Raw genomic sequence first — 47,800 nt, forward strand, 5'->3', positions numbered from 1 at the left:
GCCACTTTCAAAACGTTTCAGTTTGGTCAAGCTCAAGGCGGGCGAAAATTTCAACCACAGGAATACATTGAGTATTTCGAGGATTGAAATTTGAGCCCAACGCAGAGATCGGCCAAAATGGGGCGTTTTGAAACTGGCTCTGAAATTTATATAGATAATTATTGTATGTCAATATTCAAGTATGCGATGTTCTGTAATGAAATTACAAAATAATTAAAGTGACAGAAACTTTTTTTTATATTAAGAATGAAAAATTATATTTAATTTAAAATTAAGGAGCAAAAAAATGTCTCATGATCATAGCCATAATCACGATAATCACCACCATCATAGCCATGATTCATCTTCGGAATTATCTTTTGATGAAAAAATGGTAAAATTATTGGAACACTGGATTAAACATAACACCGATCACAGTGAAACATACAAGGATTGGGCTAAAAAAGTAAAAGAAAATGATATGGATAAAGTTGACCTGTTACTTAATGAAGCAGCAGATATGACTTTGAAATTAAATGTTATATTTGAAGAAGCATTAAAGGTGATAAAAGATAGTCAATAAGAGATAATCTTCTATTTCATTTTAACGACAAAGGTTATAAAATCTTATCGGCTCTTTCAAAACACCTCCACTCCAACTTGATCTATAGCTCCGCTTTGATCTACAACCAGCAGCTGGTATTGGCCGGCATGCTGGGGAGCGAACTTAAATGCTTTTCCCTCTTTTTTCATGATTGAATTTTCGAACCAGTACCAAGGCCCATTGCCTCCTTGTACCTTTAAATCAAACACAGGGTAATTACTGCTTTTATCTTTTTTAATGATCATATCTTTATCGGTTATACCCTCGATTGCAATGGGTTCCTCAATAATAACATCAGATATTTGCGGGCAGCCGGGGGATATGGGGGGAATCAATTTATGTCGGCGTGAGGATGTCGGCAACCAGCTCTCCAAAGCCTTTGGCCACAGCTCTACTCTTGTCCGAATCATAGGTTCAGCCACGTTGCATCCACCTGGAATGCGATATCGTCTGTCTTTGGTTAATTGCAGATTCAGTTCTATAACCGCCGGGCCTATGGTCTGCCTTGTTGATGTTAAAGTTTTAGGGGCTGTCCGGTCCAGCATCCAGGCGTTTCTTGGCTCTTTACAGTTATATTTCTTAGTATCTTGATTATATTTTGCGAGTTGACCGCCCGGCCAGCATATTTTACATCCGGTAACTGAATCCGGTCTTTTAATCCGATTTTGATGCCGGGGAAGAAGTTGAAACGCCATTTTTAATAACGGCGTTGCGGTTTGTGCTCCGTAATGCCCCGGTACCGGCGTGCCGTCGGGGCGGCCAACCCAGACGCCAACGGTATACCCCTTATCCACTCCCAAAGCCCATGCATCGCGAAACCCATAGCTAGTGCCGGTCTTAACTGCAAAGAGTTTATCCCTGTCACGAATCTCTCTGCCCCTCTCAGGCACAAGTGTTTCATGAATGATCCAGGCAGCTCCCTTGGAGAGTAATCTTGTTTGAATGATTTTTGAATCCCTGGTAAATCTCGGTTTTATGGTTTCTCCGCCACGCCCCAGACAGGAGTAAACCATTAGAAGATCTTCCAGGCTTGCTGCAAAACCTCCCAGGGCCATGGAGAGGTTGGGACTTGCCCCTTGGGGAAGTTTTATTTTAAAGCCGCTGTTGATCATCCTGGCGTAAAAGAAACGGGGCCCAAGGTGATCGAACAGCTGGACTGCAGGCAGGTTAAGTGATTGCGACAGGGCTTTTGCAACGCTAACAGGACCGCTGAAACTACGATTAAAATTTACAGGCTGATAATCTCCAAACAGAATCGGTATATCCATTAACATGCTCTGGGAGTGAATCAATCCCTGGTCCAAAGCCATACCATAGATAAAAGGTTTAATTGTTGAACCTGGTGATCGTATTGCTTTAACCATATCAACATGGCCAAAGCGGGATTCATTCAAGAAATCCGCTGAACCAACGTATGCCTCAACTCCACCGGTTTGGTTATTCATTGCCAGAATTGATACGGACAGATGTGGGGGGAGATTCGCAGCATAATCCATAGCCAGTTGTTCAAAGGCAATTTGCAGATGATAGTCTATAAGGGTACTGATCCGAATCTTTTCCGCCAGGGTTTGACTATGCAAACGCCTTGCAAGCAACGGCGCATTCATTTTGGTTTCAATGGGCCATCCGGTCACCTGCTCCTCTTTTGCCTCTTCTATCATATCTTTGGGCCAGATATCAAAGTATCCCAATCTCTCCAGCAGCTTATCCCTTGCCTGCCGGGCTTTCGTGGGATAGCGATCCGGGCGGTAACGGCTAGGGGCCTGGGGCATAACCGCCAATAACGCTGCCTGTGCATGGGTAAGATCTTTTGCTCCGTGATCGAAATAAGCGTAGCTTGCCGCCTGAACACCTTCGAATGTACCACCAAAAGGGGCGTGATTTAAGTAGTAATTCAGTATCTCGTCTTTTTTGAAATGCCATTCAAGCTGAAAGGCGGTAAAAATCTGCCTGAGTTTTCCTGAAATACTCTTCGGCACAGGCCGCTTTAATCGCGCCACCTGCATGGTCAGTGTTGAACCTCCCGAAATCACCTTGCCGCTTGTCAGCAACTGAAAGGATGCCCGCAACAGAGAAAATGGATTGATGCCTGGGTGATAGTAAAACCATCGATCTTCATATCCAAGCAGTGCTTCGATATAATATGGGGAAACCTCATCCACAGTTACGGGATAACGCCAGACTCCATTTGCATCGGCAAAAGAGCGCAGGGGAGTGCCATCTTTGGCGAGGATAACACAGGTTTGTGTTTTTGGGTTTAAATTAACAGGATAAAGCTTATCTATGATAATAAACGCGGTAAAGAAAAGTACGGAAATAAGAAGAAATAAGAAGAGAACCCCGGGGCGTTTAAACTCCGGGGCTCTAAAAAAATATCGTCTCATGATGCTTTATTCAAATATCTCTATCTGCCCCTGGGTGGCGCCAATGGCAAACCGATAAGGCCTGTACATATCTTCAACATAACTGCATGGCATTTTATAAACACCCGGAGTCACCGCCCTTATCAAATAAAAGAGCGTTATACTTCTATAGGTATCGATGTTTATGGCAGCCACATAACGATCATCCCGAAACTCTTCATGTATTACATATTCCGTTTTTTTAATCTCGCCAATGGTTTTGCCGTCTATCTTGATCTCATCCAGTTTGATGGAGGCAACACCCAGATTTTGATTTTCTATTTCCACTCCGGCAGGCAGCAGATCAACTACCAATCCGTCGGGAGTACGTTTTTTTGAGGATATGTCAAGCTGTACTACCGCCAGTTCACCGGATTTCATCTGATCAAGTATCAGCGAATTTCCATTAGTGTCATAAAACTTTCGCGTGATAGTTATTTCATTAAATTGAGGTTCAGGAGCTTTTTCAGACTCACCCACCAGCGTCATATTCGCGTAGAGAGTATTGCTGCCGGCTTCAATTTTTTGCAGACTTTGATAGGTTTTAAGGTCAAAGAGGGTGTTAAAAGCTCTGTTTCGCTCAAGTTTTTGCTCCAACTGATCGGTAACAAGGGTTGCCCCCCAGGTATCACCACCTGATTTTTCCATTAACAAAGCGGTTCTAAATAGTGAGATTCGCTCCTGGGTGCTCAACCATTGTCTCTCTTTCACAGCATTGGTCAAATCCAAAAGCAGGTTTCCGCTGCCTTCAAAACCGTGGGCCAGCACAAGCTCGGTGATTCGGGCCAGGTCACGCACATTGGAACCATATTCACCATAGTAACTGTATTTGGGACGTTCGCGCTCTTTCATTGCCAGATTAAAACATGTATCGGCATTTTTAGCGTCACCGGCCAATTTAAAAGATGCGGCCATATATTGCCAGCTTAATCCATCATCATTGGTTTTGCCTTCATACTGTTCAGCTAAACGCCTCAAATCGCTTAACCCTACCAGACCGGCTTTTGCCAGCACGTATCCTGCATAGCTCCTGAAGGCAAATTCATAGTGATCGATATTTTCGCTCCAGCGATTGTGATTTTTCGGAAAATCGCCGTGCAGATATTTTCTTAATCTTACATTTGTATTTTGCAATGAATCCGCACTTACGGAAGCACCCGCCCTTTTGGCGTCGTTTAAAAATTCTGCGGCATAAACAGTAAGCCACTTTTCCTCAGGACTATCAGATGACCACAGACCAAAACCGCCATTGCTTTTTTGACGATCCAGAACAAGGCGAACGGCAGCTTCAATCTGTATCGCGCGGAATTGTTCATCATAGTCACGATTAAACTGATTTTTTACCTGTTTGCTCAAACCCATCTCACTGATTGCTTCAGGTGTAGCCAACACCCACGGATAACCGGAGCTTGTGGATTGTTCGAGGCATCCATAGGGATAGTGAAGAAGATATGTGAAATGGCTGGCTAAGTCTATGGGTGGTTTGTTTGATAAGGTCATTTGAAAACCAACTGTTTCAGGCACCAGGTCATCGGTCGGTAATTCCGGTTTCCAGTTTGAATTTGGTGCAATCACAGCAAAGGATGTGCGGGTAATCGAAGGATAGGGTGAACGCACACCCAAACGCCAGGTGCGGTTAATCTCTATCTCTTTATCCTCATTATAGAGGTGAAGTTTCATCTCACCCTGGCCGGAATTTGCGATTGCTTCTATGGGGAAACGCAGTGTGATTTTTTCATTATCATTTAACGAGATGGACTTTTTCTCCGAGAGCTGCCTCAGGGAACCATCAATATCCATCTCCAAGGATAACTGCTGGAGTGTACCGCTCATATTGCGCAAATCCAAGGCAATTATGGATTTATCGCCTAATGCCAAAAATCTCGGCATTGACAGCTGGGTGACGATCTTGTCTGCTACCTTTGTATCCGCGTCCGTCTTGCCAAACTGCTCATCCGCAAAGGCCATAACCATCCAGCGAAGTTTCCCGTTGAAATTGGGGACGTCAAAACCCGCCTCAACTTCTCCATTTTCATCTACTGGCAGCGGTTCGGAGAAAAACGAAACCATAAGTACTTCGGATTTTGGTTTGTCGCCTCCTCTGGCAATGTCAGCATCAGACTCTGCAAAACCCCCTCCAAAACGCTGAAGTACGGTTTTAGGTCCAAGATTATCGATCACCTGCCCATAGTTGTCGTAGAGGTCTATGTTATAACGGCGGGAGCCGAAAAAATATGAGCCTGCATCAGGGGTTTTAAAACGGGTAATATTGAGGATACCCACGTCTACCAATGAAACAACTACTCTTGTGTTGGCAGGCAGGGGATAATCGGAAGTAACCTTTATTTTTGCGTTGACTCTTTTGCTTGGTTCCACCTGCTCGGGAGCGGTTATTTCAACATTCAATAATGCGTTATCACGTTTTAAAGGTAAATGTACCATGCCAAAAGACCGGGTGGGTACGGGAGTTTTATCCATATCACCCGGACGAATCACCATAACCGATGCATAAAGATCATGCCGGTCCCAGGATTTATCTGTCCGGATATCAACATCAGTCCCTTCGGATTTCACAGGCATGTATTTTGTGAGCAAAACCCCTTCAGAGCTTTCAACTGTAATCAAAGCCAAACCATCCTGTGGCGGATTGATACGAAGTTTGGCAAGATCACCCGGCTTGTAACCGGCATTCTCGAATCCCAAACTAATCTGGTCCGGTTTCTGTGCATTGCTATTGCCGGAATTATTCCACCAGGACCAGGCGGTTTGAAAATGGTAACTGGTCAGAGAATCACCATCGCTAACTTCAATTCTATAACTACCCCAGCTTATGGGCAAACTAACTATGGCGGTTTCGGTTTTGTTTATATTCACAGTTTTTGAAAATACTACAACCGGGGTTTCATCCCAGGCCCAGTGCCAACCCCGACCGCTGTTCTGGCGCCAATACCAGTTACGATCCTGGCGAATCAGGGATACCTGCAAAGATTTATTTTTTATCCATTTCCCATCTCTGTTAACACATCCCACTTTGATTTCAACTGTGCTGTTGGCATCAGGTTTTTCTTTAAACTGGGGCTCTATCCCGATAAAGTGATCGCCGCTTAACATGGTCAATGAGCTGTGCCTTGTAACAGGGCGCCCTCCGGTTTCGTAAACACTGGCATTAATATTTAAGCTCACAGGAGATTTCATTGCCGACCATTTGTTTTCCATGGTAAGCAAACCGGTTCCGTCATCTGCCAGGTTTATCTCAGTAAATTTTTGGCGTTCATATCCAATCTTTTCACTGGTATCACCAAAAGAAAATGTTTTCAGATCTTCAAAGGGATGTATGTCAATCCCAGCAACCACAAAACCGTCGGCCTTGTTACCGGATGCGGGAGCACCATAAAGATAACGTGAACTGATCGGCACTTCAACCAGTTCCTTTTTTGCTATGATTCGCTTTTTATTCACATCTCCGTCAAACAGCTCAAGATCGAGACGTTCCGGCAAAAATTCCTCAACCTTGAAGTAGTAACTTACCGTGTTTGTGGCCCCAAAGGAGAGTTTCAGATGATAGGTTCCTGTCTGGCTGGTGTCATCTGTTTGATACTCAAAGGTGTAAAAACCCTGTTTGGTTGGTTGGATTTGATCCGATGAGACTTTGTCGCCGTTTGGTTTATACAGGGTGTAAGCAAGGGGCATTGATGGCGGGAGTTTGCCATCGTAGTTGCGAACCAGCATTTTTACCTCAATTTTTTCCGAAGGCCTGTAAAGGTTTCGCGGCCCCCATGGGTAGATCTGGTATTCGCTATGTGTGGTAACAACGTTTTTCAGGCCAGAAAGATCAAGAGCGTCGCGTTTTAACGGCAATACGGAAATTTGATCTTCTTTAGCGGCAATAATATAATGCTGATCAGATGTTATATGAAAACTGGCCCTGCCGTTTTCATCGGTATTTCCAGTTTCGATAACCGTACCGTCTAAATTGGTGACTTCGATTTTAACGTTTGCAATGGGTTTACCGCTTGTAATATCCTGGGCGTAAACATCAAAGCTTTTATCATAGAGACGAAGATGCAAACCAATATTGGTCTGCATAAAATACGAGTATTCAAAGTTGCCGTCATAGATTCCTGGTTTGTTCATTACAGCAACATAAAGACCGGGCGCTTTTAAGCTGTCGATACCCTCTAAATCAATATTGTATTCCGTTCGCTGATTTTTTCTCGGTTTTAATTCAAAACGGCCGGAATGGATCAGCTTCCCGTACTGGTTGACGCGGTTAACCGTGTGGTACCAGTTGCTTCCGTTTCGGCCCATATTATGGATTAACCCAGGGATTTTGGAATTGTCCACAGCAAAAAAATCGATATTTACCTCGTCAATGTTTAAAGTGGTGACAGGTAATCTTTTGGGGCTTGAACTGCTTAAAATATGACCGCCTGATGTAAAGTTGACCGAGGGAGTCAGGCTAAGGGTTTTGAGATTTTTACTTTCGGAATGATTTAGTTTTTGACCGTTCAAGTCCCGGATCTCACTGGAAACATGAACGCTATAGTCTGTTTGAGGTGCAACAAAAGGAAATATCAGTTTGGTGCGATCCTCACTGATTATCCAATGATCGGATTCACCACCTTCAAGTGTCACATATTGGTCTTTCAGGCGATCCTTTGACAAAGGGGCAGTAAAACTTATGGTAATTGCGGGAGCGTTTTCATACACACTCTCTTTAATGGAAGCAACTCCAAAATTAGCACCTTTGTAATCAGCCTTTGCTTTTTGTTCATCAAAAGCAAAGGCCGAATTAAAGATAAACAGCAAACTGATGATCAAGCCTATTGTCTTCCGAATCATTTTAGAATCATCTCCTTTATTTTGGTGAAATCATCTATCTTTCGCTATCCAGGAAAAAGGACCTTTTCTATATTTTATAAAGAACGGTTAATGTGCTGACTTACAGTAAAAATCTATACTTTAAAAAGCCTCCAGAAGTGAATAAAATAATCTAAGCCCGACCAAACAGTCATAACAAGCGCTCCCCAAAGAAAGACCATTCCGATTGCGTGAAGATTTATCCCAAGAAACGGGTAGTGCATTAAAAGAGGAATAATTGCTGCAATCTGAAAGCCGGTTTTATATTTTCCCAGGTTTGAGGCAGCTACATCCTGACCGTTTTCGGCAATAATACTTCTTAGTCCTGTAACCGCAAGTTCGCGCCCGATGATAATACAAACAACCCAGGCAGGTATCCAGCCTAAAGAAGTCATCATAATACAGGAGCATGAGACTAGCAGCTTATCTGCAAGGGGGTCCATGAATTTACCTATATTTGAAACAAGTCCCCAACGTCTTGCCAGATAGCCGTCTAAATAGTCGGTAATAGCTGCGGCACTGAATATCAATGCCGCAGTTAAAGTACAATATTTGTTTGGAAAAAACAAAAATATGACAATAGCAGGAATTGCAGCCATTCTATATATTGTCAAGCTGTTTGGATGCTTCAATATATATAAAAGTCTGCTGTTCGTCATGCTATTATCCTAAAGTATTATTTTTTTGTTTTTTTCGATTTCTTCCAGTCGTCCAGAAAAGCCTTTATACCCTTATCTGTAAGGGGATGGGAAGCAAGCTTTGCCAGAACGTTAAAAGGAATAGTAGCAATGTCAGCCCCAAGCAAAGCGGATTCAAGAACATGAAGCGGATCACGAACACTTGCCACAATAATTTCCGTTTCATAGGCATAGTTATCGTATATATCTACAATCTGTTCTACCAAAAGAAGACCGTCATGTGAAATATCATCAAGGCGGCCTACAAAAGGACTCACATAAGTCGCACCGGCTTTTGCAGCCATTAGAGCCTGGAGAGGTGAAAATATCAAAGTAACGTTTGTTTTTATCCCTTTGTCCGTAAGCGTCCTTGTAGCCTTAAGGCCGTCAACCGTCATCGGAATCTTTACAACCACATTGGTATGAATTAAAGATAGCTCTTTAGCTTCTTTTACCATTCCTTTTGCATCAAGGCTTATAACCTCAGCACTTATCGGCCCGTCAATGATCTTGCAGATATCTTTTATAACATCTTCTAAAACACGTCCCTCTTTGGCAATGAGAGACGGATTGGTTGTAACTCCATCAACCATACCCATACTGTTTGCTTCTTTTATTTCATTAATATTAGCCGTATCAATGAAAAATTTCATAATAAACCCTCCTTATGCAACGCTTTTTTTATAATACCAAAGAAACCGTGTTTACTCTATCAGCTTTTATTTGAATTTTGCTTAATAAATTTATCTCTGCACTCAGTACTGCAAAAGTACATTTCCTGGCCACCATAATTTAAAAATATACCTTCTTTTTTAGGAAAATATACTTCACATACCGGGTCTTTTATCATTAAGTTATCTGATAGCTTATCAGCTGCATCAGATTTACTGTCAGTTTTACTGTCTGAAGATGCAGAAGGAGTCATCAAATACTTCAACATCTTATAGCCGCAAAAAAACAGTAAAATATATATTATTAATTTACTCATATATTTAACCAGTCAGATAAACAAATTACAATTTAATAATCTTCTGCTCACTATCATCAAGATTGTCGAGCAGATGTTTAATATCTTTTTTAAAAACAGGATGAATAATGGATGAATCTATATCGCAAAGAGGTTTTAAAACAAACAGCCTGTTATGCATCCTGGGATGCGGTATTGTAATGTCCGGCAAATTAAAAACCAAATCATCATACAATATAATATCAAGATCAAGAATACGCGGACCAAAGCGCACTTTGTCTTTTCCACGCCCTGCTTTTTGCTGAACAGAAAGCATCTTTTTTAAAAGGTCAGAAGGCTTAAGATCAGTTTCAATTTTTACTACTGCATTTATAAACCAGTCCTGATCCTTATAATCAACAGGAGAAGTTTTATAAAAATGTGACCATGCGGAAATAGTGACATATCCCGAATCAGCCAGCGCTTCTACACCTTGTTTACAATTTAAAAGCTTGTCTCCGATGTTGGACCCTACAGAAATATACGCAGTATGTTTTTTCACATTAATAATACCGGCTAACCTGCGAATTAAAACTCAAGAGATCGTATTCTTTCAACTACTTCTTTCATTCTCTCTTGTCCAACTGTAAGAGCCATGCGGATATAACCTTCTCCGGCAGATCCGAACCCATTGCCCGGAGTTACTACTATACCTGTTTTTGATAAAAGAAGGCTTGTAAATTGTGCTGAAGTATAACCTTTCGGAACATCAACCCACACATAAAAGGTAGCTTGCGGCTTTTTAACCGAAAGCCCGAGGCCAGTCAGGCCATCAACTAAAATATCACGGCGTTTTGTATATTCAATATTCATTTCTTCGACACAGGCCTGATCCCCGTCAAGAGCGGCAATACCTGCAAGCTGGACGGCCTGAAATGCACCCGAATCAATATTGCTTTTTATCTGCCCCAGCCCGTCTATTACTTCCGCTCTACCCACAGCACAACCCAAACGCCATCCTGTCATATTATAAGTTTTGGAAAGCGAATGAAATTCAATACCAACTTCTTTAGCACCATCTGTTTCAAGGAAACTGGGTGGTTTATAACCATCAAACGCCATTTCGGTATAAGCCGCATCATGGCATACTATTATATTGTTTTTCTCAGCATATAGCACAACTTGTTTGAAAAATTCATCAGTTGCAACTGCTGAAGTCGGATTATTAGGGTAATTTATAAACATGAGCTTTGCTTTTTTTGCTATATCCTCAGGAATGGCATCAAGATCGGGAAGAAAATCGTTTTCTTTCTTTAAATCCATAAGATAAGGATGACCTCCTGCGAATTGCACAGCTATATTGGGCACAGGATAACCCGGACTAGCTACAAGCGCTACATCTCCCTGATTAATAAAGGCCAAAGGAATATGCGCGATACCTTCTTTAGATCCAATGAGAGTCACTACTTCTTTGGCAGGATCAAGAGAAACATTAAATCTTTTCTTATACCATCTGGAAACGGCATTATTAAATTCGTACATTCCGGTATATGAAGGATACTGATGATTTTTAGGATCCAAAGCAGCTTTGTGTAAAGCTTCAATTATATGAGGAGGTGTGGGCATGTCAGGATCTCCGACGCCAAGGCTTATTATATCCACACCACGTTTTTTGACTTCATCTTTTTGTCTGTCAATTTCCTTAAACAAATAAGGAGGAAGGCTTTTTAATCTTTCAGATTTTTCGATTGTAATCATTATATTTTAATTCATCCCTTAAATAAAAAAGTTAGTATTGCCAGGCATCTTTCCCCAACTCCCCTTTGTATATGACCCTGGCATCACCTTCAAGATAAATATCATAAAATCTTCCATTATCCTGTTTGTAATGAATAGCAAGAACTCCTTTACTTCTTGTTATTACATTTACCGGAGATTCAATCTTGTTTTTATACGCTACAACAAGTGCTGATGCAATTGAACCTGTGCCGCAGGCAAGAGTTTCATCTTCAACGCCTCTTTCATACGTTCTTATATATATTGTCTTGTCTTTTATCCCGGATATAAAATTCACATTTGTTCCGGCAGGAGCATAGTTTTCATGAAACCTTATCTCCCTGCCGATATTGACAACATCAATATTTTCCAGATCATCTGCTATTATAACTACATGAGGAACACCTGTATTTAAGCTTGAAACCGTAATCGGGCCGTCTTTAAGCTGAATCTGATAATCATATTTACAAACGGAAGGCTCCATCATGTTTACTTTTACCCTGCCGTCAAGTACCCTGGCATGAACAATACCGGCATCGGTTACAAAAGACATATCAGGGCCTGCAATCTTATTCATGTAAGCAAACCGTGCCGCACATCTTGCACCGTTTCCGCACATCTCCGCTCTGCTGCCATCCGAATTAAAAAATTGCCATTTAAAATCAGCCGAATCATCATTTTCAATCAGTATAAAACCATCGGCACCCACAGACATTCTTCGCGCACAAACCTTTGTTATAAATGACTTCAGATCTTTTACCTCAACCACATTGTTTCTGTTGTCAATTATAATAAAATCGTTGCCGCTTCCGCTCATCTTAAAGAAAGTAATATTTTCCATATCTTGCTCAAATAGTATTTCAGCTATTAAGACTTTCAGATAATGTTTTTGGCAAGGCCAGAAGGAGCCTCCCTGAGTAAAACGTACAGTTGGTACGTTGTCGAAGGGAGGCGACTGATAACGCAGTCCAAAAATTTTATCTGGAAGTCTTTATAAAAAAGAGGGGATGACTTCGCCCCTAGTAAGATCTTCGTATTTCTGCCGTTTTCTTGTAACCTGGAATTGATCGCCATTTACCATGACTTCCGGAATCTTAAGCCTTGAACAATAATTTGATGACATAACATATCCATATGCCCCTGAACTCATAACAGCCAGCAAATCTCCCTGCTCAACTTTTTGTATGCTGCGGTCAAGAGCCAGAAAATCACCGCTTTCACAAATAGGCCCTACAACATCAGCTTTAATCTCTTCCTTATCTGATTTTTCCACAGGCTTGATAGCATGGTAAGCTTCATATAAAGATGGCCTGACCAGATCATTCATTCCTGCATCAACAATGACAAATTCCTTAACACCCGTTGATTTTCTGTAAAGTACTTTTGTTACAAGTACTCCGGCATTTCCTACAATTACTCTTCCGGGCTCAAAAATCAGCTTGATTTTGGTATCACCAATAACTTCCTTTATCGCATTTGCATATTCTACCGGATTTGGAGGTTCTTCATCATTATATGTTATTCCAAGCCCCCCTCCCAAATCCAGATGCTTTATATTAATACCCAAATCCGCAAGGTCTTTTATCATAACCTTCAAACTACGCAAGGCATCCTTAAAAGGGCCTGTTTCCGTAATCTGTGAACCTATATGACAGTCAAGACCTATTACCTTAACATTTTTAAGTTTGGCTGCAATCTTATATGCTTCCATAGCCGATTCGATATTTATCCCAAACTTATTCTTCTTCATACCTGTTGAAATATACGGATGAGTCTTTGGATCAACATCAGGATTAACCCTTATTGCAACAGGCGCTTTTTTCTTAAGCAACCCTGCTCTCTGGTTAATAATTTCAAGCTCTTCAAGGGATTCAACATTAAACATAAGTATGCCCGTTTTAAGAGCATAGTCAATTTCGTCAATTCTTTTTCCCACACCCGAATATACTATCTTGTTTGAAGAAAACCCGGCCTTTAATCCTTTGTAAAGTTCTCCTCCTGAAACGATATCAAGGCCTCCACCAAGCTTTGAAAACAATTTCAATATCGCAAGGTTGGTGTTTGCCTTTGCGGAAAAACATACTAAACGATTTACACCCTTAAACGCATCGTTAAAAGCCGTAAAATGACGTTTTAATGTGGCATAACTGTAAATATATAAAGGTGTCCCTATTTTTTGCACAATCTTTTTTACAGGCACTTTCTCACAATACAATTCATTGCCTTGATAAATAAAATGATCCATAACACTCCCCACAAACACCGAATAGCAACGGTGTGCGTTATACGCTATTTTCTTTAATAGTTTTTTATAAATCAATATTCAAATTTTATTATATTTGAATCTCTACTCTCCGGCGTTACATTTTTACTAAAAGCAGTAACTTTAAAAAAATATTTAAACCCTTTTTCAAGTTGCCGAATATACCTTATGTTTCCGTCCTTCCCGGCAGAATCGGCAGAAACTTCAGCAACAGGTTTATAATTAATCGGACAATTTTCACATATGTCTTCTGCAACCGGATACTTTGCCTGATAGATGACAAATCCGGTTACCCGGGGCGCTTTTTTCTCTTTTGTTTCAGGAACAGTCCATTCAAGCATGACATTATTTCCTTCAACAAGAGATTTGAGCTCATTTACTACAGGCACAGCCAATTGCAGCGGTGCAACAGGAGGGCCCTTTTTGCCACAACCATACACAGATAAAATAATTGTCATGGCAATAAGAACCCGAATAATAAAATCGTATCTGAAAACTTTATATAAATTAGTCATTTTTCGTTTATATATCTTTTTCTTTCGCAATATCTTTTTTTGCTTTCTTAACTGCGGCAATAACATTGCGGGGCGCTGTCCCACCATATGAAGTTCTGCGGTTTATCATGCTGGCAGGTGTTAATAGATCATAAACATCTTTAGCAAAAAGATGAGAAAAAGTTTTTATTTCATTAAGAGAAAGCTCATTAAGTTCTTTCCCATTTTTTAAAGCAAAAGCAACCGCCTTTCCTGCACAGGAATGAGCTTCTCTGAATGGCATTTTTTTTGTAACAAGGTAATCGGCCATATCAGTTGCATTTAAATATCCCAAAGCACAAGCTTTAAGCATAATATCTTTATTTATTTTCAGATTAGGAAGCATCCTCGTATAAACTTCTATACATGCCTTTAAAGTATCAACTGCATCAAACATTGCGATCTTATCTTCCTGCATATCCCTGTTGTAGGATAGAGGCAAAGATTTCATGATGGTGAGCATGGCAATAAGATCTCCAAATACACGTCCTGATTTACCCCTTGCCAGTTCACAAATATCCGGATTTTTCTTTTGCGGCATTATTGAGCTTCCTGTCGCAAAAGCATCCGGGAGTTCAATAAAACCGAATTCATATGATGACCAGATTATAAAGTCTTCGGACATCCTGCTGAAATGAACCATGCAAATTGCAGCCGATGATATAAATTCAATTATAAAATCCCTGTCTGAAACAGAATCCATGCTGTTTGCAGTTACTTTTGGAAAATCAAGAAGCTTTGCCGTATAATTCCTGTCAATCGGATAGGTTGTTCCTGCTAAAGCGGCACTTCCCAGGGGCATAACGTTTATTCGCTTCAAACAGTCTTTCATTCTTTCGGTATCGCGCAAAAACATCTCATAGTATGCCATAAGGTGGTGGGAAAGAAGTACCGGCTGAGCCTTTTGCAGATGCGTGTATCCTGGCATAATCACACCTGGGTTTTTTTCGCAAAGCTCAACAATAACTTTTCGTAACCCAATAAGGCTGCTTATAATCTTTCGGACTTCATCCCTTAGATACATCCTTACATCCAGAGCAACCTGATCATTTCTGCTTCTTGCGGTATGAAGTTTTAAAGCAACTTTTCCTATATCTTTTGCAAGCCTTGTTTCAATATGCATATGAATATCTTCAAGGCTGTCATCATACTTGAACTTGCCGCTTTCAATCTCTTTTTTTATTTTCTCCAGGCCTTTAATTATACTTAAAGCTTCCTTATCCGTTATTATGGAGGCTTTTACAAGCATACGGCAATGAGCAATACTACCTTGTATATCATGTGAATAAAGCCTTTTATCCACATCTATAGAAGATGTAAATGCTTCCACAATCTTATCTGTTTTCTGAGAGAATCTGCCATCCCATGGTTTAGCTGACATACAAAGGCCTCTTCTATCCCTTGAGCCAGTTTCTAAACGCCCCATTTTGGCCGATCTCTGCGTTGGGCTCAAATTCCAATCCTCGAAATACTAAATGTATTCCTGTGGTTGAAATTTTCTCCCGCCTTGAGCTTGACCAAACTGAAACGTTTTGAAATTGGCTCCCTTTTTATGTAATAACCCTTTTTTTCAGGCTCTGAATTCTTAAACGCAAAGCATTAAGTCTTATAAAACCTTCAGCGTCTTTCTGACTATACACACTATCTTGTTCAAAAGTAGCAAAATCATGGCTGTATAATGACTCATCCGATTTTCTGCCAAGAATAGTACAGTTTCCTTTGTAAAGCTCAATACGAACCGTGCCGGAAACATATTTTTGTGTTTCATCTATCATGCTCTGTAGAATTTTCATTTCAGGCGAAAACCAGAAACCATTATAAACAAGTTCTGCATACTTGGGAATCAGAGAATCCCGAAGATGCATTACTTCTCTATCCATGGTTATTGATTCAATAGCCATATGCGCTGCTCTTAGTATTGTGCCTCCGGGTGTTTCATAAACTCCCCGCGATTTCATGCCCACAAATCTGTTTTCAACCAGATCCATTCTTCCTATGCCGTGTTTTCCTCCAAGCCTGTTAAGCTCTTTCAAAAGCTTTGCAGGAGACAATTTTTCTCCATTAATAGCAACCGGGTTTCCTTTATCAAAAGTTATCTCTATAATTTCCGGTTTGTCAGGAGCATTTTTTGGTGATACTGAAAGGGTAAACATATCTTCCGGCGGTGCATTCCATGGATCTTCAAGCACTCCTCCCTCATAGCTTATATGAAGAAGATTCCTGTCAGAGCTGTAAGGTTTTGCCTGTGTGGTCGGAACCGGTATACCATGCTTTTTTGCATATTCCATAAGAAGAGTTCTTGAACCCAGATTCCATTCACGCCAGGGGGCAATAATTTTAATGCCAGGATCATGTGCAAGATAGCCTAACTCAAACCTGACCTGATCATTACCCTTTCCTGTAGATCCATGGCTTACCGCATCGGCTCCTTCAATTTTCGCAATCTCCATCTGACGTTTTGCGATAAGGGGTCTTGCAAGCGATGTTCCCAAAAGATACATGCCTTCATAAATTGCATTTGCACGAAACGCCGGGAAAACATAGTCTTTTGCAAATGTTTCTTTAAGATCATCAATATATACTTTAACCGCACCGGTATTTTTTGCTTTTTCATCAATATAGTCGAGTTCTTCTTCCTGTCCCAAATCAGCGGAAAAAGTTATTACTTCGCATTGATATGTTTCAATAAGCCATTTTAAAATAACTGAAGTATCCAATCCGCCCGAATAGGCCAGAACAACCTTTTTAACTTTATCCGACACTCTATATCTCTCCTAAACCCTTAAGGTTTTATTTATTTTATCTATCAAGAAGTCGATTTGCCACTTATTAATACTTCAAGAATAGCTTTTGTCATATGCAGCTTATTTTCCGACTGATCCCAGACAACTGATTTAGGGCCTTCAAGAACTTCTTCCGTGATCTCTTCTTCTCTGTGTGCGGGAAGACAATGCATAACAATAGCATCTTCTGCTGCATGCTGAAGAAGTTTGCTGCTTAGCGTATATGGTTTAAAGGCAAGCTTTCTTGCTTTCTGTTCTTCTTCCTGCCCCATGCTCGCCCAGACATCGGTATATAAAACATCCGCACCTTTTGCGGCTTCAACAGGATCTGATGTTAAGTAAATTTCTCCACGTCCTCTGTCAAGCGCTCGTTTTAATATTTTTTCGTCAGGTAAATATCCTTTAGGACATGCAAGAACAAGGTTAAGCCCTAATGTTGCAGCTGCATTAATCCATGAATGTGCAACATTATTTCCGTCACCAATCCATGCTATTTTAATTTTTTTATATTTCCCTTTTTTCTCCATTACAGTCATTATGTCGCTTAATACCTGGCAAGGATGATATAAATCAGTTAAAGCATTTATTACCGGTATTGAAGAAAATTGTGCAAACTCTTCAAGCAGACTCTGGGAATATGTTCTTATTGCAAGGCAATCAATATATCTTGAAAGCACTCTTGCCGTATCTCTTACCGGTTCATCTCTTGAAATCTGCGTATCTTTGGAGCTTATAAAAAGGGGGGTTCCACCAAGCTGAATCATTGCAGCTTCAAAAGATATCCTTGTTCGAGTTGATGGCTTATCAAATATCAAACCAAGAGTCTTGCCTGCGAAAGGACTGTACGAATCCCCTTTTTTCTGCTTTTCTTTAAGTTCAATTGCGCGATTTAATAAATAATCAATATCTCGTTTTGTTAAATCCAATATGGATATTATATCTTTTTTCAAGGCATCCTCTGCAATATATCATTACGGCACACAATAAAAACGCAAAGTCTTGCGTCTCTACAGGCCAATTTATTAATTTACAATATATCATCAAGACATAAAATGAGAGCATCAATTTCTTCTTTGCTTATAACAAGAGGCGGAATAAAACGGATGATTTTATCCTGTATACAGTTTACAAGAAACCCTCTTTCCCGGCATTCATTAACCACCTTTTCACCTTCAGCATCAAGTTCGACAGCAAGCATAAGTCCCATCCCCCTCAACTCTTTAATAGAATTATGCCTGCCTTTAAGCCACTTAAGCCTTTCCATAAAATAAGCACCGATTCTTTCACAATGCTCTAATATTTTTTCTTCAAAAATAACTTTTAATACTTCAAGTGCAGCAGATGTCACAACAGGGGTACCTCCAAAAGTAGAAGCGTGTGAGCCATGCACAAAGGCTGAAGCAACAAAGTCTTTTGCAAGCATTGCTCCTATTGGAAGGCCGTTTCCAAGAGCTTTGGCCAGGGTCATTATATCCGGCTCAACCCCAAAATGCTGATAAGCAAAAAGTTTTCCGGTTCGCCCTATTCCTGTTTGTATTTCATCAAAAATAAGAAGAGAGCCTGTTTTATCACAAAGATCTCTTACCTTCTTTAAATAATCCGGCGCAGGGCAACGCACTCCACCTTCTCCCTGAATAGGCTCAAGAAGCACAGCACATGTTGAATCATCTATTTTATTGGCCAGGGCATCTATATCATTGAAAGGTACGAAATCAAACCCATCTAGAATAGGATCATATCCTTTTTTTACCTTAAGCTGCCCGGTAGCAGATAAAGTCGCCATTGTCCGGCCATGAAAAGATCTCTCCATAGAAATTATTTTAAATCTTTCTTTTTTGCATGTGTCACTGAAATATTTTCGTGCCAGTTTTATTGCTGCCTCATTTGCTTCAGCTCCGCTGTTACAGAAAAAAACCTTGTCTGCAAAACTGTTTTCTACAAGCCATGCGGCAAGTTCCACCTGTGGAACAGTATAGTAAAGGTTTGATACGTGAAAAAGTATATCAGCCTGTTTGCATAACGCTTTTACTACCCTTGGATGAGCATGGCCTAAACTGCATACAGCAACACCTGCCACAAAATCGATATAAGATTTTCCATCGGTATCCCAGACTTTGCAACCCTTACCCTTCTCAATTACAATAGAAGGCCTTTTATAAGTATTTGCAATAACCTTTTCGGCTTTTTCAATAATATCGTTTTTCATAATCGGACTTTTCAATTAAAAGTTTATACCTCACACCTATTACCTTGAAGCTCGATCAGGTTCCGTGTTCACTGTTCATGGGTTTTAGAAACATTTAAACCTCAAACCGTTTAACCTCAAACCTCAAACCTCAAACCTTGAACCCCTATTTCCTTACTTCCGTGCCTATTCCTTTATCCGTAAACAATTCAAGCAGTAAAGAATGCCGTTTTTTACCGTTTATAATATGAACTTTCTCAACTCCGTTTTTTACCGCTTCCAACGAGCATTCTATTTTTGGAATCATTCCCCCTGAAATGCTTTCATTATCCATCATAGTCTTAGCAGTAGCAGAATCAATCGAGGAAATCAGATCCCCCGAAGCATCAAGGACTCCATCTACATCGGTAAGCAATATAAGGCGACCTGCAGAAAGTGCCATTGCTATACTTGCTGCTACAAGGTCAGCATTTATATTATAAGTTTCACCTGACACACCTGCACCCACAGGAGCAATAACCGGTATAAACCCTTTGTCGGTAAGAGTAGTAATTATATCCGGCTTGATATTTGTTACCTCGCCTACAAGCCCTGTATCAATTATTTCCGGAGGTGTATAGTCATCTTTCTTAAATACTATATGAAGTTTTTTAGCTAATATCAAACCCCCATCTTTTCCGCTTAAGCCAACTGCCTTTCCGCCATGTTGATTTATCTGCGCAACAATGGCTTTATTGACTTTTCCGCCAAGAACCATCTCAACAACATCCATTGTGGGTTGATCTGTAAGGCGCATACCTCTTACAAAAGTCGATTTTATCCCCATCTGGGAAAGCACCTGGTTTATTTGCGGACCGCCCCCGTGAACAATTACAGGATTAAGCCCGACAAATTTCATTAGTACGATATCGCGGGCAAAATCTTCTTTTAATTGTTCATCAACCATTGCATGACCGCCATACTTTATTACTATAGTCATGCCGTAAAAACGCCTGATATAAGGCAGCGCTTCAATTAATATATCCGCAACATTTGGATTCATTTTCCCTTATATATCCCTTACCATAATCCTTTTTTACAACCCCCTTTGTCCCCCTTTGCTAAGGGGGAATGAAGAGGAAACCGTGAAGCTTAAACCTTAAAACCTTGAACCCTGAGCCTTTAGCCCTAAACCCTGAACCTTCAACCCTGAACCCTGAACCTTCAACCCTGAACCCTGAACCCTGAACTGTGAACTGTGAACCTTTAACCCTAAAGAATATACCTGCTCAGATCCTCATCATCCTTAATATCCTTTAATTTACTTAAAACTGCTTTCGCATCAATTGTAATATCCCCACCAGGCATATCCGGAGCCTCAAAAAGAATATCTTCAAGCAAGCATTCCATAATAGTATGAAGCCTTCTTGCTCCTATATTTTCAGTATGATTGTTAACCTCTTCGGCAATTCTTGCAATTTCCTCAATTGCTTCAGACTCAAAAATGATATTAACCCCTTCTGTTTTAAGCATCGCAATATATTGGATAAGTAAAGCATTTTTGGGCTCTTTTAAAATCCTTACGAACTCTTTCTGGCCAAGCGCATCAAGCTCAACACGTATAGGGAAACGCCCCTGAAGTTCGGGTATAAGATCTGAAGGCTTAACCGCATGAAATGCGCCGGATGCGATGAAAAGAATATGATCGGTCTTGACAGCACCATATTTTGTCATAACCACACTACCTTCAACTATCGGAAGAAGGTCTCTCTGTACCCCTTCCCTGGAGACATCAGGCCCTGATCCGCCGTTTTTCCCGGCTATTTTATCAATTTCATCGATAAATATAATTCCTGACTGCTCAACCTTTAAAATCGCATTTTTTACAACTTTATCCATATCCACAAGCCGCTGGGATTCTTCCAATGTCAATACTTCCATAGCTTCGGATACTTTTATTTTACGTTTCTTTGTTGATTTAGGCATCATGCCGCCAAGCATATCCTTAAAATTGATACCCATCTCTTCCATGCCTAAATTGGAGAACACCTCTACCACAGGCATTTGTCTTTCTGAAATATCAAGATCTATAATGCGGTCATCAAGCTTTCCCTTGCGGAGCATGTCACGGAGTTTATTTCTTGTTGTGGATGCATCCGGGCTTTCAGCAATAACAGGTTCCAATCCGGCTTCAGTTGATTCATTGGTTTTATCAACTTCCTGACGGTTTGATTTTGGAAGCAGGACATCAAGCATTCTTTCTTCCGCAAGAACCATAGCTTTCTCTTTTACATCTTCCTGTTCCTTTGATTTTACCATGGTTACGGTTAATTCAAGAAGATCCCTTACCATAGATTCAACATCTCGCCCTACATATCCAACTTCGGTAAACTTGGATGCTTCAACTTTGTTAAAAGGTGAATCCGTAAGCTTTGACAATCTTCTGGCAATCTCCGTTTTACCTACACCGGTAGGACCTATAAGTATGATATTTTTAGGCGCAATCTCATCGCGAAGCTCATCAGGCACCTGCTGTCTGCGCCAGCGGTTTCTTAATGCTATTGCTACCGATTTTTTAGCCTTATGCTGGCCGATTATATATTTATCAAGTTCTTTTACTATTTCCGATGGTTTTAAATTTTCCATATTTTCAAAGTTCTTCTATAGTTATTTTTTCGTTTGTAAACACGCAAAGAGATGAAGCTATTTTCATCGATTCTTCAACAATTTCTTTTGCACTAAGACCGGAGTTTTTGACTAAAGCAGTAGCTGCAGCCTGCGCTCCAATCCCTCCTGACCCTATGCCGATTACACCTTCATCAGGTTCTATAACATCCCCGTTTCCTGAAATAAGAAAAATTCTGGTGCTATCAACTGCTATCATGAGCGCCTCAAGACGTCTTAAATACTTATCAGTACGCCAATCTTTCGCAAGTTCAACAGCGCTTCTTGTAAGATTGCCGTTATATCTTTCAAGTTTTTCTTCAAGACGTTCCGAAAGGTTTAAGGCATCGGCAGTAGCTCCTGCAAATCCTACTATAATGGTATCATTGTATATCCTTCTTACTTTTTTAGCCGTGTGTTTAACAACAGTATTATTAAGAGTCACCTGACCGTCACCTGCAACTGCTATTTTCCCTTTATGCCTGACAGCAAGAATTGTCGTTCCATGGAAATTCATGATTTCATTTTCCTGTTTTATAATACAAATTATTTTCTTGGATGAGCCTTGTCATATGTCTCCATAAGCCTGCCTATGCCAACATGCGTATATCTTTGCGTAGTTGAAAGGCTTTTATGTCCCAATAATTCCTGAACAACCCTTAGGTCTGCACCGGCATCCAGCATGTGTGTGGCAAAAGAATGCCTTAACGCATGAGGCGAAACAGGCACTGAAATACTAAATTCTTTTACAAATTTTTCAAGTATTCTGGCAATAGATCTTGTAGTAAGACGCCCTTTATTCTTATTTAAAAAAAGCGGATTGTTCTCATCTGATATTTTTTTGTCTTTTCCCAGCTTCTCCCTGTATAACTTTATTGCATCCATAGCCTTACTGCCTATAGGTACAATCCTTTCTTTGTCACCCTTTCCAAATACCTTTATTAAACCGGCCCCAAAATCAATACTTGAAACATTAAGACCTGCAAGCTCTGACACTCTTATACCGGAAGAATACATAGTCTCAAAAATGGCACGGTTTCTTAAGCCGGAAACCGTATCGGTTTTTATTGAATCAAGCAGATGAAACATTTCGTCAACAGTAAGATAAGCCGGAATATTTTTATCCTGTTTAGGCGTTGATATCAATTCAACAGGATTATTTGATATAATGTTATGCCTTACGAGATGCTTAAAAAATGACCTGAGAGCGGAAAGCTTTCTGACAATAGAACTTTTTTTATCCTTCTTGTGCAAATAACCAAGAAATGCTCTGATCAACAAGTGATCAGCATCTTCTACCATAAATATTTTTCTCTCAGACTCTTCATCGCTGTTTAGCCCTGATTTTTTAGCAGCAAAGGATGCAAACTCATCAAGATCATTTGCATAAGCACGGCAGGTATTATGGGAATATCCTTTTTCAGAAGCAAGAGTTTCAATAAATGAACTTATGATACTATCAATCGGATGTTTGTTCATTTTGCAGAACCATTAGCAAAACCGTTGAAATTAATAAATGATTCGAGTTCATCCCAGCTTCCTACCTCAATAAACGGGTGTTTTTCTCTGTTCCACGGTTGTTTAAAAACAACAGGCGTAACACCTTGTTCATTTAAAGCAAAACATGTTTCAAGCCTGTCTTCCACAAAAAATGATATTTTTTTTTCTAAAAGAACGCCAGCCTTTGCTTCAAAGGAACCTGTAGCTATTACCTCCACCAGGGAAGGGCTAACCGATAATGTTTCTGATATCCAATTGTGTATCGGCCCGATATATGGTCTTGCGGTTACAAACAGCAGCGGCCCTTGTTTGCTCAACCTGCTTAGCACCCTTGCTGATCCTTCAATCGGTTTTAAGGGGGCACTATGTTGGCCATCAAGTATTTTATTTATTATATCACTTATTATCTCCGGGTCGATTTTGATACATTCTTCGATATAATAGGATGTAATATCATCATAATTGAAATCTATATTATAATCATCCCTTGCGATATCAATAAACAAAGTCATTATATCGGCAACAACGCCGTCAATATCAAAGGCCAGAGAAGATGAGTCTATCATAAGACACCTTGACACATATACTCTAATCCAAAAAGATAAATGATAATAATTAAACTCTTGTCTTTTTCTTTAGCTTTATTATCCTGCTTCGATATATCTTTGACATTTTAGAATTATCATCACCAATAGCAGCTTCATGCTTTGACTTTAATTCCTTAATTTTAACCTTTAATTCCCGAACGTTTGCATTGGTCTTTTTAGAGGGAGCATCCACTATGCCCCTGGCCTCTTTGATCGTACCTATAAGCTCATCTTTATTCATGCCATGAGCTCCGGTAACTCCGGGAGTATTTATTGCAAGTTCTCTCAAATCTTTAGCGGTCATTTTATCAAGAGGTTTTTCTTTTACTACTTTTTTCTTGCTGCCCATCTGAATTTCAATCTCCTTTCTCTGTCCTTGTAAAAAGCATAAGCGGAAGCAGCTACGCCTCCGCTATAAAATTAAAACTAATTAGTATGATAGCGGTAATATCTTATAAAATAAATCCTACCTTAAACTATTTATTTCTATAAAGTCAATAAAATAGATGCCTTTGTATTAATCTGTCTTTTTCTGTGATGTCATAGCAGATGCTAAATCTATAAATGGCTTAAACATATCTATCGGAACAGGAAAAATAGTTGTTGTATTCTGCTCGGAAGACATTTCCCTCATGGTCTGAAGATACCTAAGCTGTAAGGCCATAGGATAATCCCCTATTATCTGAGCAGCTTCGGCAAGTTTAGTCGCAGCCTGCTGCTCGCCTTCCGCATTAATTATTTTTGCCCGCCTCTCTCTTTCAGCTTCGGCCTGTTTGGCCATAGCTCTTTGCATCTCCTGCGGAAGATCAATATGTTTGAGTTCTACGGTTGCAACCTTTATTCCCCACGGATCTGTATGTGTATCAAGAATTTCCTGTATCTGGGAATTGATTTTATCTCTTTCCGATAGCAGTTCATCAAGTTCCGCCTGACCGCAAATGCTTCTTATAGTAGTTTGTGCAAGCTGAGTCATCGCATACTGAAAATTTTCAACTTCAATAATAGCCTTTACAGTATCTATTACCCTGAAATAAATAACCGCATTCACCTTAACGGAAACATTGTCTCTTGTTATTACATCCTGAGGATCAACATCTATAACAATAAGCCTGAGGCTGACTTTAACCATCTGGTCAACAAAAGGAATCAGGATAATTATTCCAGGACCCTTTGCCTTGATAACACGTCCAAGCCTGAATATAACTCCCCGTTCATATTCATTTAATATTCTAATGGATGTAGCAAGAAAGAATATTACAATAAACAATATGGCAATAATCGGATACATTTTATTCCCCTTTTTTAAATTTATTTATCAATCTGCTCGACTTCCAAAACCAGGTTATCTATTTCAACAATCTTAACTTTAGTTCCTTCAGATAAAGGAATCTTTGATCTTGCTTTCCACAACTCACCATGCACAAAAACTTTTCCTTCAGGTTTGGTATCTATTTTTATTATTCCTGTTTCTCCAATCAAACCTTCAGAACCCGATCTTGATTTTGAAACCTGAGCCTTGAAAACTAGTGCGGAAACCGTTACAAAAAAGAGCGAAACAAAAATAATTGTAGACAGAAGTACATCAAACGAAATTTTCATGCCGGGAACCGACCCTTCAAAAAGCATAAGAGAGCCTAATAAGAATGATACAACGCCTGCCACACTTAACATTCCGTAACTGGCAATCTTCATCTCCAAAATAAAAAATATAACAGCAAGCGCTATAAGAAGCATCCCTGTATAGTTTATTGGAAGTACCTGAAAAGAAAAAAATGCCAGTATAAGCGAGATCCCACCTACTACTCCCGGAAAAACCACACCTGGGTGAGCCATTTCAAAATAAAGACCTGCAAGTCCTATCATCATAAGAATATAAGAAATATTCGGATTCCCGATAGTTTTCAGAATCTTTGTTTTAAGAGTCTCTTTGTATTTGGTTATCTTATATTCATCAAGCTTTAATATACCTTTGCCCTTAATTTTTCGTCCATTTATTTTTTTTATCAAATCATCAAGATTTTTTGCTGTAAAATCAATTACATTTTCTTTAAGCGCTTCTGCTTCAGTAATAGATACACTTTTTCTAACTGCATTTTCCGCCCACTCAACATTCCTGAATCGTGTTGCTGCAATGCTTCTGGCGTATGCGGCCATGTCGTTTGTAATTTTATCAGACATTGTTCCGCCTATATCTTTTCCTCCTGCTCCCACAGGGTGCGCAGCTCCGATATTTGTACCGGGAGCCATTGCTGCTATATCCGCAGCCATAGTGATTATAACTCCGGCAGAAGCCGCCCTTGCTCCGTCAGGCGCAACATAAACCACAACCGGGATCTTTGATGCAAGGATATCAACAACCATTTCACGCATAGAGTCCGCAAGCCCTCCAGGAGTATTTAGTGTTATTATGATGCAGCCAAAACCGTTTTTCTCGGCATATTTGATTCCGCTTTTTAAATAATCGGCAATACCCGGATTTATATCTGCTGAAATATTGATAAGGCATATATCCTGCCCGCCGGCAAAAGCATAATCCGCGGGAATAAGTATAATCAAAGACAGGAAAAATAATATTATTCTGCATGCTACAGTTTTCATATATTTTCATTGCCTTTCATTAAGCCGATAAGCTTTTTCATATCTTCCCATACGTCGCGTTTTTTTTCAGGACTTCGTAAAAGATATGCAGGATGATATGTAGGCATGACTTGCATGCCCCGATAGTCAAATAAACGTCCTCTTAATTTTGAAATCGGCTCATTCGTTTCAAGCAGGGTCTGTGCCGCAAAAGTGCCTAACGCACAAATATAATCAGGACCGATTGCATCAAGCTGACGTTTTAAAAACGGGAAACATGCCTTTATTTCATCAGTCTCAGGATTCCGGTTTGAAGGCGGGCGGCACTTGATAATATTGCAGATATATACCTCATCTCTTTTAAGATTAATTGCTTCAATTATCTTGGTTAAAAGCTGCCCTGCCCTTCCTACAAAAGGCTCTCCCTTTTTATCTTCATCAGAACCAGGGCCTTCTCCGACAAAAACAAGCTTTGCATTGTGATTTCCCGTACCAAATACAATATTTGTCCGTCCGCTGCAAAGCTTGCATCTTTTGCATTCTTTTAGTTCGCTTTGTATTGTATCAAGAGATTCAGTGGATGCAGATGATATTTTATCAAGTTTATTTAACATATCTATGGTTTTTTCTGAGCAATCAAACCCGGCACAACCTGTTTTTGCCATGAAATTTAGCGTTGCACTGATTTCTTTTAAAACATCATAAACATCTTCCATATTTTTTGCTTTCTTATAAAGTCTTTCCTTGCCTTATAAATATGATTAACTGAGCCACTTTCATCTATTAAGATCTTTTATCCGGTCAAGAAGAGCATGTGCAACCATGTCTTTTTCCATGAGCGGCAAATGTTCTTTTTCTCCGTTTCTGAAAAAAAACACTACCTCATTTGTATCCATACCAAAAACCGGAGATCTTTCGTTATTGTTTTCATCGTTTCTTTCACCCACAAGATTCCCGACAATAATATCAAGGTTTTTTCTGGCAAGTTTATCCCTTGCATTTACTTCCAGGTTTTGTGTTTCCGCAGCAAATCCGACCAGGATACAATTTTTTTTATTTTTTCCAAGTTTAAGCAAAATATCTTCATTTTTGCTAAGAACAAGCGATATTTCATCATGACTTTTTTTAATCTTTTCGCAAGCGGCCTCTTTCGGCCTGTAATCCGCAACTGCTGCTGTTTTGATTATTATGTCATAATCTTTAGCCTTATCAAAAACCGCTTTCGCCATATCATTTGCAGAAACAACCTTAACTGTATCAACATTAAAAGGCGGGCTAAGGTTTACAGGACCAGAAACAAGAGTAACATCAGCGCCTCTGTGCTCTGCAGCTCTTGCTATAGCATAACCCATTTTGCCTGAAGACGGATTACTTATATATCTTACCGGATCTATATGTTCTCTTGTAGGACCGGCAGTCACCAGTATTTTTTTGCCTTTAAAATCTTTGGGGCAAAGGCTGTAAATAAGTCTGTCCAATATTTCTTCAGGCTCCGGGAGACGTCCCTGCCCGCTGGTACCGCAGGCAAGTTCGCCTGAAGCCGGTTCTACAATAAAAAATCCGTCTTTTTTTAAAATTTCAATATTTCTTTGAACGGAAATTTTTTCATACATATTTGTATTCATTGAAGGGCAAATCAACACAGGACAAGTAACTGCAAGCAGAAATGTACTTAAAGCATCATCTGCTATTCCGTTTGCAATTTTACCTATAATATTGGCAGTGGCAGGCGCAACAACAACAGCATCAAGATCTTTGGCCCATTCAATATGTCTTATTTCAGAATTTGAGCCCTTCTCAAAAGAATTCATATATACGGGTTTTCCCGAAAGAGCTTCAAATGTGAGAGGGCCTACAAAGTAACCGGCATTATGTGTCATGGCAACACGCACGTTTGCTTCCTGCTTTTGAATAAGCCTTAAAAGTTCAGCACTTTTATATGCAGCAATCCCACCGCTTATTCCGATAACAATATTCTTATTCTTCATTTGTGCCATAGTTTATATACCCGTAAAAAAAATTTATTTAATTAAGCCCGAATTGTTATCAGCAACCGAGGGTGCAACCCAAATTTCAACATCCGTAAACATAGTACCATCAACAACATTTATGACACACCATCTGTTTTGCTTCTGGAATAGCATTAGTGTGCGTGGGGATTTAAATAAACTGACAAGTTTCCAGTTATCTTTAGCCATATTATTTTCAAAAAAAGTGCAAAGAGAGTTAAGCTCAACTCTGCCGCTTAATGCAAGAACACCAGCTGGAAGACCTACTGTTTTATATATAAAAGATTTTTCAGTGTTTATTTTAAGCTCTTTTGGAATAAGAACATCACCAAAATCTAAGTAACTGGGCAAATCATCGTTTTTTTTCTGAACATAAGAGCTTGACCTGGCGCTGTTTTCATCCTTGCTTAAAGATGCGCATCCTGAAATTAAAATCATAAGAGCCGCACATATCATGGCAAATACCTTAATATTGCCAAACCGCCTGATTTGAAACATATTAATTCTCCTTATAGTTAAATTTGATCATACAAAAATAATTTTTGTCATAATAGCATAAACAAACTGCATATGGCAATAAACTTGAAACACGAGAATGCTGACATTTGACATATCATGACATAAGTTATACTTTTTAAGCTATAGCTGATTAGATCTTAAATTACCCGAATTTCATAATAGTAGAAAATTAAAATGGTTACAAAAGTAAAAGCCATATATTATCCGGATAGTACAACAAAATGCGAGAGGCCGCTGTTCATGGTGCCGGTTACAGCAGGTTTTCCGTCACCTGCTGAAGATTATATCGAGGGAAAACTTGATTTAAACAAGCATCTTATAAAACATCCTGCCGCAACATTCTTTGTAAGGGTTGCGGGCGATTCCATGATTGATGCCGGAATACACCCTGGGGATATTCTTATTGTGGATCGCTCTCTTGAACCGGCCAATAAGAAGGTGGTAATAGCGATTATTGATGGAGAACTTACAGTCAAAAGAATCAGAATAAACAAGGGTAGGATTTATCTGATACCGGAAAATAAAAAATACAAACCTATAGAGATAGAAAAAGAGATGGATTTTGATATATGGGGTGTTGTGACAAATGTTATACATCCTCTTTGATATCAGGTTTTTTATGATTGCCGGAAAAAAGTAACGGATATTTATGTCTTCAATTTTTGCATTGGCTGACTGCAACAACTTTTATGTTTCCTGCGAACGTGTTTTCAACCCTAAGCTTGAGGGAAAGCCTGTTGTTGTGCTTTCCAACAACGATGGTTGCATAGTGTCAAGGTCAAATGAAGCAAAAGCGCTCGGCATAAAAATGGCCGCCCCCATATTTGAGCTGTCCGGCATGATTAAAAGGCACGAAGTAAAGGTCTTTTCGTCCAATTATGCACTCTACGGCGACATGTCGCAGCGGGTTATGGAAACTCTTTCCGGGTTTGCAGAAGACATCGAAATCTATTCCATTGATGAAGCTTTTCTTGATTTATCCGGGTTCAGTTATGAAAACCTAACCGAGTACGGGCAGAAGATCTGTTCTGCTGTAAAGCAATGGACAGGAATTCCCATATCCATAGGTATAGCCAAAACAAAAACTCTTGCTAAACTTGCAAATAAAACTGCTAAAAAAACACCGGGAACAAAGGCAGTCATAGATCTTACTGTCTCCTCACGCGCAGAAAGTGCCCTTGCCGCAACAAAAGTATCGGACATCTGGGGTATAGGAAGCAGCTACTCTGAATTTCTTGAAAGAACAGGTATAAAAAACGCCCTTCAGCTACGAGATGCAAATAGTCTCCTCACAAATCGGATAAAGCGCAAATTGGGAGTCTGGGGCACAAGGATAATACAGGAGCTGCAAGGGATTCCCTGTTATTCGATTGAAACCTGCCCTCCGCCCAAGAAGGGAATTACCGCTTCAAGAACCTTCAAGCATCCGATTGAAAACCTTTCGGCACTTAAAGAAGCAATTGCAACTTATATCTCCATTGGTGCTGAAAAACTGCGCATGGAAAAGTCGGTTACCTCTTCGCTTTCAGTTTTTTTGATGACAAACAGGTTTAAGGTTAAAGACTTTTATTATGACCTTAAAACAATAGAGCTCCCTGTTGCAACCAATGATACAGGAGAGCTTATAGGATATGCAAGCAAGGCTCTCGAAGAGATATATAAAAAAGGCCGTATGTATAAAAAGGCGGGAATTATGTTCAAAGATTTGTTGCACGATACCCGTATTCAAATGGGGCTTTTTGATGTCAGAGACCGGAATCGCTCGGAAAAACTGATGAAAGCTCTTGATACCGTAAACCTTAAAATGGGCTCAGACACCCTGGTTTATGCGGCAACAGGTCTTGCAAAAGCCAAACCCTGGCATACTGTTTTTGAAAAACGTTCTCCTTTTTATACGACAAACTGGAATCAAATCCCGGAAGTTTGGTAATATAACTATTGCTTCAGGTGAACCATTCGCATTTGCCGGGTTATGGAATACATGGAACAAAAATAAAGACGATGCAGAACCTGCTTACAAATCATGTACTATTATAACAACAACAGCAAGCAAATCAATTAGTGAGCTTCATGATAGAATGCCTGTTATCCTTTCATCAAAATACCATGAACTGTGGTTAAATCCCGAAATACAATCTCCAAAAGATTTGGATGCGATATTACATGATGGTATGACAAGCGAAATAAAATACTACCCGGTTTCAAAACAAGTAAACTTTGCTAAGAACAACAACCCTTCTTGTGTGGAGCCGGTAACACCGGATAATTTCATATAGAATATGTCCTGAAACTCCACCCGGTGTGATTTGAAATTTTACTAGTTCTAAAATTTTTTTAAATTGTTCCAGTATTTGGGAAGGAATAGCAAGCATATAATCTCCTTTTTCCAGATAGTTTGATAAATAACATGTCATCTGAAAGGTTTAAAACCTTATTATTGCAAAACTCTTGTCAATAGATTATATGTAGTTCAAATTTAAATCAAAATAAACCTTGGTCATTTTGTAATTGAACTTAAACATTATAGATTTATTTCTAAAACTTTGTGTTGATCATACGAAATTACAAGATCACCGGGTCTGGTGAATAACTTGTTAGAGCCTGATAAATAAAGTCATGAGTTGCAATAAAATGTAAAATTTGAGACTTAATCTATCAGTCAATGTCAGACTAAGTCGAAACCTATCTGATAGCATTCGGCCACTTGCAGCAGTTCGCAGAAAGCACGAGTCCGCGATGTCACGAAGCCGGAAGTCGATGTTCTTGGATCTTCATTTTATTGCTTGAATAGCTGCGAAAATGTTTCCAGGCCACCAAGCGACTTAGTGTATTGTTGAAAACTGTGCAAGTGCTCATAGATGCTACTAATGAAAACTAAAAAACCGAGTGTATTGATCAAAATATGACACGGCAAGAACTCCTACAACGATCAAGTACTCTTTTGGGGCGTTTTGCGCACGAGGTGAAAGTCGCAAACGCCATGGGGTTATTCGACATAAACAAGGTCGCGGAGGACTTCTTTATCCCCATCTTCGCGATAGCTTTCAACTGCCCTGATCTGTGCAACCAAAACCGCATCCAAATGAACTTCCCAGCCATTGATCTAGGATGCAAAACTAGCAGGACCTCTATCCAAATCACTTCTGACTCATCAAGCAGCAAAGTAGTTGAAACGTTGGAGAAATTTGAGTCTCACGGTCTTGGCAATGATTTTGACAGCCTCTACGTATATGTAATAACTGAGAGACAGAAATCTTACACTTCCCAAAAGTTGACAGAAGCGGCGAACAGCCTGTCAATTGAGTTCGACCCCTCGAGCGACATTCTCGATTTTCAAGACTTGGCTAAAATGCTTGGTGAGCTCACTAATGAGCAACTCGAAAACATCAATGGCCATCTCGAAGTAGAGTTCAAAAAGACAGATGCAACTCTTCAATTTCGAAGCAATTTGGACGCGTTCCTTGCCGTTAGCCAACAAAAGATAGAGGATGAGAAGCGAACCAAGAAATATATTCCCTCGGTCTTTGTGGAGACTTCAGAAACGAAAGAGGAGATGCGGTATTTCGCAAATCCTATGTTCTTCTACAGAAAAATCGATGATGATCTACTGCGAATTGACCTATCCCATTTCAATGAGCTGCTATGCATGGCTAAAATCAAACCCGTTGCAGACAATCTGCGCGAAATCAACACGTTGGAGGCTCCAAATAGCCTTTCTAAACTTCGGGCACGTCTGGTTCAACAAAGCACTGCGCTTGAAGCTATTCAAGAGCATGTTTCTCCGTTCTCTTGGTATGGTGACAGTGCTAAGCGGTTTAAACCTACCGACTACTTAACCGGCTACTGGAAAGTGTTTCAATATAACATCGAATCAAACGGAAGCGGAGTGTTCAATTCGCTTGAGAGGGTCTCCAAGAAAATTGGAATTGCACAAGCCAAGATATTTTTAGTTACTGGCATGGCGGGGCAGGGAAAAACAAACTTCATCTGCGACTTGATCGAAAATCAATTTAGGACATTTGAGGTTCCCACAATCTTCATCCCTGCTCGGTCATTGAACGATTACTCAGGTCCCAATCGAATTCTGTCGTATATCAAAAACAATCGGTTTGCTCCAGATGTCCCAAACATCCACGATCTTTTCACATTGCTTAACAATGTTGCCGAAGAGTGCCAAAAGCCGTTTGTAATAGCCATCGACGGAATAAACGAAGTTGGCGACCTTAATGGGTTTGTCACCGAGCTCCGAGTTTTCCTTGAAGCCTTGTGCCAGTATGACTTCGTAAAGATCGTATTAACCTGTCGGACCGAATTTTTTGATCATAAATTCGCAGGGGTATTCGAACCTCAATTCTCCGATCATTTGTATCGTGTGAAAGACCTTCGCAGCGAGATGTCGGACGACAACAAATCACGGCTACTAAGCGCTTACCTTCGTCATTTTCAAATTAAAGTTAGTCTTTCCAGGCATGCAACGGAGTTCTTGAAAAACGATTTAATCTTACTGCGGATTTTTTGTGAGATCAATGAAGGCAAAAATATTGGATATGTGCCAGATATTTATAAGGGTGATATATTCGAGGAATATCTGACCATGAAGATCAACGAGTTTCCGACTTCTTCAAGACAGAACGCGTTACGCTCCCTATACAAAATTTGTTCTCGAATGCTGAACGAAGAAAATTTCTCGCAGATATCCGTTGAAGGTTTTGATGACTCCGAGCTAAAAATTATTGAACGTTTGATAGGAGAGGATATCATTCTTCGGAGGGAAGTCCCGTCTACCGGGCTTGCGTCGCTGGGCGCTGAAAATGTCTCATTCACATATGACGAACTGCGAGATTTCTTGCTTGCTTACTATACCGTCGTGGAGCTGTCAGGGTCGCATCTAATACAGGTGAAAGACATTTTTGAGAAAATACCCGAATGGCCCATCTATGAAGGGTTTTTTCGGTATACCTATGTTCTGGCACGCAAACAAAGCAACGACACAGTTTTAGCCGTTTGCGAGGCTTCTGATGACTTTCGAAAGCATTATCTGAACAATCTGTCTCTTTTGTCAGCAGACATTCAAACAACCGAAGACGTGGAACGACTTAAGACTATCTTGAAAGACAGAGAAGCGGAGCGTGATATCCCGCAAGTTGCTTGGTTCCTATTCAGGAAAAGAGAGGAATCGGATCATTTAAATATTCGAATTTTGCTCGATCATGTTAGCGGCTTAGATGATGAAGAATCTGAGCTGTTCTTTAGAGCGATGTTTTCCAGTTCTTCCAATTTTGGAGACAGTAATTGGAGGGATGGGGTTAGCGATCTACTCAATAGCTTTAAGGACCTAAGCGAAGATCAAAAGCTTGGATTGGGAGTTCCGGCGTTAGCACTTGTACTGTATTTTGCACCATATGCTCGTTGGGATGAAAAGGAGGCCACGCTAGACTTCTTCGAAAAGTTTCAGCTTACGCAGGAAGTTAGCGGCGCTATTGAAGCCTGCAAAAATGCGGTATCTGTGAAAGTGCAGAGCTGCTTGAAAGAAATAGCAGAAGAGCGGGAGGCACAATGAGAGATGAGGTCAAATTGGTTCTCCCAACTTCATGGGAACCCGATCGGAATGAGTTTCTCACAGCATTGGGGGTATCTCATGGAGGTCTTGGCGAGCAGTTTTTTGGAACCGTCTACGACGCACTGTTTATCGCATCCATTGAAGTCAAAGGTGAGTTCAAAAAGTATTATTCCGTCGAGTATGCTACCTTGGCGGAGTATTTGGAAATTCGGTATGGGAAATCTTTAAGCGAAGAGGATTTGGAAGCAGATCGAGTGTTCTTGGTAACTTGGTTGCCACAGGTCATCGACGACATATACGAGGATAACAAGCTAAACACCATACTGGAATGCATTAAAAAGATAGAAGAGGCGCAGAATGAAGATCAAATTTGACTTCGTTACGAACAGCTCATCTACGTCGTTTGTATACATCTCAGACGAAGAGTTGAGCGAAGAGCTTTTTCTCGAAGCTGCCGGAGTGGACGGAGATGGCCCTGTTGGAGATTTGTTTCGTCAGATGCACTCCGAGATCAGCACCGCGCTTCGGCACCACGGAAAACAAATCACGACAAAAGAGGCCGCGGACAGCCTTGCTGGATCACATGAGTTCACACCGGAGGTTGTCGAGAAGATAAAAGAGGCGATTGAACAGGGAAAAAACGTCGTCACATCAACGCTGAGCAGCGATGGCCCTCTTGCGGAATCGCTTCTGTGCATGGCTATGTTTGAGATCGAGTCAGACCGCTTCTACATCAACGCCTACAACAATTATTGGTAGTTTAGTGCTAAAAGCCATCCGCTACAAGAACTTGGGTTATACGTCGTTTTTCAATCCAGATACGGGTTTCTTTGCCCGGGTTCCGGATAAGGGGGTGAAAGACCCGTTCTGGTCACCACACGGGCCGGAGCTAATGGATATTTCAATCACGAATTGGTGCGATAAAGGATGCTCATTTTGCTACAAATCCTCGACTAGACGTGGTGAACACATGGCGCTGTATGACTACAAAGGTGTGATTGATCAGGCAGCAGATATGGGGACGTTTCAAGTAGCGTTGGGGGGAGGCAATCCTAACCAACATCCAGACTTCGTTGAAATCCTTGAGTACACAGCTTCCAAAGGAGTAGTTCCGAACTACACTACGAACGGTCGTGGCCTGAGTGATGAAATACTCGATACCACGCGCAAGCATTGCGGTGCTGTCGCTATCTCTGCATACCCACCGTACGATGAAACTTCTAATACAATCAAGAAACTTATCCACAACGGTATCAAGACCAACGTTCATTTCATATTGGACGCCGTCAGCATCGGCACTGCAATAGACTGGCTCAATGAGCCACCCAAATTCCTGAGGGGCATTAACGCCATTGTCTTTCTGAACTACAAACCTTCTGGTCGAAAAGTGTTTGAGAAGAAGCTATTGCGACATAGTACAAGTCTGGACGAGTTTTTTAGATTAGCTACCTCACCTCAGAGGAAATTGAAGGTTGGTTTTGACGCATGTTGCGTGAGCGGAGTGTTTGCACGCACGAATATCAACACTTCAATGGTTGACGCTTGCGACGCAGGTAGATTCTCGATGTACGTGTCGGAGGATCTGAAGGTATATCCCTGTTCTTTCCAGAGTGGTTTGGCGGAAGGCGATCTGTTGGACAACGAGACAACACTCCTGGACATTTGGATAAAGTCTCGAAACATGGAAGCGTTTCGAAGTTACTTCAGCTCGGATCGCTGTGGGGCGTGCAGCCACCGTTCGGCTTGCATGAATGGTTGTCCGTTATTTGATGAGCTTGTCGTTTGCGGAAACCGATGAAATTCTTTCCGACATTCAAACCGCGCTGGAGACTATGTCGAAATAAATCTGACAAATCCGCAAGAAGCTGTCGTGTTGAGAGTGCACATAATAGGTCTATTGTATAAGGGTAGTATTAGGGACATTCTAAACTATTAAATTTGATTAATGCTGGCTGATATGTTAATTGAGTTTTATGCCAAGAAAATCACGAATAGATGCTCCGGGAGCGATGCATCATATAATTGTCAGGGGAATTGACAGGCAGAAAATATTTAAAAATAATGAAGACCGGGATCATTTTCTAAGCCGTCTGGGTATTATCCTTAACAGAAACGAAAACAGATTGCTATGCATGGGCTCTTATCCCCAACCATTGTTAGCAAATCTGTAATACGTGGCGAGAAACTCGCAAAGGCAAATAAATATTTGCTTTTTGATAAATAAGTTTATAAGTGTAATATGTCCCCTATCTTCCCCCTATTTAAGATAAAACTATATGTGTGGAAGATTCGCCCAATTCAGTCCTTTAAAAATACTTAAGCAGAAATTTCAAATTGATTCTGTTACATGTGAATTTGCGCCCAATTACAATGTTGCCCCTTCTCAGGAAGTACTTGCAATAGTAAAACAGGAGAATGAAAATAATCTGGAAAAGCTACATTGGGGATTGGTACCAATTTGGGCAAAGGACATTTCAACCGGTTTTCACATGATAAATGCAAGAATTGAAACCATTTCAACCAAACCCGCTTTCAAAGATGCGCTAAAAAAACACAGGTGCCTGATTATTGCAGACGGTTTTTATGAATGGAAAGGAGAAAAAGGCCGGAAACAGCCATATTATATAACTATTGCTTCAGGTGAACCATTTGTATTTGCCGGGTTATGGAATACATGGAACAAAAATAAGGACGATGCAGGACCTGCTTACAAGTCATGTACTATTATAACGACAGCAGCAAGCAAATCAATTAGTGAGCTTCATGATAGAATGCCTGTTATCCTTTCATCAAAATACCATGAATTGTGGTTAAATCCCGAAATACAATCTCCAAAAGATTTGGATGCTATATTACATGATGGTATGACAAACGAAATGAAATACTACCCGGTTTCAAAACAAGTAAACTTTGCTAAGAACAACAACCCTTCTTGTGTGGAGCCGATAACACCGGATAATTTCATATAGAATATGTCCTGAAACTCCACCCGGTGTGACTGAAGATTTTACTAGTTCTAAAATTTCTTTAAATTGTTCCAGTATTTTGGAAGGGATAGCAAGCATATATTCTTCTCTTTCCGGATAGTTTGATACAATAACATGATATCTGGAAAGTTAAAAAATATATTATTGTAAAATTCTTGTCAGTAGATTATATGTAGTTCAAATTTAAATCAAAATAACCCTTGATCATTTTGCAATTGAACTTAAACATTATAGATTTATTTCTAACACTTTGTGTTGATCATACGAAATTACAAGATCACCGGGTCTGGTGAATAACTTGTTCGCCATCAATCGCGAATTGTGTCACAATACGCAATTATGTGTTGCATAATGCAATCAATTATGATACCTTTGCGTAAAAATCTTTTATGAGGGGGAAAAATGACAACCGCAGTGAGAATTACCGACGAATTGGCACGAGACGCAAAAATTTTTAGCAAAATCGATAAGCGTTCATTAACCGGTCAAATTGAACATTGGGCACGAATTGGGAAGTGTGCCGAGGAAAATCCAGATTTAACTTACAGTCTAATTAAAGATATTTTTATAGGTCTATCAGAGCTGGAACACGGTGAATCATCGGAGTACAAATTCGGATAATTGCCAATGAAAATCTTCCAATCACGCTCGTTTGAGCAGAAGGTCAAAAAATTTAATAAACCGGAAAAAAAAGCTCTCGACAAACAGATTCTAAAGATTGTCGACAACCCTTTGATTGGTGTGGAGAAAAAAGGCGATCTTCGCGGAGTATACGTCCATAAATTCAAAACAAAAACCATTCAACTTTTGCTTTCTTACCGTTTTTCCGGAGATGCTCTTGAATTAATAATGATTGGCTCGCATGAAAATTATTATAGAGATCTTAAAAACTACCTCAAAGCAAGATAATCAGGGCGAACAACCGCATTAACAACGGGCTGGCAAAAGCCGGGTCGCTTCGCTCTCCGGATTTCGCCAGCCGGTTATGCGTTCGGCAAAAATAATAATCTGCATAATTTTATCTGAAAAAAGGTGAAATGATGTCAGGGAAGAAAATATCACCCAAAAAGGTAGTATTGGGGACGGGGTAGTATTAGGGACATTGTAAACTATTAAACTTGATTAATGCTGGCTGATATATTAATTGAGTTTTATGCCAAGAAAATCACGAATAGATGCTCCTGGAGCGATGCATCATATAATTGTAAGGGGAATTGACAGGCAGAAAATATTTAAAAATGATGAAGACCGGGATCATTTTCTAAGCCGTCTGGGTATTATCCTTAACAGAAACGAAAACAGATTGCTATGCATGGGCTCTTATCCCCAACCATTTTCATTTACTGCTAAAACACCAATAATTCCAATAATTTTTCTTTGACACCAATAATTTTTCGCGTGTCGACGGTTCAATTCCGCCCCTCGGTGTCAATGGAATCAAGCCATTAAAGCAAATAAGCTTTAATGGCTTTTTCATTTTTAAATATTTGTACAAGGACTGTGCAAGGATTAAAAGCATCGCAATAAAGAGACCCTCCGGCATTAAAAAAGCAAATGATTTCTCGTCAGCTTTTTTTATCACTATCAATTTTATTTCTTGACAAGAATTCTTTTAATTAAATATAATATTTATCAAATAAAGAAAAGTTAATCATGAGTGAAAAAGCAAAAAAATATGAATGAGGCCGCTTTTTCGGTCAATATTTTAATCAAAAAAGAGGGCGATTTATTTGTTGCTCATTGTCATGAATTGGATATTGTTGTAACCGGGAAAACCATAGCTGAAGCGCAAAACGAAATAATTTCTTTAATCTCTGCACAGATAGAGTATGCTTTCAACAATAACAATCTTGAATACTTATATCATCCTGCTCCGCCTGAAGTATGGAATGAATTTTTTTCCTGCAAAAAAACAGATTGAAAGAAAATATAAAATTGAATCCGGACTGTTAAAAGCCGATAAAAAACGTAATATACTTCCGCCCTGGCTGATCGCAAAAACTTGTCAATCAGGATCTTCGTTTAATGCCTAAACCTTTTGAAAACGCAAAAGATGTAGACCGTTTTAGTACAGAAAGGAATGCCTGCCAATTGAGGCTTTAATTCTTTCTATATTTATATAAAAGTCTAAAAAAATAAGGAGATTTATCATGGAGAAGAGAAAATGAGAGACATATTATTATCACGATACGTGACGAATGTGGAAATAAACAAAACAAGCTCAGATAGGATTAAATGTGTTATTGGTATTGTTATCGCGGCCTGCCTTTTCCTGTTTACTTCTAATGCTTACGCAATATCTATTGCCCCCACATTAGATTCTGCGAAACTCAAAAATGCGTTAATTGGAAGTGGGCTAACCAGTATTGATTTAACTTCTGCACTGGTAACGGTAGCCGGTCACGAGTGTTCTGAATGTGGATGGGACCAATTTTCTAATCGGGTTGCGGCTACCTCTGCAGGCACCTTTTTAGATGATAGCAATACATTCGGGTTAAGCACAGGCATCATTATCAGTTCTGGTGGCGTTGAACCAAACGTTCGAGATGCGGGATACACGCCTTATGGATCGACCGGCGACGGCAACCCTGCTACATCAGCGCAGAATTCATTGCTCAGTCCGATAACAGGCAAGAGCGATCATTTCGATGTTACGCAAATTGATATTGCATTTGACATGCAGCCAGGTATCAACCAAATCGCGTTTGATATTATTTTCGCTACTAATGAGCGATGGGAAGGTGGTCTTCACGACTTTAATACTGATTTTGTTGATGGTTTTGGTCTTTACGTCAACGGAGTCAATGTAGCTTTTGTTGATCATCAGCTAGTAAATATCAATTTCCCTGACTTCATTTTTGGTGGGGAAACACAATTCGAAGGCCTTCTATTCAACGATTTGACAGGCGTAGTGCATCATGTTACCGCTCCGGTAAACGCGTTAGGGAATAATGTTACTTTGATCTTGGGTGATGCATCAGATGGAGAAGTACAAAGTGGAGTTTTTGTATCTATGGTTTCAGCTAAGGCAGTCCCCGTTCCCACGTCCTTGATCTTACTTGTCTCCGGTTTAGTCGGTCTTATAGGATTCAGAAGCAAATTCAAGAGATAATTGATCAAGCCTCGTGTGGGATAAGGCATTTATGGGGACATGGGGTAGCGGTAGGAATACAGGGTAGTATTAGGGACATTCTAAACTATTAAACTTGCTTAATTCTGGCTGATATGTTCGTTGAGTTTTATGCCAAGAAAATCACGCAATAGACGCTCCGGGAGCGATGCATCATATAATTATCAGGGGAATTGACAGGCAGAAAATATTTAAAAATGATGAAGACCGGGATCATTTTCTAAGCCGTCTGAGTATTATTCTGACAGAAACGAAAACAGATTGCTATGCATGGGCTCTTATCCCCAACCATTTTCATTTACTGTTAAGAACCGGTAACGTTTCCATCTCAACGACAATGAGACGGCTTTTGACCGGATACGCACTATGGTACAACCGCAGACACCGCAGATCTGGACATCTGTTTCAAAACCGCTACAAATCTATTTTATGCCAGGAAGACTCTTACTTATTGGAACTGGTGCGCTACATCCATCTAAACCCTCTTAGGGCCGGACTTGTTCCTGATTTAACAACATTGGACAATTATCCATACTGCGGCCATAGTGTATTGATGGCAAAAGCAAACTGTGATTGGCAAAATACGGATAAGGTTTTAGGGCTTTTTGGCGAAAAAGCCGGTAAGGCAAGGAGAACCTACCGACAATTTGTTAACAAAGGGATTGAACAAGGGAAACGAACAGATCTAACAGGCGGCGGGCTTATTCGTAGCATGGGTGGATGGGCTGCGGTAAAAGCGCTTCGAGCGGCAAAAACTTTTGAAAAGGGTGATGAGAGAATTTTGGGAGATGGCGAATTTGTTGAAAGTGTGCTTAAAGCTGCTAACGAGCAAATGGAAAATAAATATGCTCTTCTGAGTCGTGGCTTTAACTTAAACGGAGTAGCAACCAGAGTTGCCGAAGTTCTTGCAGTTGAACAGGAAAAAGTCTGGGCTGCCGGAAGACAGCGGGAAACTGTTCAGGCGCGCAGCCTATTGTGCTATTGGGCAGTCAGAAAGTTGGGAGTAACAATGACATCGCTTTCCCGTCGATTGAATATAACAGTAACAGCTGTTAGCAAATCTGTAATACGTGGCGAGAAACTCGCAAAGGCAAATAACTATTTGCTTTTCGATAATTAAGTTTATAAGTGCAATACGTTCCCTATCTTCCACCATGCCGGGCGTACACAAAGCAAATTAACCTGATGCCGAGTAAGTAAGATTCTAAATCCATTAACGGCGGCGCAGCAGGTTATTTCCGCATTGCCTAAAATTTAGAAATTGACCTTGACAAAATACGCCAATGGCGTATAATAGATTATGCTTTTTATAGAAACAACTATATTTACGAAGGAAATTCATCGACTAACGACCGATGATAATTATCGGATGCTCCAGACTGCTTTAATGCTACGGCCGGACGCCGGAAGTCTGATCAAAGGGAGTGGAGGCTTACGAAAAATCCGTTGGAATCTTCCGGGACTTGGAAAAAGAGGAGCATTGCGGGTAATTTACTACTTGAATCTTCCTGACACTATTTTTATGCTTTTTCCATACAGAAAGAACGAACAGGAAGATCTTACGACGGAACAGCTCAAGCTGCTCCGTAAATTTGTTAAGGAGTTTTTATCATGAAAAAAGATCATTTTGAAAAACTTGTCGCAAGCATCAAAGAAGCCGGAGAAATCAAAGCCGGACGAAGCACCGCAAGCCGAACATATGAAATAGGGCCACCTGAGATAAAGATAGTACGAGAAAAACTCAATGTCTCTCAAAGTGAATTCGCACTTATGATTGGAGTCAGTATTCGAACATTGCAGAATTGGGAGCAAGGAAGAAGAAAGCCTGAAGGGCCAGCGAAAGCATTGTTGCGAATCGCATCAAGAAATCCCAGTGCTGTCCTTGATGCTTTACATGCCGAATAGCTGGTCAAACATGTCATTTCAGCGGATCGGCAAAGCCGTCCGGTGAATTCTATGGTGTGACACGATGTCGCATAATTGGGGTAGTATTAGACATTCTATACTCCTTATGTCAAGCAAAAATGTGCGAAGTATAATTCAAATATAATCAGCAAAATATACTCTTAGCCAAATTGAGAGAACAGTTCTATTGCTGCACTTTTGGTAATGTGCACTTTGCTTCCGGCGGTTCTCTCATGCTGCGAATTCCTTATCTAATCGTTACGTTTATCCGGCATCCCAGCTATTAGCTGACCACCACATCATTCCTTATCCAGATTAAAAATTCAGAGAGAAGCCCTTAAATTGTCCCTCCCGGAGTTGTTTCGCTCCAACGTCCTTGAACGGGCTTTCTCGCCGAAAATGCTCAAAGCAGTATTTGCTTTGATGTAATTAAATTTTATGCTGTTTGATGCTACTCTAAATCCGTCGTTAAACGGCTTGCCTTGGTCCGACCCCTTCTCACCTCTCAATCTTCTCAATTCTCAAATCTCATAATTGAGTCAAATACTTAAAAAAGACGGGGTTTTTGCGAGTTCTTGTTGAAATGGCTGAGAGAAAATGTCATTATCCTGCGCAAAGTGAGAATTCTCATTAATAATATAATTCTGCGGAACGGCTGTCAAACTATACAATATGAAACAAAAGGAGCATTACTATGAGATTGTTAACTCTTTCAATTCTGACCATTTTGTTGTCGGGTTGCGCGACGAGTCCTAGCTTCGACCATGAGGGTCGATTAAATTTCAGAATACACACAAACAAGAAAATAATATTGGCTGTTCACGACCTGAGGCCCTACGTGCAGAATTCAAATAAATCCCCTGATTTTACTGGGCTAGAGAGAAATAAGTATGGAATCCCGTCCAGTGTTTATTCAAAGTCAGGAAACCCCTTGGCCGAAGATTTCGGATCAATGATTGTAAGAACCATGAAGTTTAGAAATGTCTCTGCCGAGCAGCAAAGAATACCATTCTCATGGTCATTTTCGACTGTCAAAAAAAACCTGCTGGGGCAACAAAAAGGGGCATATGTCTATTATGTCAAGATGCTGGAATGGAAAACAGATACATACGTTCGGACCGCTTTGAATTATAATTTGCAACTAGTCGTATTTGATGACCAATTCAACGAAGTAGGAAACAAACAGGAAAAAGGGTTATTCGATTTTGATGAAAAAGAGCCTGGGAAAGAGAACCTGACTAAAGCCACATCAGCAATTCTGGAGAGTCTGTTTAAAGAGCAATAAGGTTCAATCGGGAGCTAATAGCTCGGCACAATATTATAAGTAATAAGTACGAATACTCTGGCGTGGCAATATTTTATATCGCTATAGTTGGTTGTAATTCTAAAAAAGAGGAGACCACTAATGAGATATTGTGATTTAAATATCATGAGACAGGTTGCTATGAGCCTGTTAATCCTATTCGCAGTCTCCGGATGCGGCACAACTAATATTGTCAGAAATCTAAAAACACTTCCAGACACATTTACGGCAACAACAAAACATCCTCAAAGGCTTGCACTAGTAATAGATAAAGAATATTTCTCCTATGAGATTTTTACTGCGCACACTTGGGTTGGAAATGAAAAATATATAATTCATTCTCCAGCAGATATGTTCTTCGAGTTATTAACGTTCAATTTTGAATCTGTAGAACTTTTCAATGATATGACTGAAATCAATAAGGAAAAGTTTGACCTGATTGCCAGAATGTCTATTGAGCAGAAATTGGCCAACTGGCACAAAGGATCTCAGAGTGGCTGTCCCATACCAAGCCTTTTCTTTACATTTACCTTTGAGGATATGGCAGGTAAATCTCGTTTTTCTACCCAGATCAGTTATAGAAGTTGTTCAAAGTATTTTAGCCTCATAAACGACCAGAAAACGACACAAAGCTTTGTCAGGGTATTTACAAAACTGTCAGAAGAACTCAACTTGCAAACTTTTGATGATTAACAAAGAAAACGTGGGAAAGGGGTAGTATTGGGAACGTTTTAAACTATTAAACTTGATTAATACCGGCTAATTTCTAATTGAGTTTTATGCCAAGAAAATCACGAATAGAAGCTCCTGGAGCGATGCATCATATAATTGTCAGGGGAATTGACAGGCAGAAAATATTAAAAAATGATGAAGACCGGGATCATTTTCTAAGCCGTCTGGGTATTATCCTGACAGAAACGAAAACAGATTGCTATGCATGGGCTCTTATCCCCAACCATTTTCATTTACTGCTAAGAACCGGTAACGTTTCCATCTCAACAACAATGAGAAGGCTTTTGAAAAAGGGTGACGAGAGGATTTTGGGAGATGGCGAATTTGTTGAAAGTGTGCTTAAAGCTGCTAACGCGAGCAAATGGCAAATAAATATTTGCTTTTTGATAAATAAGTTTATAAATGTAATACGTAACCTATCTTCCACCTATCTTCCTCGACCGCTTAACCTTAGAAAAAGGAAATGATTAATGCATATTTTAAAGTTGTCTCTTTATATAACCTTAATTCTGTTGTACATCAGTAGTAATTTTGTTGTTGCTGGAAGTAACCAGCGGGAAAATCCCCCTGTAAAAGGAAAAGAAGCATTAAACGGAGAAATCGAGAAAAACAGTTTTCCAATTATAGAGATGCAACCTGATACTTCAATATGCTTAGAGGCGTGCATAAGGCGCAATCAAATGGCTTCTGTAGGGTTTGCTGTAATTCAGGAACAATGTCGATTAGAGTGCAATTTTGAGAGTACTCTTGCTCTATTGGAATCCTCTAACAAAGAAGATTATGCAAGAGGAGTAAAAGCCTTAACTGAGATGAACGATAATAGGGCGGTGATTCCTCTTATAATAGCTCTGAAGAAGGATTTAGAAGAAAGAACAGGCTTATGGGCATGGATAATTCCAGCACTTGGTTCTTTAGGAGATCCGGCAGCCACCTCAGTGCTAATACAAACATTAACCATAAACGATGATTATTGGCTTGGAAGAGAAATGTCAGCCAAAGCCTTGGGTACCATCGGTGACCCATCAGCTATTCAACCCTTGCTTAGTGCTGCCTCACGGGCAGATACTCGTGATGCAGCCATAAAAGCTTTAGTTAATTTCCAGGATAAACGTGCAGTAAATATATTTTTATCAGCCTTAGATCCAGAGGAAGAGGAGCAAACTCGCAAAGCAGCTATCAAAGGCCTTCACCTTCTGGGATCAATCGCAGTTCCCGAAATGATTAAGGCGTTTGCCTATTTCTCATCGGAACATCCAGAAACATCAAAACGGCTCGCTTTATGCCGCCTACTGGGTACTAGTGGGGATGAGCGAGCAATCAAGATGCTTCAGAAAAGCGTGACTGATCCTGATAAGATAATAAAACAATGTGTAGAAGAATTTCTCCAAGTACAGAAATAGAACCAAGGTGTCTAACAATAGGTGAAATATGAAAAAGAAAACTATAGCGGGCCTTTTGGTTGCTTTTGTAATTTTCGCCTGTTTTGTTTTGTGGCTATTAACCGGAGTAAATGAAAAAGGGCACCAGACCAATGGAGGCGATTATGCAGAAAACCTTCGCCGTTCTAATCTTGCGATTTCTTTAAAGGTTGATGCTGAGGAGTACTATAAACAACACAAGCAATACCCTCAAATCGCAGAACTCTACCCTTCTCCCGATATACTCTTAATTGATTATCTGAAATCAGGCGTGATTTCCTACGGTACAGATAAAACATCCTTTTGTGTACGCTATATTAATAGCGATCAACGTTTCCAAAGGCCTGGCCAAAAGTATGCTATGAGCTGGAATGGTAAGCAATATTGCAGCAAAAAGGAGCACCTATTGGGTGTTTCAGAAGATTGGCAGGCAGATAGTGATGGTTTTTATATACACGATCTCCACTAGACCGCCTTTCTTCAATAGCGACGGATCTCCCCGGTTTTACAGTTTCTAGGCTTATGATCACTTCCCCATTTTGTGCAGTAACTTAATGAACCATCTCTGTTATAATTATATTGAAGGGTTGGTTTCCCTGCAAAGAAATTAGTTTCTTTCGATGTCTGTCCATTGTCGTACCACTGTGCACTATCCCCATGTTGTATGCCGTCTGAATAAGTTGTGAATCTCATACGATAAACAGCGCCAGATTTCGATACCGAATAAATATCTTGTATCCCGTTACGCTTACCATTGGAATAATTTGTTCTCTGATTAGCATAAGAAAAATTATGCTCATTACTCCAAGCATAATTTGTTACGAGACCCTCGCGTTTTCCATTCACATACGCTTCTTCAAGCTGAAGATAACCATTCCCAAAATAAGCGCAATTTCTATATGTGTTGCCAGAAGTTTGACCATTTGGATATGCCCTAAACGAAGATCGGTTATCCGGTTTCATTTTAGGGCAACTGGAATAGTTGTCATTGCTCGCATTATTCCAATTGCCGTCATAAGACTCTCTTTGAGAATCTTTTATGTCGGTTCCTTTGGAAGATGCTACAAAGCTTTCATATGACATTGGATTTAAATGCTCCTCAGATGCCATTCCCCCTACAAGATCATTAAAGGAAGAGCCACTTGATGACGCGTCGCTAGTCTGATGGTTCGTATTGTTATTTAAGTTTATATGCGGGTTAGAAGAGTTTTCACGCTCTTTAATTAGAACTTCAAGCTCAGGAAGCACCCTTATACGAAGGTCTGCTTTGACTTTTTGGGAAACATTAATATTATGCGTCATTGCCGCAACTTTTTGTTCTAATGTTATGTTACCCATAAGCATTATTTTCTCTGTCATCATTTTTTCGAACCGCTCACGACTGACAAACTTCCCCGGCACATCATCAAACCCTATGAACCAAAAAATATCAGGATTATTGGCTATATCATTATACATTTTGTACTGCGCTTTGAGCTCTTCCACTGACAAATTACTCTGCCCAAAGGCGGGCATGCTCAGAAGCAAAACAAAACAAACTAAACTTATGAGGTGGCTTTTTACACGCATTAAGTATTTCCTTTTTATAAAAACTGAGATGATCATCAAGAGCGCAACTTAGTGCGACCAGAAGCTGCCCATTGAGAAGGATAAGTTAATGCTTTTTTGCCTTTTGTCAAGATGCAAGACGAGCCCAAAATCCGCTATTGATTTTTATAAAGGTATAATTCTGGCGTTATTTAAATAGTTAGTACTATTTATAAAAACCTGAATTTATGCCTTTTAGAGAAAGCGTAAGCTCTTCGATTCTGCCCGAACTGAGTGTGCCCTCCTTGGAATCCCAGCCCCGCTCCTCATAGTAAGCAGTTAAAAGATCATCGAGATTAGCACTATTTAGCGGCGGGAATAATGAGTTTCCAAAC

General features: G+C 40.0%; 47 protein-coding genes and 2 pseudogenes. 23 read left to right on the forward strand and 26 right to left on the reverse strand.

Features of this window, described 5'->3' with window-relative positions:
* The first annotated feature begins 286 nt into the window (after positions 1–286).
* Positions 287–562: a hypothetical protein gene (locus KKC46_11375; protein ID MBU1054414.1), complete on the forward strand. Its 276-nt coding sequence runs from the start codon at positions 287–289 to the stop codon at positions 560–562.
* Between the two features lie 56 nt (positions 563–618).
* On the opposite strand, the gene pbpC is transcribed toward KKC46_11375, so the two are convergent.
* The 25 genes from pbpC to KKC46_11500 all read right to left on the reverse strand — a co-directional run bounded on the left by pbpC (position 619) and on the right by KKC46_11500 (position 28,822).
* Positions 619–2,967 carry a penicillin-binding protein 1C gene (pbpC, locus tag KKC46_11380; protein MBU1054415.1) on the reverse strand — a complete coding sequence of 783 codons (2,349 nt, stop codon included), beginning with the start codon at positions 2,965–2,967 and terminating at the stop codon, positions 619–621.
* Between the two features lie 6 nt (positions 2,968–2,973).
* Positions 2,974–7,827: an alpha-2-macroglobulin family protein gene (locus KKC46_11385; GenBank protein MBU1054416.1), complete on the reverse strand. Its 4,854-nt coding sequence runs from the start codon at positions 7,825–7,827 to the stop codon at positions 2,974–2,976.
* Between the two features lie 113 nt (positions 7,828–7,940).
* Positions 7,941–8,504, reverse strand: coding sequence for a CDP-diacylglycerol--glycerol-3-phosphate 3-phosphatidyltransferase (pgsA, locus tag KKC46_11390; GenBank protein ID MBU1054417.1), 564 nt, complete (start codon positions 8,502–8,504; stop codon positions 7,941–7,943).
* 17 nt (positions 8,505–8,521) lie between these two features.
* Entirely contained in the window at positions 8,522–9,175 is a 654-nt protein-coding gene (fsa, locus tag KKC46_11395; protein ID MBU1054418.1) for a fructose-6-phosphate aldolase, read from the reverse strand.
* 59 nt (positions 9,176–9,234) lie between these two features.
* The gene (locus KKC46_11400) at positions 9,235–9,510 is read right to left on the reverse strand and encodes a YHS domain-containing protein (protein ID MBU1054419.1); all 276 of its coding nucleotides are present in this window, start codon (positions 9,508–9,510) and stop codon (positions 9,235–9,237) included.
* Between the two features lie 25 nt (positions 9,511–9,535).
* Positions 9,536–10,030 carry a 2-amino-4-hydroxy-6-hydroxymethyldihydropteridine diphosphokinase gene (gene folK, locus KKC46_11405; protein MBU1054420.1) on the reverse strand — a complete coding sequence of 165 codons (495 nt, stop codon included), beginning with the start codon at positions 10,028–10,030 and terminating at the stop codon, positions 9,536–9,538.
* 26 nt (positions 10,031–10,056) lie between these two features.
* Complete coding sequence (locus KKC46_11410) at positions 10,057–11,217, reverse strand: LL-diaminopimelate aminotransferase (GenBank protein ID MBU1054421.1); 1,161 nt, start codon at positions 11,215–11,217, stop codon at positions 10,057–10,059.
* A 40-nt stretch (positions 11,218–11,257) separates the two neighbouring features.
* A complete protein-coding gene (gene dapF / locus KKC46_11415) occupies positions 11,258–12,085 on the reverse strand; it encodes a diaminopimelate epimerase (GenBank protein MBU1054422.1) in 828 nt (275 codons plus the stop codon).
* A gap of 150 nt (positions 12,086–12,235) precedes the next feature.
* A complete protein-coding gene (gene lysA, locus KKC46_11420) occupies positions 12,236–13,489 on the reverse strand; it encodes a diaminopimelate decarboxylase (protein ID MBU1054423.1) in 1,254 nt (417 codons plus the stop codon).
* Between the two features lie 71 nt (positions 13,490–13,560).
* A complete protein-coding gene (locus KKC46_11425) occupies positions 13,561–14,022 on the reverse strand; it encodes a hypothetical protein (GenBank protein ID MBU1054424.1) in 462 nt (153 codons plus the stop codon).
* Between the two features lie 7 nt (positions 14,023–14,029).
* Entirely contained in the window at positions 14,030–15,421 is a 1,392-nt protein-coding gene (gene argH / locus KKC46_11430; GenBank protein ID MBU1054425.1) for an argininosuccinate lyase, read from the reverse strand.
* A 169-nt stretch (positions 15,422–15,590) separates the two neighbouring features.
* Positions 15,591–16,802 (reverse strand): argininosuccinate synthase, encoded by a 1,212-nt coding sequence (locus KKC46_11435; GenBank protein MBU1054426.1) that lies wholly within the window; start codon positions 16,800–16,802, stop codon positions 15,591–15,593.
* A gap of 44 nt (positions 16,803–16,846) precedes the next feature.
* Complete coding sequence (gene argF / locus KKC46_11440) at positions 16,847–17,773, reverse strand: ornithine carbamoyltransferase (protein ID MBU1054427.1); 927 nt, start codon at positions 17,771–17,773, stop codon at positions 16,847–16,849.
* Between the two features lie 77 nt (positions 17,774–17,850).
* Entirely contained in the window at positions 17,851–19,029 is a 1,179-nt protein-coding gene (locus KKC46_11445) for an acetylornithine transaminase (protein ID MBU1054428.1), read from the reverse strand.
* A gap of 145 nt (positions 19,030–19,174) precedes the next feature.
* A complete protein-coding gene (gene argB / locus KKC46_11450) occupies positions 19,175–20,050 on the reverse strand; it encodes an acetylglutamate kinase (protein ID MBU1054429.1) in 876 nt (291 codons plus the stop codon).
* Positions 20,051–20,259: 209 nt separating this feature from the next.
* Positions 20,260–21,633, reverse strand: a complete 1,374-nt coding sequence (gene hslU / locus KKC46_11455) for an ATP-dependent protease ATPase subunit HslU (GenBank protein MBU1054430.1) — start codon at positions 21,631–21,633, stop codon at positions 20,260–20,262.
* A gap of 4 nt (positions 21,634–21,637) precedes the next feature.
* Positions 21,638–22,171, reverse strand: coding sequence for an ATP-dependent protease subunit HslV (gene hslV / locus KKC46_11460; GenBank protein MBU1054431.1), 534 nt, complete (start codon positions 22,169–22,171; stop codon positions 21,638–21,640).
* A gap of 26 nt (positions 22,172–22,197) precedes the next feature.
* A complete protein-coding gene (locus tag KKC46_11465; GenBank protein MBU1054432.1) occupies positions 22,198–23,130 on the reverse strand; it encodes a tyrosine recombinase XerC in 933 nt (310 codons plus the stop codon).
* Complete coding sequence (locus tag KKC46_11470) at positions 23,127–23,717, reverse strand: haloacid dehalogenase (protein ID MBU1054433.1); 591 nt, start codon at positions 23,715–23,717, stop codon at positions 23,127–23,129. The genes KKC46_11465 and KKC46_11470 overlap by 4 nt, the downstream gene beginning before the upstream one ends.
* Positions 23,718–23,766: 49 nt before the next feature.
* On the reverse strand, positions 23,767–24,087 hold the full coding sequence (locus KKC46_11475; protein ID MBU1054434.1) for a transcription termination factor Rho: 321 nt from the start codon (positions 24,085–24,087) through the stop codon (positions 23,767–23,769).
* Positions 24,088–24,255: 168 nt separating this feature from the next.
* The gene (locus tag KKC46_11480) at positions 24,256–25,026 is read right to left on the reverse strand and encodes a slipin family protein (GenBank protein MBU1054435.1); all 771 of its coding nucleotides are present in this window, start codon (positions 25,024–25,026) and stop codon (positions 24,256–24,258) included.
* A 20-nt stretch (positions 25,027–25,046) separates the two neighbouring features.
* Positions 25,047–26,336, reverse strand: coding sequence for a nodulation protein NfeD (locus KKC46_11485; GenBank protein ID MBU1054436.1), 1,290 nt, complete (start codon positions 26,334–26,336; stop codon positions 25,047–25,049).
* Entirely contained in the window at positions 26,333–27,031 is a 699-nt protein-coding gene (locus tag KKC46_11490) for a uracil-DNA glycosylase (GenBank protein ID MBU1054437.1), read from the reverse strand. The genes KKC46_11485 and KKC46_11490 overlap by 4 nt, the downstream gene beginning before the upstream one ends.
* A gap of 60 nt (positions 27,032–27,091) precedes the next feature.
* A complete protein-coding gene (gene coaBC, locus KKC46_11495) occupies positions 27,092–28,312 on the reverse strand; it encodes a bifunctional phosphopantothenoylcysteine decarboxylase/phosphopantothenate--cysteine ligase CoaBC (GenBank protein ID MBU1054438.1) in 1,221 nt (406 codons plus the stop codon).
* A 24-nt stretch (positions 28,313–28,336) separates the two neighbouring features.
* Positions 28,337–28,822, reverse strand: a complete 486-nt coding sequence (locus tag KKC46_11500) for a hypothetical protein (GenBank protein MBU1054439.1) — start codon at positions 28,820–28,822, stop codon at positions 28,337–28,339.
* Between the two features lie 195 nt (positions 28,823–29,017).
* Here KKC46_11500 and umuD point away from each other — a divergent pair, with 195 nt between their 5' ends.
* The 22 genes and pseudogenes from umuD (at position 29,018) to KKC46_11610 (ending at position 46,347) form a co-directional block, all read left to right on the forward strand.
* A complete protein-coding gene (gene umuD / locus KKC46_11505) occupies positions 29,018–29,449 on the forward strand; it encodes a translesion error-prone DNA polymerase V autoproteolytic subunit (protein MBU1054440.1) in 432 nt (143 codons plus the stop codon).
* Positions 29,450–29,492: 43 nt separating this feature from the next.
* Complete coding sequence (locus KKC46_11510; protein ID MBU1054441.1) at positions 29,493–30,773, forward strand: Y-family DNA polymerase; 1,281 nt, start codon at positions 29,493–29,495, stop codon at positions 30,771–30,773.
* On the forward strand, positions 30,715–31,119 hold the full coding sequence (locus tag KKC46_11515) for an SOS response-associated peptidase (protein MBU1054442.1): 405 nt from the start codon (positions 30,715–30,717) through the stop codon (positions 31,117–31,119). Before KKC46_11510 ends, KKC46_11515 begins: the two co-directional genes overlap by 59 nt.
* Before the next feature lie 626 nt (positions 31,120–31,745).
* On the forward strand, positions 31,746–34,403 hold the full coding sequence (locus tag KKC46_11520; protein MBU1054443.1) for an SMEK domain-containing protein: 2,658 nt from the start codon (positions 31,746–31,748) through the stop codon (positions 34,401–34,403).
* Positions 34,400–34,777 carry a hypothetical protein gene (locus tag KKC46_11525; GenBank protein ID MBU1054444.1) on the forward strand — a complete coding sequence of 126 codons (378 nt, stop codon included), beginning with the start codon at positions 34,400–34,402 and terminating at the stop codon, positions 34,775–34,777. Before KKC46_11520 ends, KKC46_11525 begins: the two co-directional genes overlap by 4 nt.
* Positions 34,761–35,162, forward strand: a complete 402-nt coding sequence (locus KKC46_11530; GenBank protein MBU1054445.1) for a hypothetical protein — start codon at positions 34,761–34,763, stop codon at positions 35,160–35,162. Before KKC46_11525 ends, KKC46_11530 begins: the two co-directional genes overlap by 17 nt.
* A gap of 4 nt (positions 35,163–35,166) precedes the next feature.
* On the forward strand, positions 35,167–36,201 hold the full coding sequence (locus tag KKC46_11535) for a radical SAM protein (protein ID MBU1054446.1): 1,035 nt from the start codon (positions 35,167–35,169) through the stop codon (positions 36,199–36,201).
* A gap of 175 nt (positions 36,202–36,376) precedes the next feature.
* Positions 36,377–36,563, forward strand: a pseudogene (locus tag KKC46_11540) (hypothetical protein).
* A 116-nt stretch (positions 36,564–36,679) separates the two neighbouring features.
* Positions 36,680–37,372 carry an SOS response-associated peptidase gene (locus KKC46_11545; GenBank protein MBU1054447.1) on the forward strand — a complete coding sequence of 231 codons (693 nt, stop codon included), beginning with the start codon at positions 36,680–36,682 and terminating at the stop codon, positions 37,370–37,372.
* Between the two features lie 420 nt (positions 37,373–37,792).
* Positions 37,793–38,011, forward strand: a complete 219-nt coding sequence (locus tag KKC46_11550) for a ParD-like family protein (protein ID MBU1054448.1) — start codon at positions 37,793–37,795, stop codon at positions 38,009–38,011.
* Between the two features lie 6 nt (positions 38,012–38,017).
* Positions 38,018–38,299: a type II toxin-antitoxin system RelE/ParE family toxin gene (locus KKC46_11555; protein ID MBU1054449.1), complete on the forward strand. Its 282-nt coding sequence runs from the start codon at positions 38,018–38,020 to the stop codon at positions 38,297–38,299.
* 244 nt (positions 38,300–38,543) lie between these two features.
* Positions 38,544–38,751, forward strand: a pseudogene (locus KKC46_11560) (transposase).
* Between the two features lie 314 nt (positions 38,752–39,065).
* Positions 39,066–39,311 (forward strand): hypothetical protein, encoded by a 246-nt coding sequence (locus KKC46_11565; GenBank protein ID MBU1054450.1) that lies wholly within the window; start codon positions 39,066–39,068, stop codon positions 39,309–39,311.
* Positions 39,312–39,554: 243 nt separating this feature from the next.
* On the forward strand, positions 39,555–40,502 hold the full coding sequence (locus KKC46_11570; protein MBU1054451.1) for a choice-of-anchor L domain-containing protein: 948 nt from the start codon (positions 39,555–39,557) through the stop codon (positions 40,500–40,502).
* Between the two features lie 166 nt (positions 40,503–40,668).
* Positions 40,669–41,640, forward strand: a complete 972-nt coding sequence (locus tag KKC46_11575) for a transposase (GenBank protein MBU1054452.1) — start codon at positions 40,669–40,671, stop codon at positions 41,638–41,640.
* A gap of 180 nt (positions 41,641–41,820) precedes the next feature.
* Positions 41,821–42,135, forward strand: a complete 315-nt coding sequence (locus tag KKC46_11580; GenBank protein ID MBU1054453.1) for a type II toxin-antitoxin system RelE/ParE family toxin — start codon at positions 41,821–41,823, stop codon at positions 42,133–42,135.
* Entirely contained in the window at positions 42,132–42,425 is a 294-nt protein-coding gene (locus KKC46_11585) for a helix-turn-helix domain-containing protein (GenBank protein MBU1054454.1), read from the forward strand. Before KKC46_11580 ends, KKC46_11585 begins: the two co-directional genes overlap by 4 nt.
* A gap of 811 nt (positions 42,426–43,236) precedes the next feature.
* Positions 43,237–43,710, forward strand: coding sequence for a hypothetical protein (locus KKC46_11590; protein MBU1054455.1), 474 nt, complete (start codon positions 43,237–43,239; stop codon positions 43,708–43,710).
* Positions 43,711–43,830: 120 nt separating this feature from the next.
* Positions 43,831–44,421: a hypothetical protein gene (locus KKC46_11595; protein ID MBU1054456.1), complete on the forward strand. Its 591-nt coding sequence runs from the start codon at positions 43,831–43,833 to the stop codon at positions 44,419–44,421.
* Positions 44,422–44,507: 86 nt separating this feature from the next.
* Positions 44,508–44,927: a transposase gene (locus KKC46_11600; GenBank protein MBU1054457.1), complete on the forward strand. Its 420-nt coding sequence runs from the start codon at positions 44,508–44,510 to the stop codon at positions 44,925–44,927.
* Between the two features lie 3 nt (positions 44,928–44,930).
* Positions 44,931–45,860: a HEAT repeat domain-containing protein gene (locus tag KKC46_11605; protein MBU1054458.1), complete on the forward strand. Its 930-nt coding sequence runs from the start codon at positions 44,931–44,933 to the stop codon at positions 45,858–45,860.
* Between the two features lie 28 nt (positions 45,861–45,888).
* Positions 45,889–46,347 carry a hypothetical protein gene (locus KKC46_11610; GenBank protein ID MBU1054459.1) on the forward strand — a complete coding sequence of 153 codons (459 nt, stop codon included), beginning with the start codon at positions 45,889–45,891 and terminating at the stop codon, positions 46,345–46,347.
* A gap of 11 nt (positions 46,348–46,358) precedes the next feature.
* Here the strand turns inward: KKC46_11610 and KKC46_11615 are convergent, their stop codons facing one another.
* Positions 46,359–47,447, reverse strand: a complete 1,089-nt coding sequence (locus KKC46_11615; GenBank protein ID MBU1054460.1) for a hypothetical protein — start codon at positions 47,445–47,447, stop codon at positions 46,359–46,361.
* Between the last annotated feature and the right edge of the window lie 353 nt (positions 47,448–47,800).

This window comes from Pseudomonadota bacterium (genome assembly GCA_018817425.1).
GTDB lineage: Bacteria > Desulfobacterota > Desulfobacteria > Desulfobacterales > RPRI01 > RPRI01.

Excerpts from the sequence above, each read along its gene's own strand:
- KKC46_11375 (MBU1054414.1), top strand. The coding sequence starts at position 287 with ATGTCTCATGATCATAGCCATAATCACGATAATCACCACCATCATAGC.
- pbpC (MBU1054415.1), bottom strand. The coding sequence starts at position 2,967 with ATGAGACGATATTTTTTTAGAGCCCCGGAGTTTAAACGCCCCGGGGTT.
- KKC46_11385 (MBU1054416.1), bottom strand. The coding sequence starts at position 7,827 with ATGATTCGGAAGACAATAGGCTTGATCATCAGTTTGCTGTTTATCTTT.
- pgsA (MBU1054417.1), bottom strand. The coding sequence starts at position 8,504 with ATGACGAACAGCAGACTTTTATATATATTGAAGCATCCAAACAGCTTG.
- fsa (MBU1054418.1), bottom strand. The coding sequence starts at position 9,175 with ATGAAATTTTTCATTGATACGGCTAATATTAATGAAATAAAAGAAGCA.
- KKC46_11400 (MBU1054419.1), bottom strand. The coding sequence starts at position 9,510 with ATGAGTAAATTAATAATATATATTTTACTGTTTTTTTGCGGCTATAAG.
- dapF (MBU1054422.1), bottom strand. The coding sequence starts at position 12,085 with ATGGAAAATATTACTTTCTTTAAGATGAGCGGAAGCGGCAACGATTTT.
- lysA (MBU1054423.1), bottom strand. The coding sequence starts at position 13,489 with ATGGATCATTTTATTTATCAAGGCAATGAATTGTATTGTGAGAAAGTG.
- KKC46_11425 (MBU1054424.1), bottom strand. The coding sequence starts at position 14,022 with ATGACTAATTTATATAAAGTTTTCAGATACGATTTTATTATTCGGGTT.
- argH (MBU1054425.1), bottom strand. The coding sequence starts at position 15,421 with ATGTCAGCTAAACCATGGGATGGCAGATTCTCTCAGAAAACAGATAAG.
- KKC46_11445 (MBU1054428.1), bottom strand. The coding sequence starts at position 19,029 with ATGAAAAACGATATTATTGAAAAAGCCGAAAAGGTTATTGCAAATACT.
- argB (MBU1054429.1), bottom strand. The coding sequence starts at position 20,050 with ATGAATCCAAATGTTGCGGATATATTAATTGAAGCGCTGCCTTATATC.
- hslU (MBU1054430.1), bottom strand. The coding sequence starts at position 21,633 with ATGGAAAATTTAAAACCATCGGAAATAGTAAAAGAACTTGATAAATAT.
- KKC46_11465 (MBU1054432.1), bottom strand. The coding sequence starts at position 23,130 with ATGAACAAACATCCGATTGATAGTATCATAAGTTCATTTATTGAAACT.
- KKC46_11470 (MBU1054433.1), bottom strand. The coding sequence starts at position 23,717 with ATGATAGACTCATCTTCTCTGGCCTTTGATATTGACGGCGTTGTTGCC.
- KKC46_11475 (MBU1054434.1), bottom strand. The coding sequence starts at position 24,087 with ATGGGCAGCAAGAAAAAAGTAGTAAAAGAAAAACCTCTTGATAAAATG.
- KKC46_11480 (MBU1054435.1), bottom strand. The coding sequence starts at position 25,026 with ATGTATCCGATTATTGCCATATTGTTTATTGTAATATTCTTTCTTGCT.
- KKC46_11485 (MBU1054436.1), bottom strand. The coding sequence starts at position 26,336 with ATGAAAACTGTAGCATGCAGAATAATATTATTTTTCCTGTCTTTGATT.
- KKC46_11490 (MBU1054437.1), bottom strand. The coding sequence starts at position 27,031 with ATGGAAGATGTTTATGATGTTTTAAAAGAAATCAGTGCAACGCTAAAT.
- coaBC (MBU1054438.1), bottom strand. The coding sequence starts at position 28,312 with ATGGCACAAATGAAGAATAAGAATATTGTTATCGGAATAAGCGGTGGG.
- KKC46_11500 (MBU1054439.1), bottom strand. The coding sequence starts at position 28,822 with ATGTTTCAAATCAGGCGGTTTGGCAATATTAAGGTATTTGCCATGATA.
- umuD (MBU1054440.1), top strand. The coding sequence starts at position 29,018 with ATGGTTACAAAAGTAAAAGCCATATATTATCCGGATAGTACAACAAAA.
- KKC46_11510 (MBU1054441.1), top strand. The coding sequence starts at position 29,493 with ATGTCTTCAATTTTTGCATTGGCTGACTGCAACAACTTTTATGTTTCC.
- KKC46_11520 (MBU1054443.1), top strand. The coding sequence starts at position 31,746 with ATGACACGGCAAGAACTCCTACAACGATCAAGTACTCTTTTGGGGCGT.
- KKC46_11525 (MBU1054444.1), top strand. The coding sequence starts at position 34,400 with ATGAGAGATGAGGTCAAATTGGTTCTCCCAACTTCATGGGAACCCGAT.
- KKC46_11530 (MBU1054445.1), top strand. The coding sequence starts at position 34,761 with ATGAAGATCAAATTTGACTTCGTTACGAACAGCTCATCTACGTCGTTT.
- KKC46_11545 (MBU1054447.1), top strand. The coding sequence starts at position 36,680 with ATGTGTGGAAGATTCGCCCAATTCAGTCCTTTAAAAATACTTAAGCAG.
- KKC46_11550 (MBU1054448.1), top strand. The coding sequence starts at position 37,793 with ATGACAACCGCAGTGAGAATTACCGACGAATTGGCACGAGACGCAAAA.
- KKC46_11555 (MBU1054449.1), top strand. The coding sequence starts at position 38,018 with ATGAAAATCTTCCAATCACGCTCGTTTGAGCAGAAGGTCAAAAAATTT.
- KKC46_11565 (MBU1054450.1), top strand. The coding sequence starts at position 39,066 with ATGAATGAGGCCGCTTTTTCGGTCAATATTTTAATCAAAAAAGAGGGC.
- KKC46_11570 (MBU1054451.1), top strand. The coding sequence starts at position 39,555 with ATGAGAGACATATTATTATCACGATACGTGACGAATGTGGAAATAAAC.
- KKC46_11575 (MBU1054452.1), top strand. The coding sequence starts at position 40,669 with ATGCATCATATAATTATCAGGGGAATTGACAGGCAGAAAATATTTAAA.
- KKC46_11580 (MBU1054453.1), top strand. The coding sequence starts at position 41,821 with ATGCTTTTTATAGAAACAACTATATTTACGAAGGAAATTCATCGACTA.
- KKC46_11585 (MBU1054454.1), top strand. The coding sequence starts at position 42,132 with ATGAAAAAAGATCATTTTGAAAAACTTGTCGCAAGCATCAAAGAAGCC.
- KKC46_11595 (MBU1054456.1), top strand. The coding sequence starts at position 43,831 with ATGAGATATTGTGATTTAAATATCATGAGACAGGTTGCTATGAGCCTG.
- KKC46_11600 (MBU1054457.1), top strand. The coding sequence starts at position 44,508 with ATGCCAAGAAAATCACGAATAGAAGCTCCTGGAGCGATGCATCATATA.
- KKC46_11605 (MBU1054458.1), top strand. The coding sequence starts at position 44,931 with ATGCATATTTTAAAGTTGTCTCTTTATATAACCTTAATTCTGTTGTAC.
- KKC46_11610 (MBU1054459.1), top strand. The coding sequence starts at position 45,889 with ATGAAAAAGAAAACTATAGCGGGCCTTTTGGTTGCTTTTGTAATTTTC.
- KKC46_11615 (MBU1054460.1), bottom strand. The coding sequence starts at position 47,447 with ATGCGTGTAAAAAGCCACCTCATAAGTTTAGTTTGTTTTGTTTTGCTT.